Raw genomic sequence first — 55,620 nt, forward strand, 5'->3', positions numbered from 1 at the left:
CAGCCAGGATTATCGCGACGCCTGGTTCATCGGCTACACCGCCAACCTCGTCACCGGCGTCTGGCTCGGCAATGACGACAACTCGCCGACCAAGAAGGCGACCGGCGGCGGCCTGCCCGTCGAAGTCTGGTCGCGCTTCATGCGCACGGCGCACGAGGGCGTGCCGGTGGCCGCCTTGCCGAACTCGCAAGCGACCTGGGGCCTCTCGAACCTCGCGCAGGCGGCATCGCAGGTGTCGCCGCCGACGGCGGTGGCGCCTGGACCGGCACCGGCGAGCAGTGGCGGCTATCGCCCGCCTCCGACGCGCGCCAATGTGCGGCCGGAAGCCGCAGCAGGCCTCGACGGCTGGCTGATGGACCGGCTGTTCGGCGGAAATCGGTAGCTTCGAGCTGAGGTCCCCAGGGCCTCAAGACAAAAAACGCGAAAACAACCCCATGCACAGTAGCCGGTGACTTCAGGCGCGCCGCGCGGTGGATTGTAGGAAACGTTTGATCCGGCGGGACAAATCGAGCGTGCCGCGCAATCGTCGCGAAGTATGGCGGGGATCGCGCAAAGCGCGCTGACGTCGCCCCACTCTCAACTGTCATTCCCCGCCACCGGGTCTCGCCTTCGGCTAGCCCAATGACGGGCTCCAGCGGGGAATCCAGTATTCCGAGACGTCGAGATTCAAAACAGCTGCCGCGGCGTACTGGATGCGGCCAGCAGCGTTTTGCTCCGGCTGACATCGCGCCACGGCTTCGGCAAGTCCTGCCCAACAAGTCCTGCCCAACAAGTCCTGCCCAAGACGGCAAGATTTACCGATGCCGAAATATCCCTGAACGCCAAAACACCAGTCTCTTCAAGGCTCCGACATCGGCCCAGGAATTGCTCTCTTAGGTTGAGTTCCGAAGACTCGGGTTTAGTGGGAAGGAGCGTTCCATGATTACAGGTCTATCCAGCGCGGCGTTGCCCCATCTGCGTCCTGCATCAACGTCCGGTTCCAATGTGACAACGACATCAGATCTCCAGCCGGAGGCGTCGACTGCAACTGACGCTGCGACCAGCAGCCCCGGAATCAGCGTGTCGCAACTCAAGCCGCTGCAAGGCGCCAAGCCGATCTCGGTGGCTGATAACCCGGTCCTGCGCGACCTGATGGCAACGAATTGGCTGATGACCCACGGCGCGAACGCGACTCAACCGGCCGCCTCGGACGATGCACCTGAGAACACCTATGCCCAGGTGAAGGTTGACGGCAAGGTGGTGGCCACTCTGTACAATGGCGGGTCCTCGACGATGACCAACGCGGCGGCCGCAAAGATCGGCAAGCTCGAGGATCCTCCCGGCCTGAGTGGACCTGATCTGGCGCAATGGCGAGCCGACAATTACGCCAAGCTGCTTGGCGGCACCGTCGAAAAAGCGTCCACCGCGATCACGCAATCGCAATGGACACCGCGTCAAAGCAATTCTGCCACCTATAGTCGCGATCAGCTCGACGCGGCCTTCCAGGCGATGCTGGCCGAGGGCCCGAAGGCCGCCGTGCAACTGCAATCGTCCTATCTCGCCTCGCGCGCGCAGCCGGGGACAAGCGCAGATATCAGCGCCTGACCTGAGAGATGGTCTGAGGACGCCCGGCATCCGGGCGACGAGTCAAAGCACATCAAGCAAGATCATCCCGGCTGACGCCGAACAACGAGCAGCTATCGCCGGCGTTCAGCGTCCGCGATGTCGCGCGACGAGAGCTGCTCGCCTTAGATAGTCCGATGGGTCGGTCGTTCGGGGAAATCGGAAAGCGTGGCACGAGACGCACTGATGTCGCCCCGTCCTCCGCTGTCATTCCCCGCGAAAGCGGGGAATCCAGTACGCTGCGGCTTCTCGGCTTAACAATAACCGCCTCTGGAATACTGGGTCGCCCGGTCAAGCCGGGCGACGACAGTGAGTGTTGGGCTAGCAGCGAGGCCTAGTCTGCGACGAGGATCAATCCTCGACCCCATAGCGGTGCAGGTCGTTGCCGTGCGTATCGAGCCACTTCTTGGCGCGCTCCATCGACGGGCAGGCCTTTCCGCAGACGCGCCAGAACCGCGCCGAGTGGTTCATCTCGACGAGATGGGCGACCTCGTGCGCGGCGAGGTAGTCGAGCACGTAGGGCGGCGCGAGGATCAGGCGCCAGGAGAACGACAGCGAGCCGGCCGAGGTGCAGGAGCCCCAACGGCTGGACTGATCGCGGATCGAGAGGCGCTTGACCCTGACGCCGAGCTCGACGGCATAGGCCTCCGCCGAGCGCTGGAGATCGTGGCGCGCCTCGCGCTTGAGGAAGTCGCTGACGCGGCGGTCGACATGCTCGACCCCGCCGGCGACGCAGAGAATGCGTTCACCGCTGTCGCGCACTTCCGTCCATACCGTGCCGCGCGTGCCGGCACGATGAACGATACGATGGGCCGTGCCGCGTAGCGGTATCACTGTGCCGGGTTGGAACGGCGCAGCCTTCGGCAAACGGCCGAGACGTGCAGCGATCCACGCGCCGTGACGTTGTGCGAAGTCCTTGGCTTCGGCCAGCGTGCCGCGCGGCGGGATGGTGAGGATGGCTTCGCGATCGCTCGGATGGATTCTGAGCGTGTAGCGGCGCGCGCGGCGGTGCCGACGCAATCGAATCGCAAAAAACTGCGATCCATGGGTGATGACCAGGGTCTTCGGCTCGTGGGGCCGTCGATAGAGGAGTGCGCGAGTGGCCATGTCTGTCAGTCCGGGGGGCAGGAGGGCGCCCGGATTCTGCCATAACCGCCGCCAGGGAAAGCGCTCGGCGCAAAAACAAATCATTTGCCCAATATACAGCGGTCTAGCGTCCGGGAGACCCTACAGACTGGGGTTGGAACCCGGTTTTTTCGCCCCCGCTGGACGCATGCGGCACCCCCAAGGGCTGAGGTGGGAATCACTCCTATAAAGCTACCTAAATACCGCGAATCTGGAGGGAACCAACCCCTGCCGGAACCCCCGGCAGGGCGTCGATTTTCAGCGGGAAAGCCGAAAAACGCGCTTATTCGGCCGCGAGGGCCTGCAACGAGCTCGGATTCGCAGCCGAGACCATGAAGTCATGGATGCGCGGCACGATTTCCGACTTGAAGCGCGAGCCGTTGAACACGCCGTAATGCCCGACGCCCTTCTGAACGTAATGAACGCGGCGGTGATCGGGGATCGAGCTGCACAATGTGTGTGTTGCTTCGGTCTGACCGAGCCCGGAGATGTCGTCGTTCTCGCCTTCGACCGTCATCAGCGCCACGCGCGTGACCTTCGAGGGGTCGACGCGTGTTCCGCGATGGGTCATCTCGCCCTTCGGCAGCGAGTGCTTCACGAACACGGTGTCGACCGTCTGCAGATAATACTCGGCGGAGAGATCCATCACCGCGAGATATTCGTCGTAGAAGTCGCGATGCTTGTCGACGAGGTCGCCGTCGCCCTTCACCAGATTGGCGAACAGGCGCTTGTGGGCGTCCATGTGCCGGTCGAGGTTCATGCTGATGAACCCGTTGAGCTGCAGGAAGCCCGGATAGACGTCGCGCATCATGCCCGGATGCGGGAACGGCACCTTGGTGATGACGGTGTTGCGGAACCAGTCGATGCCGCGCTCCTGGGCGAGCTTGTTCACCCCGGTCGGATTGCGGCGGGTGTCGATCGGGCCGCCCATCAGCGTCATCGACGTCGGCACGAAGGGGTCGCGCCGCGCTTCCATGATCGAGACGGCGGCAACGACGGGAACGGAGGGCTGGCACACCGCCATGACATGGGTGTTGCCGCCAAGGACGTGCAGCATCTCGATGACGTAGTCGATGTAGTCGTCGAGATCGAAGCGGCCATCGCTCAGGGGCACCATGCGGGCGTCGGCCCAATCGGTGATGTAGACCTCATGCGCCGGCAGGAACGCCTCGACCGTGCCGCGCAGCAGCGTCGCGTAGTGGCCGGACATCGGCGCCACGATCAGCACGCGCGGCTGCGGGCTGCGCAAGGGACGGGCGAACTTGCGATCGAAGTAGAGCAGCTTGCAGAACGGCTTTTCCCAGACCGAGCGGACCTCGACGGGAACGCGGATGCCGTTGACCTCGGTGTCGTTGAGGCCCCATTCCGGCTTGCCGTAACGGCGCGTGGTGCGTTCGAACAATTCACAGGCCGCGGCGACGGACTTGCCGACCTCGGTGCGCGCCCACGGATTGAGGGGATTCTGAAACAGGAGCTTGGTCGCATCGGTGACCGCACGCGCCGGATTGAGAGAGGCCTGCCCCATCTCGTACATCCAGTACATCGGCGTCGTCAGGACCGGACTGCCTTCGGCCGCCAGGGGCGGCGCGCCGCCGAACTCACCAATAGGCATCGTTAAAATCCTCTTCGCATCGCAACATACTGCCGAATGCGTAATATTGCGTCAATGCATGGTTCCGTACATCTACGGAGCCGGAACGGCTAAATCAGCCTGAATCCACGGGAAAGTGAGATTATTCACCGCTCGAGAGCAGCGAGCCGTGCTTCTTGGCGCTCCGCAAAAGGGCAAGGAATGCCCCAAAAGATGCAACCAGCAGCACCGCGTTGATGGCCAACGCACGCAACATCAGATCGATCCGGAGGGTCTGTTCGATCAGGAGCGCCCGCATTCCCTCGAACACATAGGTCGGCGGCAGCGACCAGGCGACGTACTGCAGCCATGCCGGCAGCACGCTGACGGGATAGTAGACGCAGGCGAGCGGCATGATCGCGAACATCAGGGTCCAGACGATGCTCTCGGCGCCAAGGCCGTTTCGTAAGACCAGCCCCGAGACGAAGATGCCGACCGCCCAGCTGGTGAAGATCAGATTGCAGAAGAACGCGATCAGCGGCAGACCGAGGGCATAGACGTTGAAGTGAAACAGGAACAGCGCGAGCAGCGTCATCGGGATGACGCCGATCGCGAGCCGGATCATGCTCATGATCATCAGCGACAGCAGAAACTCGATCGGCTTCAAGGGGCTCATCATGAGGTTGCCGATGTTGCGCGCCCACATCTCCTCCAGGAACGAGATCGAGAAGCCGAGCTGGCCGCGGAACAGGATGTCCCAGAGGATGACGGCGCCGATCAGCGTGCCGCCGGCGCGCGCGAAGAAATTGGCGTTCTCGGCGATGTAGAGCTGGAGAAAGCCCCAGGTGATGACCTGGAGCGCGGGCCAATAAAGCAGCTCGAGCAGCCGCGGCCAGGACGACATCAACAGATACCAGTAGCGCAGGATCATCGCGCCGATGCGATGGATGGAAATGCCGCGGTGGAGGGAGAGCTCGGTCATCGCGCCGCCTCCTTCGCACCGTTCGCCCGCCCGCGCGCGACGTCCAGGAACACCTCCTCCAGCGTGGTGCGGTTGTAGCGCGCCATGATGGCCTCCGGCGTGTCGTCGTCCTCGATGCGGCCGCGCTTCATGATGATGACGCGGTCGCACAGACGCTCGACCTCGAGCATGTTGTGCGAAGCCAGAAGGATGGTGGCGTTGTTCTCCTTGCGATAGCGCTCCATATGCGCCCGCACCCAGTCGGCCGTATCCGGGTCGAGCGAGGCGGTGGGCTCGTCCAGCAACAAAAGCGCGGGCTGGTTGATCAGCGCCTTCGCCAGCGCGACGCGGGTCTTCTGCCCGGCGGAGAGCTTGCCGTTGGCGCGGTCGATGAATTCGGTGAGATCAAGCTCGTCGGCCAGCCTGGCGATGCGATCGGAGACGTTCTTCACCGCATAGAGCTTGCCGAACACGGTGAGGTTCTGCCGCACCGTGAGGCGCATCGGCATGTCGACATAGGGGCTCTCGAAATTCATCCGCCCCAGCACCGCCGCGCTCTGCTCCGGCATCCGATGCCCGAGCACCTGCACGCGGCCGGAGGTCGGCAGCACCAGGCCCATGATCATCGCGATGGTCGTGGTCTTGCCGGCGCCGTTGCCGCCCAGGAGCCCGGTGATGCTGCCACGCGGCAGCGAAAAGGAGATATCGTCGACGGCGCGGGTCTGCTTGTAGACCTTGACGAGGTGATCGACCGCAATGGCCGCAGAGGAGCCGCGCTCCGCGACAGTCGGCGGACTTGAAGCTTTGTCGTTCCCGGTCATGCTAGCCGTTCTTCTGCTATTGCAGCGGATAGCGCAAGGCTTGTAATCCGGGTGGTTCCGCGAGCCCCGCGTTTGTGACCGAGAAGGCACCGCCACATTGGCCGAGATGACTGAGACTGCCGATACCGATTTCCGCCACGCACAGCGGCATATCCGCCTGGACACGATCCTGCGGCTGCGCTGGCTCGCGGTGCTCGGCCAGCTCGCGGCGATCTTCATCGTGGCGCAGGGGCTGGAGTTCAACGTCGAGATCGTCCCCTGCGTCAGCATCATCGCGCTGTCGGCGGCGCTCAACCTGGCGCTCCAGACCGTGTCCAATCCGCTGCAACGGCTGGAGCCGATGCAGGCGGCCGGACTGCTCGCGCTGAACATCGTGGAGCTGGCGGGGCTGCTGTTCTTCACCGGCGGGCTGCAGAACCCGTTCTCGTTCCTGTTCCTCGCGCCCGTTCTGATCTCGGCCACGGCGCTGCCGGCCCGCCTCACCTTCGGCCTCGGCCTGCTCGCGGTGGCCTGTGCTTCGGTCCTGTTCTTCTTCCATCTGCCGCTGCCCTGGGATTCCGACGATCCCCTGGTGCTGCCGCCGATTTATCTCATCGGCATCTGGCTCTCGATCGTGCTCGCGATCGGCGTCACCAGTCTCTACTCGTTCCAGGTGACGGAGGAGGCGCGCAAGCTCGCCGACGCGCTGGCTGCGACCGAGCTGGTGCTGACACGCGAGCAGCATCTGACCCAGCTCGACGGCCTGGCCGCCGCAGCCGCGCACGAGCTCGGCACGCCGCTCGCGACCATCTTCCTGATCTCGCGCGAGCTGGAAAAGACGGTGAAGGACCCAAGTTTCGCCGCCGACCTGAAAACCCTGCGCGAGCAGACCCAGCGCTGCCGCGACATCTTGAGCAAGATCACCCAGCTTTCCTCCGAAGGCGCGCCGTTCGACCGCATGAAAATGTCTGAGCTGATCGAGGAGGTGGTGGCCCCGCACCGCGATTTCGGCGTCGACATCAAGGTGCGGATCGCGGTGGCGGCCTTCGCCGAGCCGATCGGCTCGCGCAACCCGGCGATCCTCTACGGCGTCGGCAACATCGTCGAGAACGCAGTCGATTTCGCCCGCACCACCGTCGAGGTGAATGCATGGTGGAACAAGGACACGATCGAGCTCGTGATCTCCGACGACGGCCCGGGCATTCCGCCCGATATCCTTAACCGGATCGGCGAGCCCTATTTGTCGCGGCGGCGCAATCTGGATGACGGCGGCGGCGAGCGGCGCGGGCTCGGGCTTGGCGTGTTCATCGCGCGCACCTTGCTGGAACGCACCGGGGCCAAGGTCTCGTTTACCAACCGGACCTTTCCGGAACACGGTGCTGTGGTTCACATCAATTGGCCGAGAGAGCGTTTTGAGACTATCGAGACGCTCGAAGAAACAATAGGATAGGCCGCGACCTTGCGTCGCACAGCAGGGCCGATCGACTATTTGCGGCCTTGGCACCGCCTGATTGCGACGCCATATGTAGATGTGCAGAGAGAGGACAACACCTTGAACGCCATCGCCGAACTGAACGAACAGACCGACCGCTCGCTTCTCATCGTGGAGGACGACAAGCCGTTCCTGGAGCGGTTGTCGCGCGCGATGGAGACCCGTGGCTTTGCGGTGACGTCGTGTGACACCGTCTCGGATGGCCTCGCGCAGATCGGCAAGGCCGCGCCCGCATTCGCCGTCGTGGATCTGCGGCTCGGCGACGGCAATGGTCTCGACGTCGTCTCCGCGCTGAAGAAGAAGCGCCCCGAAGCCCGCGCGATCGTGCTGACCGGCTATGGCAACATCGCCACCGCCGTGACCGCCGTGAAGATGGGTGCGATCGATTATCTGTCGAAGCCCGCGGATGCCGACGACGTCGTCGCCGCCCTGCTCTCGACCAGCTCGGAGAAATCCGAGTTGCCGACCAACCCGATGTCCGCCGACCGCGTCCGCTGGGAGCACATCCAGCGCATCTACGAGATGTGCAACCGCAACGTCTCGGAGACGGCGCGCCGGCTGAATATGCACCGTCGTACGTTGCAGCGGATTCTGGCGAAGCGCGCGCCGCGGTAACGGTCTCGTAGGGTGGGCAAAGGCGCGTAGCGCCGTGCCCACCAACTCTGCTTCAATTTTGATCGGCTTGGATGGTGGGCACGCTACGCTTTGCCCACCCTACGGCGTCTACGCTAATCCACCCTACGACTTCATTCCCAAAAATCCGCGTGGCCCTGCGGGTCGACCAGACGGTTGATCCGGAGCGCTGCCGCCATCGCGAAACGCACCGTCATCTGCTTGCGCGTGGCGGCCTGAAGCTTGTGCTCGGGCGCCTCGCACTGCATGTGCGCGCCATAGGCGTCCGCAATGATCAGGCCGGTGTCTTGCGGGAAGATCTCGCACGGCAGATCCTGCGTGAAGGCGAAGAACAGCCGGTCGCAATGGGCGCGGTATTCGTGCCATTTCTGGTCGGCACGCAAATCCTCGACCGACGATTTGATCTCGACGATCCAGATCTCGCCGCGCTCGTTGAGCGCCACCAGATCGGCGCGCCGGCCCGACGGCAGCGGTAATTCGCTGATGCAGGTAAAGCCGAGCGAGCGCAGCAACCGCGCCGTGCCGCGCGCGATCGCAAGCGCCGTCTCGGACTGGCGGCGATCGGGCGGCGGAACGAGAGCGATGTTGCGGGCGGGGCTGTCCATGGGGGGAGCTTAGCCGATTCCGGTTGGTGCGGACACTGTCCGATGAACCGCGGCCACACGCTCATCTGTCGTCCCCGCGAACGGCTAGATATATGGCGGCATCACCACCACGCCCTCGTTCCCGCGCAGATCCAGCACGCCTTCCAGCCTCTCGCCCTCGCGATCCAGAAACGTCGACAGCAAGATCTCGCTGTTGAAACGGATCGCGCTGGTGGTCACGGCGATCGGGTCGGGCCCGAGATTGAGCACGACGATGATCGCGGTGCCCTCGGCCTCGCGGCGATAGACCAGCAGATCGCCTTGCGCGGCGATCGGATGGTAGTCGCCCTCGACCAGCGCCGGAGATGCCTTCCGCAAGGCAATCAGCCGCTTGTACAGACTGAGGATCGAACGCGAATCGGCTTCGAGATCGGCGACGTTCTCGCGGATATGGTCCTCCGGCAGCGGCAGCCAGGGCCTTACGCCGGAGAAGCCGCTGGCCGGCGACGCATCCCACTGCATCGGCGTACGGCAGCCGTCGCGCCCCACTCCGATGCCGGGCACATTCTTCTCGAAGGGATCGCGCACGTCCTCGGGGGAGATCGCCAGCTGATGCATGCCGATCTCGTCGCCGTAATAGAGCGTCGGCGTACCGCGCAGCGTCAGCAGCAACATGGCGGCGACGCGGGCCTGCTCCGGCCCGACACGACTCGCGACGCGCGGACGATCGTGATTGCCGAGCACCCAGTTCGGCCAGGCGCCCTTCGGCAGCGCCTTCTCGTAATCCTCGACGATTGTCTCGATCGAGCGCGCGCTCCAGAACGTCGAGAGCAGCGCGAAGTTGAACGGCATCTGCGCGCCGGTGAGATCGTTGCCGTAATAGGCCATCAGACGGTGCAGCGGCAGATAGATTTCGCCGATCAGCACGCGGTCGCGATACGCATCCGTGACGCGCCGCATCTCGGCGATGACGTCATGCACCTCCGGCTGGTCGGTGGAGTATTGCGTCAGGATCCTCTCGTTCGGCGGCCGGCCCTCGACGTAATGCGGGTTCGGCGGGTTGTCGCGGAATTCGGCATCCTTGATCAGGTGCCAGATCACATCGACGCGGAAGCCGTCGACGCCTTTCTCCAGCCAGAACCGCATCGCGTCGTAGATCGCCGCGCGGACATCCGGATTGCGCCAGTTGAGGTCCGGCTGCTCGGCAAGGAAGGCGTGGTAGTAATATTGACCTGTCGTCTCGTCGAATTGCCAGGCGCTGCCGCCAAATTCGGACAGCCAGTTGTTCGGGACACCGCCATCGGCGGCCGGATCGCGCCAGACGTACCAGTCGCGTTTGGGATTGTCGCGCGAGGACCGGCTCTCGACGAACCAGGGATGCTGGCTTGATGTGTGGTTCGGCACGAGGTCGAGGATCAGTTTCAGCCCGGTTTCATGCGCAGCCGCGAGCAGCGCATCGAAATCCGCCATCGTGCCGAACAGCGGATCGATGCCGGTATAGTCGGAGATGTCGTAGCCGAAATCGGCCATCGGCGAGGGAAAGATCGGCGACAGCCAGATCGCGTCGACGCCGAGCGATTTCACGTAAGGCAGCCGGCGCAGGATGCCGGCGAGATCGCCGACGCCGTCACCGTCTGAGTCCTGAAAGGAGCGCGGGTAGATCTGATAGAAGATGCCGTCGCGCCACCAATTGTCGCCGCCCTGAGCCATGGCCGGAATACCACTCACTAATCTACCCTGCGCGAGAAAACGCGAAAGGAACGCCCCGGTTCAAACCAGCAGGCCAATTGGGACGGCCGTGTGACGACCGGCTGTTCCCGGGGCTACGACACAAATCTTTTGCTTGGCGGCATGGCAAAAATCGGCATTGTGAGGCCATGACCGAGCAAAACAATACCCAAGAATCACAGCAAGCCAAGGCTGGCGCGATCATCGTCCCCGTGACGCTGTTCGAGCAGAACTGCACCATCATCTGGGACGAGCCCGGCAAGAAGGCCGTGGTGATCGACCCCGGCGGGGACGTGCCGAAGATTCTGGACGCGATCAAGCAGACCGGCGTCACCGTAGAGAAGATCTGGCTGACCCACGGCCATATCGACCATGTCGGCGGCGCGGCCGAATTGCGCGATGCGCTGAAGGTGCCGATCGAGGGGCCGCATGTCGCGGATAAATTCCTGCTCGACAACGTGGTCGAGAGCGGCGCGCGCTTCGGCATGACCGGCGGCCGCAATTTCGAGCCGGACCGCTGGCTCGACGAGGGCGACAGCGTGTCGATCGGCGGCCTGCAGTTCGATATTTTGCACTGCCCGGGCCACTCGCCCGGCAGCGTGGTGTTCTTCAACAAGGACTTGCGCTTTGCCCATGTCGGCGACGTGCTGTTTGCGGGCTCGGTCGGGCGCACCGACCTGCCCGGCGGCAGTCACGCCACGCTGATCAACTCGATCAAGACCAAGCTCTTGCCGCTCGGCGACGACGTCGGCTTCATCTGCGGCCACGGCGCCGGCTCGAGCATCGGCCAGGAACGGATGACCAATCCGTTCATCACCGGCGAGATGTAGCCTTTTACTTGAGCATGATCTTTTCGGAAAACCGCTTCACACTTTTCCGGATCATGCTCTACTCGGCGGCCTCCGCCAACGCCGCGGTGTCACTGAGGTTGCGTTCGCCCCAGTCGCGGATCGCGGCGACGACCGGCACGAAGCTCTTGCCTTTGCGCGTCAGGCGATACTCGACCTTCGGCGGCACCTCGCCAAAATCCTTGCGGTCGATCAGGCCGCTTTGGGTCAGCGCCTTCAATTCGCGGCTGAGCACGCGCGGGGTGATCTCGGCGCTGCCGGCCATGCCGCGCAACAGGCCGCTCCTGATCTCGCCATAGCGGCGCGGACCGTCCTTGAGGTCCCAGACGATGCGGAGCTTGTACTTGCCGCTGATCATCTTCTGAAAGGCCGTAACCGGACAGGTGCGCGCCGGGTTTGCCCTTGCCATGTCGCCTCCTCCATACGCAGCCAGCTTGCGGGAGGATAGGAGCGACGTCGAAAAAGTCCATACTATCAATTTTGTCCATACTTGCAGGATCGCCCGCAAGGCGCAGATGATGGCGCACATGACGAACAGGGAGCGTCACATGAAGCATTTCATGATCAGGTACGAATTCAAAAACGGCACGACGGAAGCCTGGCACCAGGAGATCGGCCGCTTCATCAAGGCGATCGAGGGCGATCCGGAGTTGAAGGGGCGGATCGGCTATCGGGTCCTGAAGAACCGCGACGACGCCAGCTACTTCCACCTCGCCAGCGTCACCGACGAGGCTGCGCAAAAAGCGCTGCAATCGCGCGACTTCTTCAAGGCCTATCAGGAGATGACGCGGAAGGTCGCCGGCGGCGAGGTGACGGTGGCGCCGATCGAATGGATCGATCAGACGGCGTAGCCGTCGCTTATCGAGCGACGAACTACTTCATCAATCCCGCGGCGGTCAGTGCGCGCGTGATGATCTGGCCGAGATCGAAGCCGCGCGCCGCCGCGCGCTTCGGCTCGGCCGGCTCTTCGGCAACGGCGACTGCAGCACGGATCGAGCGGGCGAGATGCGGCGCGGGTGAAAGCGCCGGCTTCGACGTCCCGGGCCCGGCCTTCTTCCCGGCCGCGTCCGGAATCCAGCCGGTGAGGCCGAAGAATTTTGCGATGTTGTACGACGAGGAAATACCGGCCTCGATCAGGAATGCGCCTTCGATGCCGTAGCGCTGATCATTGTCGGCGAGGCCGAGCGGCGTGCCGTGGGCCATATCGGTGATGGCGTAGGACTCGACCAGGGTTTCGCCGTCCTTGTTCCACCAGGCCTGGCGCGGATAGCCGTCGACAATGGTCTCCGCCATCGGCACGGCCGGCAGATCGTGCAAATCGAGCCACTGCTTGACGATCTCGCTGGCGTTGCCGGGATTGACGGTGCGGTCGGCGCTGCCGTGCCACACCGACATCTTCGGCCACGGCCCGCGATGGTTCGAGGCACGCCGCACGAAGTCGCCGAGTTCGCGCTCCGGCCGCTGCGGCGAATGAAACATGCCGTCCAGCGCCTCGCGCAGATTCGAGGCGATGCCATAGGGCAACCCGGCGATCACCGCACCGGCCGCAAAAACTTCCGGATAGGTCGCGAGCATCACCGACGTCATGCCGCCGCCGGCGGAGAGACCGGTGATGAAGACGCGCTTGGGATCGATGCGGTGCGCTTCGGCCATATGCGCGATCATCTCGCGGATCGACCGCGCCTCGCCGCCGTCCCGCGCAGTGTCTTCCGGATTGAACCAGTTGAAGCAGGTGTTGCCATTGTTGACGCGTTGCTGCTCGGGCATCACCAGCGCGAAGCCGTAATGCTTCGCGAGCGTCGACCATCCCGCGCCGAGATCGTAAGCAGCGGCGGTCTGGCCGCAGCCATGCAGCACGACAACGAGCGCGCGCGGCTTCTGGAGTTGCGCCGGCACGAACGCGAACATGCGCAGGTTTCCGGGATTGTCGCCGAAGCCCGTGACTTCTTCCAACGGGCTGGATACGTCCGCGCTCCGGCCGAATTCGGCAAGGCGCAGACCATCCACCTTTGGCAGATGTCTCAAGAGAGCGAGATTTTTGGCAAGCGACACGGCAACTCCTGGCAGGCGACGTTCAACGTTCACCCAAACCAAATAGTTGCTGCGGTGCAAAATAAAAAGCCCGTGTGCTGTCTATCACCCGAAATCACGCAAAAATCCGCAGGAATACGCATGAATTAACCGCAATGCCTCAACTTCGTGCAGAGACGCGGCGCATCCACGCCAGAAATGCGGCGCAGATCGTGATTAACGCCGCGCCGATTGCGGCCACTCCGGCCGCATTTCCGATCTGCGCCGTCGTGCCGTACATGCCGGACGCCGAGCCTGCCGCGACAGGCTTCACCGTCGAGAGCACCGCACCGGATAGCGGCGCCATCACCAGCCCCTGGCCGCAGCCGAAGATGATCATGACGAGCGCGAGCAGGATCGGCGCGGGCGCATCGATATACCCCGTGACCAGCGCGAGTGCGGCGAGGCCCGCGATCTGCAGCATGCAGCCTTCGATCAACACCTTGGTCCCGCGATGGCGCGCCCGCGCGCCGCTGTGGCGCGACGCGACCACGAAAGCCAGCGCGAGCGGAATGAAGGCCATGCCGGCTGCGAGCGGCGGGATCTTCAGGCCGCGCTGCATGAACAGCGTCATGACCAGATAGAACGAGAGGTTGGCGACGAAGAAAAAGAACGCCGCGCCGAGCCCGCGCAGGAAGGCTGCATCGGACAGCAGCGTCAGATCGATCAGCGGCATGCCGCCGGCGCGCGCCACCGCATGCTCGAGCTTCAGGAACGCGACAAGGATCGCGCCGCCGACCGCCATCACGGCCCATAGCCACGGCGCCCAGCCGACATCGTGACCGAACAGCAGCGGTCCGATCAGGCACAACAGCCCCGCGAACAGCACCACGCTCCCTTTGATATCGAGCCGCGTGCCGGCCCGGCGCGGCACCGACGGCATGATGCACCAGGCGGCGGCCGCAATGACGAGGCCGCAGGGCACGTTGACGAAGAACACCGAGCGCCAGCCGGTACCGGCGAGGTCGATCGTGACCAGGAGACCACCGAGCAGGAAGCCCGCGGCGCCCGCAAGCCCGAGCACGATGCCGTAGATGGCGAAAGCGCGGCTGCGCTGTTCGTCGGTGAAGAGCAGATGCAGCGTCGCCAGCACCTGCGGCACCATCAGCGCTGCAGTCGCGCCCTGCGCCAGCCGTGCGATGATCAGCTCCGCGCCCGATTGCGCCAACCCGCACCACAGCGAGGTCACCGTGAAACCGAGCACGCCGGCCAGGAAGACATTCTTCGTGCCGTGGATGTCGCCGAGGCGGCCGCCGGTGACGACCAGCGTGGCGTAGGCGATCAGATATATCGCGATGACGGATTCGATCTGCGCCGGCGTCGCATGCAGGTCCACTGCGATAGTGGGAATGGCGACGTTCACGATGAACGCGTCGACGCCGAACATGAATTGAGCAGCGACGACGATCGCCAGCACGCCCCAGCGGCGCGACGAATCGACTTGTTTTGTGACGGTTTGATGCATTTTCGCGCGAGCCTTCGGCGATTTATTTGCGCGCAAAACTCGCAGATCGGCGTCATTGGCGCGATTACCTCCGAGGTAGGACTTGCCGCTTTGGCCCGATTGCTGCATGGCAATTCCCGCTGGTTTCGCGGGCTCGGAAGTTTTCCGGATGTACGACTACGACATGGTGGTGATCGGCTCGGGCCCGTCGGGGCGCCGGGCCGCGGTGCAATGTGCCAAGCTCGGCAAGGCCGTGCTGGTGGTGGAGAAGGGCCGACGGGTCGGCGGCGTCTCGGTCCATACCGGGACGATTCCTTCAAAGACCCTGCGCGAGACCGTGCTCAATCTCTCCGGCTGGCGCGAGCGTGGCTTTTACGGCCGCTCCTACAAGGTGAAGCAGGACATCGCGGCGAGCGACCTGATGATCCGTCTTCAGAAGACGCTCGACCATGAGGTCGAGGTACTCGAGCATCAGTTCAGCCGCAACCTGGTGCGCACCGCCAATGGCGAGGCGCGGCTGGTCTCACCGCACGAGGTCGAGATCACGAGCTCAATTGGCGAGGTAAAGGTGGTGTCGGCCGCCTTCATCCTGATCGCCTGCGGCACGCGCCCGTTCCGCCCCGACTACGTGCCGTTCGACGGCACCACCGTGCTCGACAGCGACGAGATCATCGAGCTGGCAAAGCTGCCGCGCAGCCTGGCTGTGATCGGCGCCGGCGTGATCGGCGTCGAATACGCCACCATCTTCAGCGCGCTCGACGTGCCAGTGACCCTGATCGAGCCGCGGCCGACCTTCCTCGATTTCATCGACAAGGAATTGATCGACGAATTCGTGCACGAGCTGCGCGACCGCAACGTCGCGCTGCGGCTCGGCGCCAAGGTCAATTCGATCGAGAAGACTGCGCAGGGTGGCATCGTCACGCATTTGTCGGACGGGCGGCACGTCACCACGGAAATGCTGCTGTTCGCGGCGGGGCGCGTCGGCGCGACCGACCGGCTAAACTTAGAGGCGGCCGGCATCGTCGTCGACCATCGCGGCCGCATCTCGGTCGATCCCGTGACCTTGCAGACCAGCGTGCCGCACATCTACGCCGCCGGTGACGTGATCGGCTTTCCGAGCCTTGCTTCCACCTCGATGGAGCAGGGACGCGTCGCCGCCTGCCACGCGCTCGGCATGGAGCCGCTCGCGCCGCCGGAGTTCTTCCCCTACGGCATCTATTCGGTGCCGGAAATATCGACGACGGGACTCACCGAAGAAGAGGTGCGCACGCGCGGCATTCCCTACGAGGTCGGCATCGCACGCTTCCGCGAGACCTCGCGCGGCCACATCATGGGGCTGAACAGCGGCATGATGAAGATGATCTTCTCGACCAAGACGCGCCGGTTGCTCGGCGTGCACATCCTCGGCGAAGGCGCCACCGAGCTGATCCATATCGGCCAGGCCGTGCTGAACCTCAAAGGCACCATCGACTATTTCATCCAGAACACGTTCAACTATCCGACGCTGGCGGAGGCGTACAAGATCGCCGGGCTGGATGCGTGGAACAGGATGACGCGGTAGCGGCGTTCTTCGCGGCAAATTTGGTGAACAGTCCCTTTGCGGCCATCCTTCGAGACGACCGCTGCGCGGTCTCCTCAGGATGAGGTCTCGCTTCGCGGCGAGGTGTTAGACCCTCACGGTGAGGAGCCCGCGAAGCGGGCGTCTCGAACCATGCAGGCCAGGCAGGTCGTTGCAGCGTCTCAACGCATGCCTGCATTCCGCCGCGCGGGACACCGCGCGATTGCCTTCGCTATCGCCAGCACGTAGCCTCATCGCCTCAACAAACAGAAAATTCAGCCGGAGAGAACGCCATGGCGCGCCTGAAGTTCGGAGCCTTCCTTGCCCCGCATCACCCGATCGGGGAGCATCCGATGCTCCAGTTCCGGCGCGATCTCGACCTGGTCGAGCAGCTCGACGCGCTCGGCTATGACGAGTTCTGGTGCGGCGAGCATCATTCCTCCGGCTGGGAGATGATCGCCTCGCCCGAGATGTTTCTGGCCGCGGCCGGCGAGCGCACCAAGCGGATCAAGCTCGGCACCGGCGTGGTGTCGCTGCCCTATCATCATCCCTTCAACGTCGCCCAGCGCATGGTGCAGCTCGACCACATGACCGGCGGCCGCGCCATCTTCGGCTCCGGCCCCGGCGCGCTGGCGTCGGACGCGCACACGCTCGGCATCGACCCGATGACGCAGCGCGACCGCCAGGACGAGGCCATCGGCGTGATCCGCCGCCTGTTCAACGGCGAACGCGTCACCGCGAAGAGCGACTGGTTCACCATGAACGACGCCGCACTCCAGATCCTGCCCTTGCAGGAGGAGATGCCGTTCGTGGTGGCCTCGCAGATCTCGCCGTCGGGCATGACGCTCGCCGGCAAATACGGCATCGGCATCATCTCGCTGGGCTCGATGACGACGCAAGGGTTGATGTCCCTGCAACAGCAATGGCAGTTCGCCGAGGACGCCGCCAAGAAGCACGGCACCAAGGTGGATCGGGCGAACTGGCGCGTGCTGCTGACCTGGCACCTCGCCGAGACCCGCGAGCAGGCCCGCCGCGAAGCCGGCGCCGGCCTGATGCGCTGGCACAACGAATATAATGTCGGCACGCTGCAGCGGCCGGGCCTGACCGCGTTCGCCTCGCCCGACGAGGCCGTGGACAAGACCGCTTTCGTCGACGGTGCGGCCTCCGTGATCGGCACGCCCGACGACCTCGTCAAGATGATCAAGAACGTGATGCAGGTGTCGGGCGGCGTCGGCGCCGTGATCGGCTTCGTGCACGATTGGGCCAATCCCGAAAATACCCGCCGAAGCTGGGACCTGGTGGCGCGCTACGTCGTGCCGGAGATCAACGGCTATATCGACGGATTGCGGAAGTCGCAAAAGTTCGTGATTGAGAACCGCGCGATCTTCGAACGCGCCGGGCAGGCCGTGATGGCGAAGATCATGGAGAACGAAAAGGCTGCAGAGGCCTTGAAGGTGACCGGCGCCGGCCGCGTCGCCATTCCCGCCGTCAACGCCCCGGATTTGCAGAAGGAAGCGGCGAAGCGGTAGGCCCGTCGGAACTACGCTTGTAACGACGTTCACAAGAAAGACATACCGGCCTGTGCTATGCTGACCCCGGTCAGCTGGCGCGGGTCGTAGTCATCTGTGTTCGCGCGCCTGTTCGGTCGGTCAACCGGAGCAATCGTCATGTCGATGCAGAATGTCGCCCCTGCGCTTCCGTTCACCGCACCCAGGCGCAACGAGCTGACGCACATCCCTGGCGACGAGGGCTGGCCGATCATCGGCAAGACCTTTCAGGTGCTCGCCGACCCCAAGGGACATATCGAGGCGAACGGCGCCAAATACGGCCCGGTCTACCGCACCCATATTTTCGGCGAGACCAATGTCGTGCTGCTCGGGCCCGAGGCCAACGAGCTCGTGCTGTTCGACCAGCAAAAGCTGTTCTCGTCGACACATGGCTGGAACAAGGTGCTGGGCCTGTTGTTTCCGCGCGGCCTGATGCTGCTCGATTTCGACGAGCACCGTCTGCATCGCAAGGCGCTGTCGGTCGCGTTCAAGTCGGGGCCGATGAAGTCGTATCTGAGCGATCTCGACTACGGCATCGCCGCGCGCGTCGCGCAGTGGAAGGCGAAGCCCGGCGAGATGAAGCTCTATCCGGCGATGAAGCAGCTCACGCTCGACCTCGCGGCGGCGTCGTTCCTCGGCGCGGATATCGGGCCGGAGGTCGACGAGATCAACCGCGCGTTCGTCGACATGGTCGCGGCCGCGGTCGCCCCGATCCGCCGGCCGCTGCCGGGCACGCAGATGGCGGCTGGCGTGAAGGGACGCAAACGCATCGTCGCCTATTTCCGCGAGCAGATCCCGCTGCGACGCGGCAATCACGGCGGCGACGATCTGTTCTCGCAGCTCTGCCGCGCCACCCACGAGGATGGCGCCCTGCTCTCCGAGCAGGACATCATCGACCATATGAGCTTCCTGATGATGGCGGCGCACGACACGCTGACCTCGTCGCTGACCTCCTTCATCGGCGAGCTCGCCGCCAATCCGGACTGGCAGGATAGATTGCGCGCGGAGGTTCTTGCGCTGGGGCTCGCACCGGGTTCGCCGAGCAGCTTCGACGACCTCGAAAAAATGCCGCTGTCGGAGATGGCGTTCAAGGAGGCCCTGCGGATCAAGCCGCCGGTGCCGTCGATGCCGCGCCGTGCGATGCGCGATTTCACCTTCAAGGGTTTTACGATTCCGGCCGGTACCGCCGTCGGCGTCAATCCGCTCTACACCCACCACATGAAGGACATCTGGCCGGAGCCGGATCGCTTCGATCCCTTGCGCTTCACCGAGGAAGCCCAGCGCAACCGGCATCGCTTCGCCTGGGTGCCGTTCGGCGGCGGCGCGCATATGTGCCTCGGCCTGCACTTCGCCTACATGCAGGCGAAGTGTTTTGCCCGGCACTTTTTGCAGAACCTCGAAGTGTCGCTGGAGCCGGGCTACAAGCCGGACTGGCAGATGTGGCCGATCCCGAAGCCGCGGGATGGCTTGCGGGTGCGGGTGAAGACGGTTTAGGCACCGTTTTCGTAGGGTGGGCAAAGGCGCGTAGCGCCGTGCCCACCATTCCTCGCGAAGAAAGAATTGGTGGGCGCGCTTCGCTTTGCCCACCCTACGGCACCGTCACCTGCCGCTACTACGCCTCCTGATCGAACGCCTTGCGCATGGCGACGTAACCCTGCTGCTGCTGGCTCCAGTTGCGGCCGCCGGTGACGGCGCCGTCGACGACGAGATCGTGTCCGTTGACGAAGCTGGATTCGTCGCTCGCCAGAAACACCGCGGCCTGCGCGATGTCATCGGGGAGGCCCGCGCGCGGGATCGGCTGTGCGGTCTTGAAGACTTCGCGCATCACGGCAGGCGTCGCCTCCGCCGCATCGGTCGCGAGCCCCAGCGCCTTGCCGAAAATGCCGGTCGCGATCGCACCGGGCGAGATCGAGTTGACGCGCACGTTGGACTCGCCGAGCTCCATCGCCACGCATTTGGTGAGATGGATCACCGCCGCCTTGGCCGCGCCATAGACGACCGACGAGGAAAAGCCGGCAAGACGGCCTGCGATGCTGCCATTGTTGATGATGCTGCCAGAACCCTGCTTCTTCATGACGGGCGCGGCATGCTTCATGCCGAGCATGACGCTGCGCACCAGGGTCGCCATCGCCGCGTCGAACCGCTCGACATCGAGGCCTTCGATGCCCCCGGTCTGCGCCGGGCCGCCGGCATTGTTGAACAGGCAGTCGATCCGGCCGAACTTCTCGACCGCGAGCGCGATCAGCGCCTGCATCCGCGCTTCGACCGTCACGTCGGTCTGGCGAAAGATGCAATTGACCCCGAGCTGCTTCGCCAGCGCCTCGCCTTCCGGTATGCGCCGCCCCGCGATCACAATTTTGGCACCTTCGGCAACGAAGACTTCCGCGGTACGCAGGCCGATCCCGCTCGTCGCGCCCGTAATCACCGCAACCTTGCCATCCAACCTACCCATGGAATGTTCCTGTTTTCGAATGATTTGATGTCAAATGGCGGACGCCGATCGATCTCGGCGCCGCGACAGTCACTATTCCTGCCGGTCTGCGACAAGGCAAGCTTTGCTTGTGCATGCGACATGCGTAACATTCCCGCTCCTTTCTCGATTTACGCGCGCATAGCGCAACCGGGCCGGGCATGGAGAAGCTGATCGACGAATTCCGCAAGGGCTGGCAGGGCGTGGCAGCGCCATCCCTCGCTCTGAGCCTCGGCTTCGCGGTCGCCTGCCTGCTGGTTGCGACGGTGGCGCGCTGGGGTCTCGCGCATGTGCGGCCCGACGTCTACTTCACCCCGTACTTTCCGGCCGTGTTCTTTGCCGCCGCGTTCGGCGGCTTGCGGATCGGCATCATCACCGCGCTGATCGGCGGCGTGCTCGGCGTCGTCGTCAATTTCAGCGACGCTCTTGCCGATCGCTCCAGGTTCACCTTGCTGACCCTTTATTGGGGCGTCTCCGCACTCACGATCTGGGGCGTCGAGCACTATCGCGGGATGCTGGCGGAACAGCGCCGGATTTCCAAACGGCTGATCGAGGAAGAAGAATACCGCAAGCTGCTGGTCGACGAGCTGCAGCATCGGCTGAAGAACAAGCTGTCGACCGCGCACGCCGTGCTGCACCAGGTGCTGCACGACCAGCCGCAGGTCTGGGCCCGGATCGATCCGCGGCTACGGTCGCTGGCTGCAACCGACGATCTGATCTCGCGGATCGACAAGGGCGGCTGCGATATCCGCGATCTCCTGATCGCAGAGCTCGGACCTTACGGCCATGTCCGCTTCACGCTCAACGGCGACCGGCTGTTCCTGCCGCCGAAGCTCGCGGTCACGCTGTCGCTGATGTTTCACGAGCTCGCCACCAACGCGGGCAAATATGGTGCGTTCTCCGCGCCGCGCGGATTATTGCAGGTGTCGTGGACCGTCAGCGGCGACCGTCTGACCGTCACCTGGGACGAAACCGAGGGCCCGAGCATCGACAAGGTCTCCGAGCCCGGCTTCGGCACCAAGCTGCTGAAGTCAGCGCTGTCGGCTTTCGACGGCAAGTCCGAGGTCTCGTATCTCAAGACCGGCCTGCATTGCATCATGCAATGCCGCATCCCGCAGAACGGTTAGACGCGGCACGAGCGCAAGAGACGCGCGCCCCGCTCGCAGTTTCGTTGCGCGCGTTGACGCTCCGTTAATGACGATGGGTCGGGCGCGTCGCATCGCCGCAAAACACCCCCGTATTTCTCCGTACCCCTTAACCAAACCTAAGAGGGAACTGCGCAAGATCGCGTCCATTGCAAAGGCGCGTTGAAACAACAAGATTCATGACTTCTATGAACGACAACAGATATTCCGGCGCGAGTGAAGCCGAACTCGGATTTCTCAAGGAAATCGTTAGAATGCTGCCTGCCGGTCTGACCGTGCAGGACGCGCAGGGCGAGCTTCTCCTGGTTAACGATGTCGCGGCCGCTCAGCTCGGCATGGACGGCAGCCGTCCGTCGCCCGATCTGACGCCGCGCCGGGAAGCCTGCCAGCGGGCACTGAGGTCCGGCGAGGCAGTCATCTCCGAGGAAGCGCTCCAGGATGGAGCTGCACGCCAGGTGCTGCTGACCACCCATCGCCCCGTCCGCGTTGCCGGACGCGAGCTGCTGATCTCGGCCTCCTCCGACATCACCGAACAGAAGAATTTCGAGGACCAGCTGTTCCGCTCGGCCTATTTCGACGAGCTGACCGGCCTGCCCTCGCGGCGCGTGATCGAGCATCGCGCCGCCAGCCTGCTCGCGCGCGACGGCAAAGGCGAGCGTTTCGCGCTCGCCTTTCTCGACGTCGACAATTTCAAGCACATCAACGACTATTACGGCCACGCCGTCGGCGATGCGCTGCTGGTCGAGCTGTCGAAGCGGCTCGGGCGCGACCTGCGCGATTCCGACATGCTGTCGCGCATCTCCGGCGACGAATTCCTGCTGCTGCTCTCCCCGATCCAGAGCCAGGAGGAAGTCGCCGAATTCATGCAAGCGACGCTGGAGCGGCTGACCGCACCGTTCTTCATCGACAATTCGGAGGTCTTCGCCTCCACCTCCGTCGGCGTCAGCCTCTATCCCGACCACGGCCGCAGCTTCGAGACGCTGCGCCAGAACGCCGACATCGCGATGTACCGCATCAAGAACAGCGGCAAGGGCTCGGCGGCCTTCTTCGACGCCAGCATGGAGCGCGAGGCGCTGGCGCGGATGAAGATCGAGCAGTCGCTGCGGCTCGCCATCCTCGAAAAGCGCTTCTGCTGCGCGTTCCAGTCCAAGGTCGACATCCGCACCCAGGCCGTGACCGGCATCGAGGCATTGGTGCGCCTTCGCGACGACGAGGGCGTGATCCAGGCGCCGGGCTCGTTCATCAACCTTGCCGGCGAATTGGGACTCATCGACGAGCTCACCCATCTCGTGCTCGCCGAGATCGTCAAGTCGATCGACCTGATCAACGACAGCTTCGGCGCGGAAGCGACCATCAGCATCAACGTCGCCGCCAAGCAGGCCGGCAATCCCGAATTCATGCGCAGTTTCGCGCGGGCGCTGGACGAGACCGGCTTTCCGCAGCGCTTCATGATCGAGGTGACGGAAGACGCCTTCGTCGCCAAGAATCATTTCCAGACCGAGATCCTGCCGATGTTCCGCAAGCTCGGCGTCGGCATCTCCATCGACGATTTCGGCACCGGCTATTCCTCGCTCTCGGCGCTCGCCGACATCACCGCCGACGAGATCAAGATCGACCGCTCGTTCATCACCGACATCCATAAGCGTCCGCGCAGCCAGGGCATCTTGCGCGCGATCGAATCCCTGAGCGAAGCGCTCGGGATGACCGTGATCGCCGAAGGCCTCGAATCCTACGAGGAGCTGGCCTATCTCCAGGCCGCGACCAAGATCCGCTACGCGCAAGGCTATTATTTCGCCCGGCCGATCTTCCTGGAGGAGCTCAAGCTCGCCACCCCCACCTCCAGCGAATCCCGTCCCGGCGTGTCCAACCGCCCGACGCAGCAGAACCGGCAGGGCTATTCTCGGGCGAGCGGGTATCGGCGGTAAGAGCCCAAGCGCCGCTCCAATCTCGATGTCGTCGCCCGGCTTGACCGGGCGACCCAGTACGCCGAGACGGTTGTGGTTGAACCGATAGGCCGCGGCGTACTGGATGCCCCGGTCAAGCCGGGGCATGACAGCGGTGGGGGCGGCTCGCATCCGCAACACCCATTTCCCCCTTTGAAATTACTGCCCTTTTGCTAATACACGGGCGGACTTCCCTGAGGTACGCCATGCCCTCCTCCCCCGACGTCAGCGATCCCGCCTATGTCCGCGCGCGGGCGATGGTGACGCTGTTCGAGCGGCTGGAGCATCTGTGCGAGGGCGCGATCGCGATCGATCGCGGCGGGCGGGTGATCTACGTCAACGAGAAATATCTGGCGTCGCTGGGCCTCAAGCAGACCACCGAAGCGATCGGCCGGCCGATCGAGGAGATCATCCCGAACAGCCTGATGCGGAACGTCGCCGAGAGCGGCGAGCCGATCCTGCTCGACATCATGGAGCTCGGCGGCGAACAGCTCGTGGTGACGCGCATGCCGATCGAGGACGAGGACCGCAACGTCATCGGCGCGATCGGGTTCGTGCTCTACGACCACCTCGAGAGTCTCAAGCCGCTGCTTGCCCGCGTCACCCAGCTCGAGAGCGATCTGCGGCTGGCGCGGCGGCAATTGTCCAACGCCCGCGCGGCGCGCTTCACCCTTGCCGATTTCGTCGGCACGACAGCGGCGATCGCGCAGGCCAAGGAGTTCGCCAAACGCGCGGCGCGGCAGAGCGTGACCGTGCTGCTCACCGGCGAGACCGGCACCGGCAAGGAGCTGCTGGCGCAGGCGATCCACAATGCGTCCTCGCGCGCGGAAAAACCGTTCGTCAGCGTCAATGTCGCGGCGATCCCGGAAACGCTGATCGAGTCCGAATTCTTCGGCACTGCTCCGGGCGCCTATACCGGCGCCGACCGCAGGGGGCGCGAGGGCAAGTTCCGGATCGCCGATGGCGGCACGCTGTTCCTCGACGAGATCGGCGAGATGCCGCTGCAATTGCAGGCCAAGCTGTTGCGCGTGCTGCAGGAGCGCGAGATCGAGCCGCTCGGCTCGGACAAGATCAGCAAGGTCGACGTGCGCGTCATTGCCGCGACCAATGTGGATTTGCGCAAGCGCGTCAGCGACGGCGCCTTCCGCGCCGATCTCTACTACCGCCTCAACGTGCTCTCGATCGACCTGCCCCCTCTGAGAAAATGCCTCGACGATCTGCCCGACATCTGTGCGCGGCTGATCGAGGACATCAGCGCCTCCGGCGATTTCCTCAATGCCAGGATCACGCCGAGCGGATTGTCGGCGCTCGCGCGCTACGACTGGCCCGGCAACGTCCGCGAGCTCCGCAACATTCTGGAACGCGCACTGATCCTGAGCGATTCCGGGCGCCTGACCGGCGATGATTTCGTTCACATCCTGCCGGTCAGCGCGGAGGCCGGCCCTGGACCGGCGCCGCAGATGACCGGCTCGGTCGTCCCCTATGCCGAAGCCGAGGCGGAGTTCGAGAAGCAGACGCTCGAACATGCGCTCGCCGCCAGCAACGGCCAGATCTCGGAAGCCGCGCGGATGCTGCGCATCTCGCGCGCGACGTTCTACAAGAAGCTCGCCAAGTTCGGACTGGCGTCGGGATCGCCGCCTGTCTGACTTTCGAGACGGCACGTGTCCGGAGTCTCGGACTCCTGACACCGCCATATCGGCACTCGCCTGTGGCATTCGCGCGCGATCCGCCGCAATTTCAGGCATTCCCGCGCAAAACTCCGGATCTGGCGCAGGGCTTGCTCTGAGGCGGCCTGAGGAAACGCATGGGCTGATGTGAAGCCAGGGGATCGTTAACGCGAACTCATCGCGGCCTGCGACGATCCGGCACGCGCACGTCAAGAGACTGTCACATGAGCCTCGTGCAAGCTCCGCCGGAAGGTGGAATTGCAATGTATGCACACTTGTGCAAATCGCTGTGATCAAGGCAGTTCATTCAAGGAGGAAATCATCGTGCGTCGATCGCTCATTCTCACGGCAGCCATCCTCGGCCTGGCCGCGAACACCTCCGCGCAGGCCGACGACCTCAAGGTCGCGCTGATCTACGGCAAGACCGGCCCGCTCGAAGCCTATGCCAAGCAGACCGAAACCGGCCTGCAGATGGGTTTTGAATACGCCACCAAGGGCACCATGATGCTCGACGGCCGCAAGATCGTCGTCATCACCAAGGACGACCAGGGCAAGCCCGACCTGTCGAAAGCCGCGCTCGCGGAAGCCTATCAGGACGACAAGGCCGACATCGCGATCGGCACGACCTCGTCGGCCGCGGCGCTCGCCATCCTCCCCGTCGCCGAGGAGAACAAGAAGATCCTGATCGTCGAGCCCGCCGTCGCGGATCAGATTACCGGCGAGAAGTGGAATCGCTACATCTTCCGCACCGCGCGCAACTCGTCGCAGGACGCAATCTCGAACGCGGTCGCGATCGGCAAGCAGGGCGTCACCGTGGCCACGCTGGCGCAGGACTATGCCTTCGGCCGCGACGGCGTCGCCGCCTTCAAGGAGGCGCTCGCCAAGACCGGCGCGACGCTCGCCGCGGAAGAATACGCCCCGACCAACACCACCGACTTCACCGCGGTCGGCCAGCGCCTGTTCGACGCTCTCAAGGACAAGCCCGGCCGCAAGGTGATCTGGGTGATCTGGGCCGGCGCCGGCAATCCGCTGGCCAAGCTGCAGGACATGGACCCGAAGCGCTACGGCATCGAGCTCTCGACCGGCGGCAACATCCTGCCGGCGCTCGCGGCGTATAAGGGCCTGCCCGGCATGGAAGGCGCGACCTATTACTACTACGACATCCCGAAGAACCCGGTGAACGACTGGCTGGTCGCCGAGCACCAGAAGCGCTTCAACGCGCCGCCGGACTTCTTCACCGCGGGCGGTTTCGCCGCCGCGATGTCCGTCGTCGCCGCCGTCACCAAGGCGAAGTCGACCGACACCGAGAAGCTGATCACGGCGATGGAAGGCCTGGAGTTCGACACGCCGAAGGGCAAGATGGTGTTCCGCAAGGAGGACCATCAGGCGCTGCAGAGCATGTATCACTTCAAGGTCAAGGTCGATCCGAACGTCGCCTGGGCCGTGCTCGAGCCGGTACGCGAGCTGAAGATCGAGGACATGGACGTTCCGGTCCGCAACAAGCGCTGATATCGAATCCCCTCTCCCCGCCCGTGCGGGGAGAGGATCCTTCCCTATTCCAGAGTTATCCTCATGGCCCTGACGCTAGAGACGCGCGACCTCACCATCCGCTTCGGCGGCCATGTCGCGGTCAACAACGTCACCTGCACGTTCCGCCCCGGCGAGCTCACCGCCATCGTCGGGCCGAACGGCGCCGGCAAGACCACCTATTTCAACCTGATCTCGGGCCAGCTGCGCGCTTCACACGGCAGCATCCTATTCGACGGCACCGACATCACCCAACATTCCGCGCCGCTGCGCACCCGCGCGGGCCTTGGCCGCGCCTTCCAGCTCACCAACCTGTTTCCGAATCTCACCGTGGAAGAGAACGTCCGCCTCGCGGTGCAGGCGGCCAGCGGCACCCATTACGACATGCTGCGGCCCTGGATGGTCCGCCGCGACCTGATCGCCCGCGCCGATGCCATCCTCGACCAGGTCGCACTCGGCAATCGCCGCGGCGTCGCCGCCACTGCGCTGTCGCATGGCGACCAGCGCAAGCTCGAGGTCGCGCTGATGATCGCGCTCGAACCCAAAGTGTTCATGTTCGACGAGCCGACCGCGGGCATGAGCATCGACGAGGTGCCGGTCGTGCTGAACCTGATCGCCCAGCTCAAGCAGGACAAGAGCAAGATCATCCTCCTCGTCGAGCACAAGATGGACGTGGTGCGCTCGCTCGCCGACCGCATCATCGTGCTGCACAACGGACAACTTGTCGCCGACGGTCCGCCGGCCGAGGTGATCGCCTCACCGATCGTGCAGGAAGCCTATCTCGGCGTTGCTCCAAAGAGTGCCGCATGACAGATCTGCTCAAACTCTCCGGCGTGCACACGCATATCGGCCGCTACCACATCCTCCAGGGCATCGACCTCGCGGTACCGCAGGGCCAGACCACCATGCTGCTCGGCCGCAACGGCGCCGGCAAGACCACGACGCTGCGCACCGTGATGGGCCTGTGGCAGGCCTCCAGCGGCGAAATCACGCTCGCAGGCGAGCGCATCGAGAGCCGCGCCACGCCCGACATCGCGCGGCTCGGCGTCGGCTACGTGCCGGAGAGCATGGCGGTGTTTTCCGACCTCACGGTGAAGGAAAACCTGGTGCTGGCGGCGCGCGACGGGCCGCTCGACGATACCCAGCTCGACTGGATCTTCGGCTTCTTCCCCGCGCTGCGCCGGTTCTGGCTGTCGCGCGCGGGAAGCCTCTCGGGCGGACAGAAGCAGATGTTGTCGATCGCGCGCGCCATCGTCGAGCCGCGCAAGCTGCTGCTGATCGACGAGCCGACCAAGGGGCTGGCGCCCGCGATCGTCATGGCACTGATCGAGTGCCTGAAGGAGATCGAGCGCAAGGGCGCGACGATCCTGATGGTCGAACAGAATTTCTTTGCCGCCCGCGAGCTCGGCGACAACGTGCTGGTCATGGACAACGGCACCATCGTCCATCGCGGCGAGATGGCGGCGCTCGCCGCCGACGTGCCGCTGCAGGAGCGGCTGCTCGGCCTGAGCCTGGAGGCGCATCAGTGACTGAACTCGCCGCAAATGATCCACTGCCGAAGCCGAAGCGCGATCTCGCGCCGATCCTGCTGCCGGTCGCACTGGCGCTTGCGATGATTCCCCTGGTGGGGTCACCCAGCACCTGGCTGACGCTGACCGCCGCGAGTCTCGCCATGGGCATGATGATCTTCATCATGGCTTCGGGGCTGACGCTGGTGTTCGGCCTGATGGACGTGCTCAATTTCGGCCACGGCGCCTTCATCGCCGTCGGCGCCTATGTGGCAACCCTCGTGCTGGCGCCGTTCGCGGCCTCGATGCAGGCGGATTCGCTGTGGACGAACCTCGCGGTGCTGGCGCCGGCAGCGCTGCTGTCGATGGCGGTGTCCGGCGCGCTCGGCCTGGTCGTCGAGCGCGTGCTGATCCTGCCCGTCTACGGCCAGCACCTGAAGCAGATCCTGATGACGACGGGCGGCCTGATCGTCGCCGAGCAGACGCTCTATGCGCTGTGGGGACCGCAGATCATCCCGACACCCTTGCCGACCTCGCTGCGAGGCTCCTTCATCCTCGGCGACGTCGCGATCGCCAAATACCGTGTGCTGGCGATGCTCGTCGGCCTCGCGGTCTTCATCGCGATCCAGCTCGTGCTCAACCGCACCAAGCTCGGCCTGCTGATCCGCGCCGGCGTCGAGAACCGCGAGATGGTCGAGGCGCTCGGCTATCGCATCCGCCGCCTGTTCCTCGGCGTGTTCATGACGGGATCGGCGCTCGCCGGCCTCGGCGGCGTGATGTGGGCGCTGTATCGCGAGCAGGTCCACGCCTCCATGAGCGACGACCTCACCGTCTTGATTTTCATCGTCGTCATCATCGGCGGCCTCGGCTCGATCGGCGGCTGCTTCATCGGCGCCATCCTGGTCGCGATGGTGGCCAATTACGGCGGCTTCCTGGTGCCGAAACTCGCCCTCGTCTCCAACATCCTGCTGATGGTCGCCATTCTGATGTGGCGGCCGCGCGGCCTCTATGCGGTGACCAGCCGATGATGCTCCTGTCAGGCGATCCGCCGAAGAGCCGCGTGCTCACGCTCCTCCTCATCGTCATCATCCTGGCGCTGGCGGCGACGCCGTTCCTGTTCCCGGGTGCCAAGGCGCTGAACGTCGCGGCCAAGATCTGCGTCTTCGCCGCGCTGGTCGCCTCCTACGACCTCCTGCTCGGCTATACCGGCTCGGTGTCGTTCGCCCACACCATGTTCTACGGCATCGGCAGCTACGCCATCGCGATCGCGCTGTACGGGATGGGCCCGAACTGGGCCGCGGTCGCGACCGGCATCGTCGTCGGCCTGCCGCTCGCGGCGCTGCTCGCGCTCGCGATCGGCCTGTTCTCGCTGCGGGTGGCCGCGATCTTCTTTGCCATGATCACGCTCGCGGTCGCCTCCGCCTTCCAGGTGCTGGCTTCGCAGCTCTCCTGGCTGACGGGCGGCGAGGACGGGCGCAGCTTCCAGCTGCCGGAATTGCTGCGGCCCGGCACGGTGCTGATCTCCAAGAACCTGTTCGGATTCGAGATCAACGGCCGCATCCTCACCTTCTACCTGGTGTTCGCCGTCTCAGCCCTGATGATCCTCGCTCTGTTGCGTGTCGTGAACTCGCCGTTCGGACGCGTGCTCCAGGCGATCCGCGAGAACCGCTTTCGCGCCGAGGCGCTCGGCTTTCGCACCGTCTTCCACCTGACCTACGCCAACTGCCTCGCCGCGCTGGTCGCCGCCAGCGCCGGCATTTTGAACGCGCTGTGGCTGCGCTATGCCGGTCCCGACACCTCGCTCAGCTTCTCGATCATGCTGGACATTCTGTTGATGGTGGTGATCGGCGGCATGGGCACGATCTACGGCGCGATCATCGGCGCCACCATCTTCATCCTCGCCCAGAACTATCTGCAATCGCTGATGGGCGTCGCCTCCAAGGCGGCGAGCGAAGCCGGCCTGCCGTTGCTGCCGGGGCTGCTGCATCCCGATCGCTGGCTGCTGTGGCTCGGGCTGCTGTTCATCGCCAGCGTCTACTTCTTCCCGACCGGCGTCGTCGGACGTCTGCGCAACGCCGGCCGCGACAAGAGCGCGGGCGCTTCGCATTAAGCTGCGGTTAATGATGCAGCGCAGCGGTTGTGATGGGCACGGCACAACCGCGACGTGATTCCCGCCCCACTGCATACGGGCGCGGCTGCACAACCGGATTAATGCTTAGGTAACTGGCTTTCCTAAGGTTTGCGCCATTTGTGCGGTGTATTCCTGTCCTTCCAGGGAGGGGGAATGCGCCAGGTCTTTTCCACGGTGACAGCCGGAATGTCATCAGCCGCGACCAACGGCTGGGCGGCCTTGGCGCGGCGTGGTCCTGTCCTCTGGCTGACCCTGTGCGGCGTGTTGCTGGTCGCCGGGATCTTCGCCGTGACCGCCATGGCCGTCGGCGAATTCCGCGAGCGCACCCTGGCCAACCGCGAGCGCGAGCTGGAAAACACGGTGCAGCTGATCGCACGGCACTTCGATCAGCAATTCCAGGATTCCGACGTCGTCGCCGCCGACCTGATCGGGCAGATGAACCTGCCGGAGATCACCTCGCCGGCGATGTTCCGCGAGCGCATGTCCGGGCTCGCGACGAATCAGATGCTGCGGAGCAAGATCAGCTCCGTCTCCTATCTCGGCGACATCGCGATCTACGATGCCGACGGCGAGCTGATCAACTGGTCGCGGGCCGAGCCGCTGCCCAAGATCAACGTCTCCTCGCGCGCCTATTTCCAGACGTTCAAATCCGATCCGATGGCCGAATCGGTCATCCTGGAATCCGTCCGCAGCTTCATCATCGGCAAATGGACCACGATCGTCGCGCGGCGGCTGAGCGGCGCGGACGGCAGCACCTTCCTCGGCGCCATGGTCCGGCGGATCGATCCGGACAGCTACCGGCAGTATTTCGCTTCTGTCGCGCTTGCCGAGGGTACGGCGATCTCGCTGTTCGATCGCGAAGGCAAGATGCTGGCGCGCTATCCACATGTCGAAGAGCTGATCGGCAGGAATTTCAAGGACGCGCCGCTGATGCGCAAGATGCTGGCCGAGGGCGGCCGGCACACGCTGCGCGTCAAGGGTCCGATCGACGGCGAGGACCGCCTCGGCTCGGGGGCCTCGCTGTCGCATTTCCCGCTGGTCATCGTCGCGACCAACACCACGAGCGCCGCGCTGGCCGACTGGCGTCAGCAGACCGGCTTCATGGTCACCACGGCAACGCTTTCGGCGATCGTGATCGCATTGATCCTCTTCCTGATCATCCGCCAGATCAGCCGGCAGAACCGGGAAGCCCAGGAGCGGATCGAAGCGGAACGGCTCCGGCTCGACACCGCCCTGAACAACATGTCGCAAGGGCTGATCCTGTACGACGCCGCCGGATTTATCGTCACCTGCAACCGCCGCTACTCCGAGATGTTCGGCCTGTCCGACGACATCATCAAGCCCGGCTGTCACATCCGCGAGGCGATGCAGCATCGCAAGGAGCGTGGCACGTTCGGCGGCGACGTCGAGACGTTTTGCACCGATGTGATGCGGGTCGTCGCCGAGGGCAAGGTCTCCAGCAGGATCCACGAACTGCCCAACGGCCGCGCCTTCCAGGTCATCAACACCCCGCTGGCGCAGGGCGGATGGGTCGCCACGATCGAGGAAATCACCGAGCGGCGCAATCTGGAGCAGGAGCGCGACCGCAACTACATGTTCCTGCGCGAGATCATCGATCACATCCCCTCGCAGATCACGGTGAAGGATGCCCTGACGCGGCAATATCTGCTGGTCAACCGGACCGCCGAGGAGCAGTTCGGCCAGTCGGGTGACGTCATCGTCGGCAAGACTCCTTTCGACATGTATCCGGAGGCCGCCGCCAGGATCGTCAACGACGACGACAGCAAGGCGCTGCAGGCGCCCGGGGGATTGTTCAAGGACGAGCACACCTGGCAGAGCCAGACCAAGGGACCGCGCTACATCACCTCGACCCGGATCGGCATTCGCGACAAGTCCGGCGAGCCGCGCTACCTCATCAGCGTCGTCGAGGATGTCACCGAGCGGCGGCGCGCCCACGAGAAGATCGCGCATATGGCGCATTACGATGCGCTGACCGACCTGCCGAACCGCACGCTGTTCCGCGAACAGATCGAGCGCGAGCTGGCGAAGGTCGCCGGCGGCGAACAGTTCGCGCTGCTCTATATCGACGTCGACGAATTCAAGGGCATCAACGATTCGCTCGGCCATCACGTCGGCGACGAGCTGCTGAAGGCGATCGCGACCCGGCTGCGCGGCTGCCTCAAGAAGAGCGACCTGATCGCGCGGCTCGGCGGCGACGAATTCGCCGTGATCCAGACCGGAATCCAGTCCTCTGCGGACGTGCTATCGTTCGTGACGCGGATCTACGAGGCGATCCGCCAGCCCTATCACTGCCTCGGCCATCAGCTCTCCACCGACGCCAGCATCGGCATCGCGCTGGCGCCGCAGGACGGGACCGATCTCGACCAGCTCATCAAGCACGCCGATCTTGCGATGTACGGCGCCAAGGCCGAAGGACGCCGCACCCATCGCTTCTTCGAGCCGGAGATGGATGCGAGCGCCAAGGCGCGCCTGACCATGGAGCAGGATCTGCGCCAGGCGCTGGTGAATGGCGGCTTCGAGATCCACTACCAGCCGCTGGTCGACCTGAGCACCAACGACGTGTCGGGCTGCGAGGCGCTGCTGCGCTGGCGGCATCCCGAACGCGGCTGGGTGTCGCCGGCGGAGTTCATTCCGATTGCCGAGGATACCGGCCTGATCAACGAGCTCGGCGACTGGGTGCTGCGCATGGCCTGCAACGAGGCCGCGACCTGGCCGGCGCATGTGCGGATTGCGGTCAACGTCTCGCCGGTGCAGCTCAAATGCGACACGCTGGCGCTGCGGATTGCCGGCGCACTCGCCGCCTCCGGGCTCTCTCCCTCCCGGCTCGAGCTCGAAATCACCGAGGCCGTGCTGATCCGCGACGACGAGGCCGCGCTCTCGATCCTGCACCAGCTCCGGTCCATCGGCGTGCGCATCGCGCTCGACGATTTCGGCACCGGCTATTCCTCGCTGAGCTATCTGAAGCGCTTCCCGTTCGACAAGATCAAGATCGACCGCTGCTTCGTCGCCGACATCGCGGAGACCAGCGGCGCGCCAGTGATCGTGCAGGCGGTGGTGAACATCGCCGCGGCGAGCCACATGACCACCGTCGCCGAGGGCGTCGAGACCGAGGCGCAGCGCGAGATGCTGCGCGCGCTCGGCTGCACGGAGATGCAGGGTTATCTGTTCAGCAAACCGAAGCCGGCCGCCGAGGTGCGAAAGCTGTTCGGTCCGAACGATGCCGCGCCGGTGGCGGCGGTGGCCTGAGATGGCGAAGCCGAGGAAAACGTCAGCGAAAGGCGTCGACGTCGCGGATTCCTATGCCGTGCGGCTGATGCAGCATCTGGTGGTGCCGACCTTCGTGATCGACCCCAAGCGCCGCGTCGTGATCTGGAACAGAGCCTGCGAGCGGCTGACCGGCGTCCCCGCCGCGGAGGTGATCGGCACGACGAAACACTGGCAGGCCTTCTACGAGACCCGGCGCCCCTGCCTCGCCGACCTGGTCGCGCTCGACCGTCCCGAGCAGCTGCCGGAGTTTTATTCGGAATATGCCGCACGCGGCCACAACGGGCTCGGCTTTTCCGCGGAGAACTGGTGCGTGATGCCCAAGCTCGGCAGCCAGCTCTATCTCGCGATCGACGCTGGCCCGATCCACGACGAGGCCGGCCAGCTGATCGCCGTGGTGGAGACGCTGCGCGACCTCACCGATCAGAAGCGCGCCGAGATGGCGCTTAAGGAGCTCGCCACCAAGGACGGGCTGACCGGCCTGTCGAACCGGCGCGCCTTCGACCAGATGCTGATGAGCGAATGGGCCCGCGCCCAGCGGACGCAGAAGCCGATGGCGCTGCTGTTCGTCGACGTCGATCATTTCAAGCTGTTCAACGACCGGCACGGCCACCAGAGCGGCGACGAATGCCTGCGCGCGGTCGCTGATGTCGTCAGCCGCCATGCCGTGCGCCCGCTCGACCTCGCCAGCCGCTATGGCGGAGAAGAGTTCGCGCTGATCCTGCCCGACGTGGATTGCGATGCCGCCTGCGCCATCGCCGAGGAGATCCGCCGTGCCGTCATGGCCTTGCGGATCGCTCATGGAGCTGTTGACGCCGGCGACCACGTCACCCTCAGCGTCGGCGTCGCAAGCCATATTCCCACTGAGGCCGACGGCAGCCCCGACCGGCTGCTGGGTGCGGCCGACGAGGCGCTCTATGCGGCAAAACGGCTCGGCCGCAACCGCGTCATCTGCTCCGAACGCCTGCTTGCCGAATTCGCGCACGCCGATCGCGGCTCGCCCGGGATTCAAGTCGCCGCCAATCGCCGGTCCAGCCGGGGCTGACGTTCATCCCACCGAAGGTTCTATTGCGTTCGGCCTCACCAGCAGGTGATGTTGCGCCGGAACAACACGGACATTTTCTTCTCGAAAAGCCGCAATTTCTCGGGCGCTCGTTTGAATATAGATATGTCGTTGCCTGGAGCCGTATTCGCTTTGAAATTTCCCCGCCCATCTCGCAGTGCCCTCCCCTCCGCCAAAAACGCCATCGCCTGGTCGCGAGTCACGGCCGAACCCGGCTCGGCCGCCAAGACCAACCGCTGATGACCGAAGCAGCCGGTTCGTTTCGCGGACGTGTCCACCGCGGAACGCAGCAAATTGGTGGCACCTGCATCGAGCTCGAGGCCGCGGGCGAGCGAATCCTGCTCGACCTTGGCCTTCCGCTGGATGCCGACGGCGCGTCCGACGATCTTCTCCCGCCTGTGGCCGGGCTTCGCGTCGAAGATCCAACCCTGCGTGCGGTTGTCCTGTCGCACGGACACGGCGATCATTGGGGTTTGCTCCCCCTGTGCAGACCCAATGTCCCCCTCGCCATGGGCGCTGCGACCGCGCGCATCATGTGTGCGGCAGCTCCTTTCGTGCCCAACGCCTTCGTGCCCAATGTTTCATTCGAGCTGAACGATCGCAGAACCTTCCAGATCGGCCCGTTCAGCATCACGCCCTATCTTGTCGATCACTCGGCCTATGATGCCTATGCGCTGCTGATCCAGGCTGCCGGCCGGCGTCTGTTCTACAGCGGCGACATCCGTGCGCACGGTCGCAAGGGCGGTCTGTTCGAGCGATTGGTGAGCCATCCGCCCCGCGGTATCGACACGATGCTGATGGAGGGGTCGAGCCTCGGCCGTCTCGACGAGCACACGCAATTCCCGACGGAGGACGACATCGAGGCGAGGCTGACCGAGAGTTTTGAGCAGCCAGGCTTCGTCATCCTCTCGGCGTCCGCGCAGAACATCGATCGCATCGTCAGTATCTATCGCGCCTGCAAGCGCAGCGGCCGGACGCTGCTGCTGGACCTCTATGCGATGGAGATATTGCGGGCCACTGGCAACGAGCGCTTGCCGAACGCCGGCTGGCCCAATTTGTCGGTCTATGTGCCGGAATATCAACGGCGGCAGATCGCAAGGAAAAAGCGCTTCGACCTGCTGGATCCCTACAAATCCGCACGGATCTACCGCGAGCGCATCACCGAGATCGCCGATCGCACCGTGATGCTGTTTCGCCCGGCGATGGCCGACGACGTGGAGACCGCAAATCTCTGGCCCGGCACCAGAGCGATCTGGTCGCAATGGGACGGATATCTGAAGGACGGTCCTGGCGCCAGACTGAAGGCGGATCTCGCGACACGCGGCGTTCCCATCGAGATCATCCACACCTCGGGCCACGCCAGCATCCTGGATCTCAAGCGGCTCGCGAACGCAATACAGCCGGACAGGCTCGTGCCCGTTCACACATTCGAAGGCGACAGTTTCTCCAGATATTTTGACAACGTCACGCGACGCAGCGATGGCGAATGGTGGGAGGTATGAGATGAGCTTCAGACGCGGAATCCGGGGCGACGACTTTCGCAAGGCACTCGAGACACTCGCCCAGCAGGATGGCTGGTGGAAAGACGTTCTCGCCGATCCCACACTCATCATCGGCATTCGGGACGAGTACCTGAACGTCTACTGGCAGGGGCAATCCATCTTCAAAGTGTCATTCAAGGGCGGGAAGGTGACCGCCTCGACGCACGAGAAATATCTGCTGAATCCGGACTTGAAGGATCAGGTCTCGCTGGTCGAGGGGAAGTTCGCCTTCGGCAACGCCGAGCCAAGAATGCTGACGCGCGACTACGAAGGCGCAGAGACGCTGGCGAAGCTCAAAAGGGCCGCATCGCCCTATTCCGGACAGGAGAAGGAAGGCGTCCACGAGATCGCGACGTCCAATCTCTCCGTCGTCGACGTCGAGATTGCGATCAACGCATCCGGCGTCCCCGGCATCAAGCGGAACCTCCCCCGCATGGACCTGGCGAACTTCGAAACGACGGCGACCAGCGTGGATCTAGTGTTCTGGGAGGCCAAGACGTTCAGCAACCCCGAGCTGGAGAACGGCGATATTGTCGGTCAGATCGCGGACTATCAGAAGGTGATCGACCTTCACAAGACGGAGATCGAAGACAGCTATCGATGCGTTGCGAATAATCTGGCCGGCATGGCGAAATGGAGCAACGGACATCGCAATGTGGCTGCGGCGATCCGCGCTGTTGCGGACGGGGCCAAGCTCAACGTGAGCAGCGCCAATGTCGGGCTGCTCGTGTATGATTTCACCGCGGTTCAACGCGATCGCAAGGACAAGGACGGCAAGGCGCTGAGCGACAGAGTGATTGAATCGCTCGCGAAGGTGGGCGTGGGTCCGGAGCGGATCAGGCTCAAAGGCACGACAAAGGGTCTCACCATCTAAGTTGGCACGCGGGAGAAACCTGGCTTTGCATCTTCCCGAGCACGAAGAACTCACCTTCGCGATCGGCGACATCCACGGCTGCTTTGACAAGCTGACGTCGCTGCTCGCCGCGTGCGAGGAGCTTCGCGGCGAGCGGAGCGCGCAGTTTGTGCTTGTCGGAGACTATATCGACCGGGGACCCCAAAGCCGCGAGGTGATGGATTTTCTCGTCGGCAGCGAAGGGAAGCAGGACCGCCCCTTCGTCTGTCTGCGGGGCAACCATGAGGAGATGCTGCTTCGCGCGGCCGACATGGAGCGCACCGACCGCGACCTCATGAATTGGTGGGGCAACGGCGGCGAGCAGACGCTCGACAGCTACGGGATCGACGATCCCGCCGATCTGCCGAGCGAGCATCTCGACTGGATACGCGCGCTTCGGCTGACGAAAATCGAGCATGGGCGGCTGTTCGTCCATGCTGGACTACGGCCGGACGTGCCGCTGGCGTCACAATCCGAGCGAGACTTGCTGTGGATCCGGGAACCCTTCCTGTCGTCGGATCACGACCACGGGCTTTTCGTTGTCCATGGTCATACGCCGGTCCGGTCCGGGACACCTGATCTGCGAGCCAACCGGTTGAATCTGGATACCGGCGCCTGCTTTGGCGGCCCGCTCACCGCGGCCGTGTTCGCCACCTCGGAGACGGGCCCGTTGATGTTCGTGACCGATTCCGGCGAGATCTCGGGACCGGCCGCCCTCCGGGATTGAAGAGCGAAGCATAAGACCAGGAATTGGGCGATGCCGGGCGTCCGGGCACGGGCAAAGCGGAGGTTGCCCACCCCCCGCCAATCGGCTAAATGAACCTCGACTAGCACCCGTAGCTCAGCTGGATAGAGCGTTGCCCTCCGAAGGCAAAGGTCACACGTTCGAATCGTGTCGGGTGCGCCAGTCTCCCTACTCTTTACCGAGACTGTGTGCCGGACCGAGACTGTGTGCCGGCTTTTGACGCTGTGACGGCACCATCCATCAAATGTTGCGGCTCGCAATCTGGCCTTCGCAACGTCGCGCGCGCGTCCGGCTAAGCACGTCGAATGGAAAAGCGGTCACAAATCTCTGACCAACGGCGCAATTGATTGCACCCTTAAATTGTACTATTGTTCATGGGTTGCGGAAAATGAGCCCGATCGCGGCACGTTTCTGGTCGCGATCATCGGGGCAGGTCCGATTGTAGGCGTGATGTCGCAGACCGATATCCGGTTATTGTCGGACTGAATCACCCCAGGAGCGCTCGTCCCGCAAGCAATGAGCCAACACGGAACCTGCTTGACGACGTCGATCCAGTGGCGGCGCCAGGAACAGGGCTTCGCAATCAACCGAGTCGGGAGGGGTGCTTCAGATGAAAACCATCGCCCAGTTCGTCGAGGATCGCATTACGACGCTTTCCGACCTGAAAGACGCACTCCAGACCGCGATGCAATTGGAGTTCTCCACCATCCCGCCTTATCTTTGCGCGCAATGGTCGATCAACAGCGACCCGGGCGGTGTCGGCGGTATGATTCAGGACATTGTGGTGCAAGAGATGTATCACTTTGCCCTGGCAGGCAACATGCTGACCGCGATCGGCGGCGTGCCATCCATTGCCAATGCGACCTTCATTCCGAGCTACCCGACCAATGTCCTGCCCGGAGAAATTCTGCAAAAATTGCCCGTTGATCTGAAGCCGCTTACGCCAGATCAAGTTCAGGTCTTCATGCAGATCGAGTATCCGGAATTTCCACCGGTTGCGCTCGCCGCAAGAACGGGACCTGCGACGATTGGTGATTTCTACGATGCGATCGCCGAGGGTTTCACCACAGTCAATCCCGCGATCAATGCCAGCGCTTTCGCGGTCAATTCGGGGGAAGCAACGCCGATCAAGAGCATCGCCGATGCGCAGGCGGCGATCCTGCTGATCAAGGCCGAAGGTGAAGGTACGGAAGGCTCTCCTAACCAACCCCCAACCGGCAATGCAACATTCGCCCACTATTATGTCTTCAAGGAAATCTACACCGAGAAAACGCTGGTGCAGGATGCGGCTGGCCATTGGAGCTTTACGGGAACACCAATCCCGTTTCCGACCTGGTTCGATTTTCAGCAATCGACCGTCACACCGAGTCCGTCGCTTGCGTTCAATCAGGCCCTGTCGCAGCTCTTGATCGGCCTTCAAACGTGCTGGACAAGCGGTACAAGACCCAGCATCGGCGCCATGTTCACACTTCAGTCGCTTGGCACGGACCTCATCCAGCAGGGCATTCGTCCTGAGTTCCTATGGGCGCCTCCGTCGGCATGAACTCCGGATCTGCCGCCTGCCTCCCTCACGTCAGCATCGAGATGATCGACTGGATCTGATCGGAGGCGGACGTCACCAGGGCGTCATACGACGTATGACCGTGCGCGGCAGCCTTCAAAATGCATTCGGCGACAGCGGCTTTCAGACCGAACACCGACTGATCGGCCGGTACGCTCGCCATCACGGTCTCGAGGGCCTGGCGCATGGTCTGAATGAGCTCGGAGCTGTATTGCATTGGCTGTCCTCCGCGCTCCTATATAGGAACGCGTGCCTAGGCTCGCCACTCACGAGCCTGAGATTGCTCTTTGATGAACCTTGGACAAATCGCCTCAATTCAAGCGCCAGATGGCCGCATTGAGCAGGCCGGCAAAGGCGACCCAGGCTGCATAAGGTATGAACAACGCGGCGGCCAGCCTGTCCCGTGACGTCTCGAGACTGATGTAGGTCACGATCGCGACGAACAGGCAAATGAGTATGACGAGCGCGGCTCCGATCTGGTGCATCGTGAACATCACCGGAGACCAGACGAAATTGAGGGCCAGTTGCGCGGCCCAGACCTGCATCGCTCGACCCGGCGGCTCACGGCGAAAAGTCCGCCAGCCCGCAACCGCGATCATGATGTAAAGGATAGTCCACGCCACCGGGAACGCCCAGTTCGGCGGCACGAAACCCGGCTTGGCAAGGGCCGCATACCACTCTCCCGGAAGATTGGTCGCGCCGATCAGCCAGCCGATGCCGACCACACCGACGACGAAGACCAACAACTGAAGCATCCATCACCTCGCGCTTCTCTTCGGGCAATTGTATCATCGTTCCATGAGCGAATCCGGCACGGTGACTGGCGAGGCCACGCCCGTCCGCAAGATCATCCATATCGACATGGATGCCTTCTATGCGTCCGTGGAGCAGCGCGACAATCCGGAGCTGCGCGGCAAGCCGGTCGCCGTCGGCGGCTCCGCGGAACGCGGCGTCGTCGCGGCCGCGAGCTACGAGGCCCGCAAGTTCGGTGTTCGCTCCGCGATGCCGTCGGTGACCGCGAAGCGGCAATGTCCCGACCTGATCTTCGTCAGGCCGCGCTTCGAGGTCTACAAGGCGATCTCCAAGCAGATCCGCGACATCTTTGCCGAGCACACGCCAATCATCGAGCCATTGTCGCTCGACGAGGCCTATCTCGACGTGACGGAGAATTTGCAAGGCATCCCGCTGGCGCGGGACGTCGCCTTGCGGATCCGTGAGAAGATCAAGGCCGAGACCGGCCTCAACGCTTCGGCGGGCATCTCCTACAACAAATTTCTTGCAAAGCTCGCCTCCGATCATCGCAAGCCCAACGGTCAGTTCGTGATCTCGCCGGAGATGGGACCCGCCTTCGTCGAGACGCTGCCCGTCGGCAAGTTCCACGGGATAGGCCCGGCGACCAGCGCGAAGATGAACGCGCTCGGCCTGTTCACCGGCCTCGACATCCGCAACCAGACGCTGGAGTTCATGAATGCGAATTTCGGCAAGTCGGGCGCCTATTACTACTGGATCTCACGCGGCGTCGACGAGCGACCGGTCCGGGCCAACCGGATCCGCAAGTCGATCGGCGCGGAGACGACGTTCTCGACCGACCTCGACGAATACGGCGCGCTGGCCGCCGAGCTCAAGCCGCTTGTCGACAAGGTCTGGCGCCATTGCGAGACGACCGGCAACCGCGGCCGGACCGTCACCCTGAAGATCAAATTCGCCGACTTCGAGATCATCACGCGCAGCAGGTCCGTCACGGCGCCGGTTGCAGGCCGGGACGATCTGGGGCGGCTGGCCTGCGGCTTGCTCGAAGCCGAGATACCGCTACCCAAGCGCGTCAGGCTGCTGGGGGTGTCGCTGTCTGCCCTCCAGGACGGCGACGATGCGGAGCCGCAGCTGACTTTCGGTCTTTGAACCAGGCTGGAAAGGCCCTCCGCGAACGCGAGATCCTTGTCCGCGGCGCGGCTCCAAACCAGCCATGGAAGGTGGCGGGATTTTCAGACCCGCCACCGATGAAGGCCGATCCGCTCGGGCCAATCAATGCCTCACATGCTCGAACACGACGATCACACCCGTCGGCTCCGGCTCATGGGCCATCAGGCGCGTGAGGTCGGCATCGCTCCAGTTGGCGAGGCTGACGACTTCGCCGGTCTGGCGCTCAGCGCCGACCGACGGCGTCGGCTCGAGCACCTTCAGGCCCGTTTCGTCGACGAAGAAGGTGTGTTCGCCGAACATGCTGTTGAGCTGCGGCATGGCGGGATGTTCGTCGGGCAGCACCTGGGCGCCGAGTTGGTTGACGGTCTGCTTCACCTGTTCGGATGTGAGCTTCATGCGCTGCTCCGTTTCTGTCGTGCCGGGTTTCAGTGAGTTGAGCCAAAACGGGCGTTCCCTGCGCCTGTGTCGCCTGGCTCAAATTCCCGAACGGGTGTTGCGCACGAATGTTCCGGAAAAATGCATTTCGTGATCGCGAGTTTCATCTGCCGCGCTCACGGCACGGGACCGCCACACGAAGCACACGATCCGCCTGTCGATGCCGCTATTCGGCGGCTTCGACGATCCGGATGTCGCGGTCGGCGCCGTCTCCGAGCAGGTCGTGAGCGGCCTTGTAGGCGGGACTTTCATACGCCGCCCTGGCGCGCTCGACGCTATCGAACTCGATGAGAACGACGCGTTCCATCAGGCCGTGCTCGTAGGCCGCAACCGGCATCCCGCGCGCGAGCACGCGTCCACCGGCGGCCTCGATGGCCGGACGCGACAGCTTGGCGTAGGCCGCCATGGCGTCGGGGCTCTTGATCGCGCGGTAGGTGGCAACCCAATAGGCTTTTGCCATTTTTATTCTCCTGGTTTCTCGTGACTTAGTGCTCGCCTCGGTTCTCGCCAACCGAGAGCGCGCAGATGCGTGACAGATATGTGTATGGCAGACCGGTCTCCTCGGCCCAGGCGTTGAACTGTGCCTGCACTTTTGCGAGATCGCCCTTTGATTTGACCTCTTCGGCGATGTCGAGGCCGGCATCGCGCAGGCAGGCGACGACATCCCTGGAGGTGACAAAACCATCCCAGCCGACGAAGCGCAGCAGCATCTGCCCGGTGTTGCCGCCGAGCCGGCTGCCGCGCTTCGTCAGGAGATCGAGCAGGCCGACCTCGTTGGATGGCGGCCATTTCGCCAGAAACTTGCCGAAGCTGCCGTGCTCTTTTGCGATCTCCTGGACGAAGCTGGCGTTGTCGCGCACCGACATGATCTTGGCGCCGTTGCGCACGATGCGCGCGTCGCGCACGAGGCCCTCCCAATAGTCCTCCGGCTGGAAGGTGAGCTTGGCCGGCTGGAAATGCAAAAACGCCGCTTCAAAGCCGTCCCATTTCGAATCGATCACGCTCCAGGCAAAGCCCGCGCAAAACACCCGCCTGGTCATCTCGGCGAGGATGCGATCGTCGCCGAGCTTGGCGAGCCCCTTCAGGTCGGGCTTTTCGGGCATCAGCTTGTCCAGCGCCTTGGGGCCGCCCTTGCGTTTCTCGGCGCGGGCACGAATGGTCTTGAAGGAGGTCATGCGGATACGGGCGTTTGAGGATGCGCCACGACATCAGAATTCGATGACACGGTCCAGCCCTGCGGCGCCCGGTCACTTGCGCACGCCAATGCGCCGCAGCATGCTGCCGGCCATTGGCTTGACGAAGAGAGGCAGCCATTCTGGTCTGCTTCTTGCTTTGTAATTAACGTTTTGGAATTCCCAGACCTTTTCAAACCCGCCCACGGATTTTCAATGCGCTGCCTGGTCGTGGCCGATTTGCACTACTCGCTGCCGCAGCTCGACTGGCTGGTCAGCGCGGCACCGCAGTTCGACCTCGTGATCTTCGCCGGCGATGCGCTCGACATCGGCTCGGTGGTGGATTTTCGCGCGCAGATCGTGGTGGTGAAGAAATACCTCGCGTTGCTCGCGGCGCAGACCCGCGTGATCCTCTGCTCCGGCAATCACGACCTCGACGAGCGCAATGCGGAGGGCGAAAAGATCTCGCGCTGGATCTCCGAGGTGCGGGAGCTCGGGATCACTTGCGACGGCGGCAACCTCACCATCGGCGACACGCTGTTCACGGTGTGCCCGTGGTGGGACGGCCCGCTGGTCAAGCAGCGCATCGTCGAACAGCTGCGCGACGCCGCCGAAAGCCGCCCGCAGCACTGGATCTGGGCGCATCATGCGCCGCCGGCGAATTCACCGACCAGCTGGGGCGGCAAGCGTTTCTTCGGCGACGTCGATCTGGTGCAATGGATCATGCAGTATCAGCCGTCGATGGTGATCTCGGGCCATGTGCACCAGTCGCCCTTCGTCGCCGACGGCTCGTGGTTCGACCGGCTCGGCCAGACCTGGGTGTTCAACGCCGGCCTGCAACCGGGACGGCCGCCGACGCATATCGTGCTGGATCTCGCTGCGGACAAGGCGTTCTGGCTGGCAGCGGGCGAAGCGCAGTGGATCGACCTCGGCGCACCGCTGAAGCGGCCCGCAAACACCATCGAGGAGCCGCCGGACTGGCTCACATCCTTGGATCGGATTGCCGATCCGAGCCTGGCGACACCTCGAGCGGCGGCAGGTTGATCATGCTCTGGAGCACCTCGCCGACCATGGCGAGATGCGTGCCGTGGCCAGCATATTGCCGCTTGAGATCGGCGAGATAAGTGTTGGCGACGTTGAGCCGCTGCGCCAGCGTGCGCGCGAGCAGCAGCGCGACCTCGGGCCGCTGGATGAGGAATGACGCCGCGTCCTCGAACTCATAGATGACGGAATCCGAGCTGGCCCGCACCGTCGCGGTGTGCGGCAGCCCGAGCAGCACGGACATCTCGCCGAACACGGCGCCGGGCTCGGTGATGGTCGCGACCACCGTGTCGCTCTTGAGCACCTCGAGCCTGCCCTCGACGAGCACGTAAAGATGGCCGCTGCTGGTGCCGCCCTCGGTAACGACCGACGTGCCGGCCATGACCTGCCGCTCCGTTCCGCCGGTGCAATGATCCAGAACTGCGCGCATCGCCGAAGCTCCCATCGCTGGGGAAATCCAGGCGATACTAGAGCACGATCCGTGCCAGGCGGCAACGCGCGGACGGCTACCGCGACAGGCGCTTTGCGAGGTGAACCGACTGCCAGTCTCCGAGACCGGTATCCCGGAAGCCCGCCTTCTTCGCCAGACCACGCATCTCGGTATTTGTCCGCGCCGTCTCCGCGGCGATCATCTCGTGGCCAAGATCGGTCGCCCGCGTCTCCATCGCCGTCATCATCTGCAAGCCGAGGCCCAGGCGCTGGAACGCATCGGCGACCGAGATGGCAAACTCGCCATGCCGTGCAGCCGCATCATAGGCGTAGTTCGCTTCGCCGATGATGGCGTGCTGCCCGTCCTGCCTGACTTCGGCGAGCAGGGTGAAATGACCGGGACGGCCCGTCTTCGCCACGCATTCGGCAGCGACCAGGGCGAAGTCGGTACGCGCGCCCATGAAGCGCTTGTTGCGCGACGTCGTGGACAGGCCGGTGAAATAAACCGACAGGTTCTCGACATCGGATACGCTGGCGGTCCTGATGCAGACCATGCCCTTCGCTTCGGCCAGTTCGACCGGCTCGACGACGGCTCCCGGAAACAACAGTGACATGCGTGATGCTCTCGGCAGGTTGCGTGGCTCGCACACCTAACCGAGGCCGCGCTTCCGCGGCTTGGACACCACTGCCAATCATGCGGCTGAAAACGAACAGCTCGTTGTCCCGTGCCGTGCATCACACACGGGAGAGTGACGGCACCTCGTCGGGCATGATCGCCTGGAGGCCGCCGAAGCGGCGCTCGCGGCCGTGGAAGGACGCCAGAGCCGCGGAGAGATCGCCCGCGTCGAATTCGGGCCACATCCGCTCGGTGAAGTGCAGCTCGGCATAGGCGCCTTCCCAGAGCAGGAAGTCCGACAGCCGCTTCTCGCCGGAGGTGCGGATGATGAGATCGACGTCGCGAAGGCCGGCTTCGCCGGTAACGAGCTGCGAGAAGGCTTCGCGGGTGAGGCTCGTCAATGCCGCCGCCTTCGCTGCGGCGTTGAGGATCGCGTCGCGCGCGGAATAGTCGACCGCAATGCGCAAGTGAAGCGCGCTGCCGTGCGCGGTGGCGTCTTCCGCGCGCGCGATCGCATTGGCGATGCCGTCGGGCAGACGGTCGCGGCGGCCGATCACGGTGAGGCGCACGCCGTTCCTGGCGAGGCTCTGCACCTCGTTGGCGAGATAGAAGCGCAGCAGCGTCATCAGCGCGGCGACTTCGGTTTTCGGCCGTCGCCAATTGTCGGTGGAGAAGGCGTAAAGTGTCAGCGTCCCGATGCCCTGCTTGGGTGCGGCCTCGACGATGCGGCGGATCGCCTCCACGCCGGCCTCGTGGCCGCGCAGGCGCGACAGGCCGCGGCGCGTCGCCCACCGGCCGTTGCCGTCCATGATGATGCCGACGTGAAGCTTCTCGTTGCGAGAGGTCATGTCGCTTTGCATTGCAAAGTCTCCGGTCAAAAAGGGGGATCAGGTCGAGATGATACCGAGACGGCCGAGCGGCGGCGCGTCGCGGCCGGCGGCCTTGGCGGCGTCGCGCACCAGCCGCTCGAGCACGGCGAGATAGTCGAGGAAGCGGCGGCGGCCCGCCTTGGTCAGGCGGCAGGTCGTGTGCGGGCGGTTGCCCTCATAGCCTTTGGTCACCTCGACGAGGCCGGCCTCCTGGAGCACGGCGAGATGCCGGCTGAGATTGCCGTCGGTGAGGCCGCAGAGCTGCTTGAGGTCGGCGAACGCCAGACCCTTCGGATGCGCCATCAGCGAGGTCAGAAGCCCGAGCCTCGCCTTCTCATGGATGACGCGGTCGAGCCCTTCATAGGAGAAGGGTGCGCTGTCAGTCTTCGACATCATGGTCTCCGGACGCGAAATACAGAATGCCCGCCATCACCGACTGCCCGATCACGAAGGGCAGCCCCATGGTCCACGGCGATAGCGTGTGAGTCCGGCTCGCGAGCACCACGACCGCGAAGCCGGAAATAAAATACCAGGCGCCGGCGAGCGCGACGGTGCGCGGCAGCGAGCGGACGGAAGCGAAAATGCCGAGCGACACCAGAATCTGCCACAGGCCGGGCAACAGCCACAGCGTCTCGCTCGCGAACTTCCACATCACCACCGCGAGCAGCACGCCGGCGACGCCCGCGGGCAGGAACTGCTCGACCGCCTGATGGATCATGGCATCGGCCAGGCCGGAATGATGACGGCGCGAGCGTGCGCGCATCTCGATGCCGATCATCAGGACGGAGAGCACCGCGGCCATGAACCAGCCGAAGAAGAAGCCGACCGGCTCGCTGGTGGGATCGCCGAGCAGCCAGAATTGGAGGATTGCGGTGAGAAGCGCGACGGCGCCCGTCGCAGCGATCGTCGCCGGGCCGTAGCCGCGGAACGCCGTGCCCGCCGCAATCTGGTTGCGGATCGCCACGATGTCGGCCAGTGCCTTGTCGAGATCGCGCATTGGCAACGCCAAAACCCCGCTCCGCCCAATTAACCGGGACCGCCCGTCCCGTCACTTTGTATCGCAAAGTATATAGCACCGCAAAGTAAAGGCAAGCCCGGAAGTCGCAGCCGGATGGTTCGATCCGCACAAACAACTGTCGGTTGCGCCGCACGACCTCGGCCGGATAAGATGGCTTCAAAAGCATTCCGGGGGGAAGGAAGTATGTGGCTTAAGTCATTTGTCGTCGCGTCTCTGTTGCAGGCGAGCGTCGCCGGCATCGCGCATGCGAAAGGACCATTCGGCAGCGTCAATGTCGGCAACTGGATCGGCGGCGCCTTCAGCAATGACGAGACGGGCGCCTTCTCGCATTGCGCCGCGACGACGCCTTATGCGAACGGCGTCATCCTCGTCGTGAGCCAAAATGCCGCCGGCACATGGTCGCTCGCCTTTGCGAGTCCCAGCTACCGCTTCAACAAGGGCGAGAACGCCGCGATCGACGTGACCTTTGACGGGCAGGAGCAAGCCAGGCTGTTCGCCACGGCGTACCAGCCCAACATGCTCACGGCCATCATGCCGGTCAATGTTGTGCGTACGTTTCAGAAGGCGAGCCTGATGGTGGCGACGGCCGGCCGCGCCGTTCTGAATTTCGATCTGACCTCGACCGGGCCGGTGATCGCTGCATTGGCCAATTGCGTGACCAAGGTAAAAGCCGACGGGCTCGACAAGGCCGGCGACTTCACCAAGATCGCCGCCAAGCCGCAGCCTGCGCCGGACAAGCAGGCGCCGCCGGCCGGCGGCAAAGTTGCCAGAGCCAAGACCGGCACCGGCTTCGTGGTCAGCGCGAACGGCCACGTCGTCACCAACAACCATGTGATCGACGGCTGTGTCGGCGACATCAAGGGCAACCTCACCGGTGAGGCCGCGATGGTGCTGCGCGTCGTGTCGAGCGACGTCAACAACGATCTCGCTTTGTTGCAGGCGCCGTCGATGACGACATTCAAGGACTTTGCGCGGATCCGCGATCGCTCGATCCGCTCCGGCGATTCCGTCATCGTAATCGGCTTTCCCTTCCATGGCTTGCTCACGTCGGACTTCACCGTGACGACCGGTATCGCGAGCTCGCTCAGCGGCATGCGCAACGACACGCGTTTCCTGCAAATCAGCGCGCCGGTGCAGCCCGGCAATAGCGGCGGCCCGCTGTTCGACACCACCGGTCAGATCGTGGGCGTGGTCACCGCAAAGATCCCCGCACTGCGCATCGTCGCTGCGACCGGCAACATTCCGGAGAACATCAACTTCGCCATCAAGACCGGCATGCTGCGCGACTTCCTCGACAATTCCGTGGTGCCCTACCAGACCGCCGAACCGAAGGGCGAGCTCAAGACCACCGACATCGCCGGCAACGCGCGGCCGTACACGATGCTGATCTCGTGCAACGGCACGGAGCAGGCCGACGCGAAGCGGTAGACTGCGCTTCAGCCTCCGCTGTCATGCCCCGCGAAGGCGGGGCATCCAGTACGCCGCGGCTTCTAGATTCGACACGACCGTCTCGGAGTACTGGATCGCCCGGTCAAGCCGGGCGATGACACCGTTGGTGTGGGCACAGCGCACCCGCCCCCTCACCCGTGGCAGCACGCTCCCTTCGCCTGCGGCTCGTACTGGTCGCGCAGGCGGACCCAGTCCATCGGATAGGGCAGGCCGCCCTCGTGACGACCGAGCGGGGTGAGGTCGAGATACTGATAGGCCGCGTTCATCATGTCGAGACCGCGCGCGAAGCATGAATAGGTATGGAAGATCTCGCCGGCCTCGTTGCGGTAGAACACGCTGATACCGGGCAGCTCCGGACCGTAGAACGGCGTGGTGCCGAAATTATATTTGGGCACGCCCTTGTCGATCTGCTCGCGCGTGAACGAGACCTCGTAGTCGTAGTTGAAGTCGTTGCTTCCTGACGAGACCCAGTCGAAGGTCCAGCCCATCCGCTTCTTGAAGGCCTCTAGCTTGGCGCTAGGTGCCAGCGAGATCGCAACCGTGGAGGTGTCGCGCGCGGCGAGGTGCGGCACCATGCGATCGAGACCGTCGGCCCAGAACGAGCAGCTCTTGCATGCGGCCTCCCAGTCGGGTGCAAACATCACATGCTGCACCACGAGCTGCGGGCGCCCCCCGAAGAGATCGCCGAGCGTCACCTTGCCGTTCGGTCCGTCGAACACATAGTTCTTGTCGACCTTCACCCAGGGCAGCGCGCGGCGCTGCTCGGCGAGGCGCTCACGGGCCTGGCTGAGCTCCTTCTCATGTGCCAGGTGGGCCTTGCGGGCCGCGATCCATTGCTCGCGCGAGACGATCTGATGTTGCTGCACGGTATCCTCCATGGTGTCAGGCGACGAAGGCGTCGAGCTTGTCGAGGAACGAACTCCAGCCGCGCTGGTGATTGTCGCGTGCGGTTTCGTCGAAGAACTGGGCGTGATGGAAGATCATCAGCGTGCCGGCGCTATCGGGCTTCAGCGTGATCGTCACCAGCGATTCGCGCTCCGGCGTCGAATGCCAGGCCCAGGTGAACACCAGCCGCTCGTTCGGCACGACCTCGCGATAGATGCCGCCGGCCTCGAAATATTCGCCGTCGTCACCAGTGAAGCTGATGCGGTAACGGCCACCGGTACGGACATCGAGCTCGGCGTCCAGCGTCGCCGGCTTCATGTTCGGCGGCCCGAACCACTGGACTAGCTGCGCGGCTTGCGTCCAGGCGGCGTAGACTTTCTCCGGCCGTGCGCGGAGCCGGCGCGTGAGCGTGAGGCTTGGACGTTCGTTTGGACGCTCGCTTGGACGTTCGGCTGTGCGGGGATCGGCGTTGACGGCTGCGTTGGCCATGTCTTGTCCTCCACGAAGGTGGCGAGGCGGTCGAACTTCTCGGACCAGAACTGCGCGTAGCGATTGAGCCAGTTCATCGCCTGCTCCATCGGCTGCGCGGTGAGCCGGCAGGACACCGTGCGTCCGGTCTTCTCCCGCACGATCAGGCCCGCATCCGTGAGCACGTCGAGATGCTTCATGATCGCCGGCAGCGAGACCGGAAACGGCGCGGCCAGCTCGCTCACCGACAGGCCGTCCCGCTCGCCGAGCCGCGCGAGAAGGGCACGCCGCGTCGGATCGGACAGCGCCGCAAAGGTCCGGTCGAGCGTCTCGTCTATATACTTAACCATTTGGTTTAGTATAGACGTGAACGAGAAGGCGTCAAGCAGGAACCCGCGCGTCCGGATCTGCACGACTGCGTGATCAGGCAGTGCTCAGTGTGAGGCGCGACTAGTACGGACGAACGTACCGACCGCGTAGTGACGGCTGAAGCGGAGGCCGTACGGCCACCTGGGCAGGATTTTGCGCGCAATAGCCCTTGCGGCCCGACGCGCTCATCTGACACTGCTCGCGGGTCTGATAGGAGCAGTCGCCGGGATAGCCGTATTCCGAGTTCTGAATGCACCACGCGTAATCATAGTCCGCGCGCGCCGGGCTCCCGCCAGCGAGCCACACAAGGACTATGGTGCCCAGCACAAATTGCGCCTTGCCCATGACCGACCTCCCATGTTCGCCGCGCGACATCCGACCTCACAGAGTGAAAGGCTCGCGGAGCCGGTTTATTCCGGAGCGATCGCGCAAAATACGCGGCTGCGCAATGCGCGCGCGGCTAGTACGGTGCAACGGGCCGCGCGCGACGGTGCGGCCGAGGTTGCGGCTGCGGCGCCTGGCCATAGGCCACCATTGGATTGGGCCCGCAGTACAGCAAGCGGCCGGAGACGCTGGCCTGGCATTGCTCATAGGTGCTGTAGGCACATTCGCCGGGATAGTCATACTCGCCGCCCTGGGCGCACCAGGGGTAGTCGCGGGCCGCCGCGGGCGTGACGGTGACGAAGCCGGCAAAGACCGTCGCGCCCAGCGTCAGCAGCGCCAATTGCGTCTTGCGCATGATCCAGACTCCTCTCTTCACAGGGCGAGATACGCGCCATGTATCATCAGGTTTCGCCGCGCCGTTTTATTCCAGATCAACGGAACGAAGTACGCAAGAAAAAAGCCCTGCCAGGCGGCAGGGCTCCAATCTCAGGGATCACAAGATCGCTACTCGACCTTCAGGCCGGCGAACTCGACGACCTTCTTCCACTTCTCGGTCTCGGCCTTGATCTCCTCGCCGAACGCCTCCGGCGTCTGCACCCGCGGCTCGCCGCCGAGTTCGACCAGTCGCTTGGTCATGTCGGGCTCCTTCATGAGCGTATTGATCTCATTGTTGAGCTTGGCGATGATCTCCTTGGGTGTGTTCTTCGGCGCGCCCATGCCGAACAGCGCGCTGGCCTCGTAGTCCTTCACGGTCTCGGCGATAGCCTGTACGTCGGGCAGCTGCGGCGAGCGCTCCGTGGTGGTGACGCCGATCGCGCGAAGCGAGCCGGAGCGGATGTGCTGGATGATCGAGGGCATGTTGTCGAAGATCACCTGCACCTGGCCGCCGAGCATGTCGGTGATCGCCGGCGCCGCGCCGCGATAGGGCACGTGCTGCATCTTGCAGCCGGTCAGCGCCATGAACATCTCGCCGGACAGATGCACCGAGGTGCCGTTGCCGGACGAAGCCATGTTCACCTTGCCGGGATTGGCCTTCACATATTCGATGAACTCGGCGACGTTCTTGGCCGGAACGTCCTTGTTGACGGTCATCACGTTCGGCACCCGCTGGAACGAGGCCACCGGCGCGATGTCGCGCACGAAGTTGAATTTGAGGTTGGTGTAGAGCGAAGCGTTGATGAAGTTGGCCGGATTGACCAGTTGCAGCGTGTAGCCGTCGGGCTCGGCATTGACGACCGATTCGGTGCCGATATTGTTGCCGGCGCCGGGCTTGTTCTCGATCACGAATTGCTGGCCGAGCCGTTCCGACAGCCGCTGACCGATGAGCCGCGCCAGGATGTCGGTGGCTCCGCCCGGCGGATAGCCGACCACCCATTTCACGGGCCGGGCCGGATAGTCGGCGGCAAAGGCCTTCGACAGCGGGGTTGCTGCAAGCGGACTGGCGGCGAGCAGGCCCAGCGCGGTACGGCGAGTGATCATCTCAAGGATTCTCCCAACGTGTTGTTCTTGAAAGCCAGATGGCTTCAAAGTGGCGTCGACGCGGTTGTAACAAAGCTTGCTGCAGGCGGAAAGTGCGCCGGGCGCATCACGACGAAAGGATTAAGGCATGCCGGTCAAGGTCGAAGCCCTCGATCATCTCGTAATCAACGTCGCCGACGTGGCAGTGACCTCCGAGTGGTACCGCAAGATTCTCGGCATGGAAGTCAAGGTGTTCGACCCCGGTGGCGGCAAAGCGCCGCGGACTTCGTTGCAATTCGGTAACCAAAAGATCAACGTCCGGCCGCGCGATGCCGACAAGGTGGAGTGGTTCACCGCGGACCATCAGACCGCCGGCAGCGAGGATCTGTGCTTCCTCACGTCTGCATCGCCCGACGAAGTCGTGGCGCATTTGAAGGCACATGGCGTCGCGATCGAGGAAGGCCCGGTTCCCAAGCAGGGTGCCCGCGGCACGCTGCGCTCGGTCTATTGCAGGGATCCGGATGGCAGCCTGATTGAGATTTCGTCGTACGAGGACTAGCGCGCCAAGGCGTGGATGGCCGGGTCAAGCCCGGCCATGACGGAGGAGAGAGCGTGCGCGCACCACGGAGTACGCCGCGCCCATCTTTCGCGCCCCCCGATTTGCTCCCTGCGTCATCCAATGGCAGGAAGACGCAATAATCAAAAGGCAGCCGCCATCAAGATGCAGGCTGCACGGGAGGAGCCATGCCACCTCAATACACCGAATCCAGACTCGTAGGACCGTTCGACGGGCTCGACGTACCCTGGCTGCTGAAGATGCGCGCCGCGGTGCGCCGCGATCATGCGTTCCTGATCTGGGCGCCGTTCGACGCGCCGGCGCGGCGCTGGAGCTACGGCGAGTTTCACGAGCGCGTCGGCGCGCTCGCGGCGGGGCTGGTGAAGCGCGGCGTCAAGCCGGGCGAATATGTGCTCATTCATCTGGACAATTGCATCGAGGCGCTGCTGGCCTGGTTCGCCTGCGTCGAACTCGGCGCCATCGCGGTGACCACCAACACCCGCTCGGCTCCGGCGGAGATGGAATATTTCGCCGATCATTGCGGCGCGGTCGCTGCGATCACGCAGCCGGCCTATGCCGAGATCGTCGCGCAGAACTGCCGCAACATCCGCTGGCTGGCGGTGACCTCGCACGATGCGGGTGCGGCGCCCGCGCAAGCGGTCTCGCGCGGCGACAGTTTCGATTCACTGTTCGCCGACAGCGCCGACCGTCCCAGGCGCGCGACCGACCCGCTCGCGCCGTGCAGCGTGCAGTACACGTCGGGCACGACATCGCGCCCGAAGGCGGTGCTGTGGACCCACGCCAACGCGCTGTGGGGCGCCAAGATCAACGCCGCGCATGAGGACCTTCATGCGAACGACGTGCACCAGACCTATCTGCCGCTGTTCCACACCAATGCGCTGGCCTATTCGATGCTGGCAACGCTGTGGGTCGGCGCCACCTGCGTGATCCAGCCGCGCTTTTCCGCAAGCCGCTTCTGGGGCGTCGCGCGCGAGCATGGCTCGACCTGGACCTCGACGATTCCGTTCTGCATGAAGGCCCTGCTCGAGCAGGAGATCCCGAAAGACCACAAATTCCGCCTGTGGGGCACCGCCATCAACGAGCCGCCGGCGTTTGCTGCGTTTGGCGTCAAGATGATCGGCTGGTGGGGCATGACCGAGACCATCACCCACGGCATCGTCGGCGAGGTCGACCAGCCCAACATCCCGATGACGATCGGGCGCGCCGCGCCCGAATATCAGATCCGCATCACCGACGATGACGGACGGCCGACCGAGGTCGGCGACACCGGAAATCTCTCGATCAAGGGCATCGTCGGGCTGTCGCTGTTCGCCGAATATCTGCACAATGAAAAGGCGACGCGCGAAAGCTTCGACGAGCACGGCTTCTTCCTCACCGGCGACCGCGTCGAGCGGCTGGAGAACGGCTTCATCAGGTTCGGCGACCGCGCCAAGGACATGCTGAAGGTTGGCGGCGAGAACGTCGCGGCCTCCGAGATCGAGCAGGTGATCGCGGTGGTAGCAGGCGTGCGCGAAGCCGCGGTGGTGGCGAAGAAGCACCCGATGCTGGACGAGGTGCCTGTTGTCTTCATCATCCCGCACGGCGGCGTCGCGGGCGCGGCGCCCGATCTGCATGATCGCGTGATGGCGGCCTGCGGCGCGGGACTCGCGGATTTCAAGGTGCCGCGCGAGATCAGGCTCGTCGACGACATGCCGCGCTCGACGCTGGAGAAGGTGGCGAAGGCGGAGTTGCGGAAGATGGTGGGGTGAGTTTTGTAGGGTGGGTTAGCCGAAGGCGTAACCCACCTCTTTGGTATCCGCGGAGACAGAAGTGGTGGGTTACGCTGCGCTAACCCACCCTACGAGACCGGAATCAAAACGATCCCAGCGCCACCGGCCGGAACGCCTGCAGCAGTTGCTGATCCAGCTTGCCGCCCATGCCTTCCATCATCGTGAAGGCGCGCGAGTGGGTGAAGGGCATGCGGTAGGCGCGCTTCTCCACCAGCGCCGCGTAGATATCGACGATCGTCGTGACCCGCACGATGTCGCTGATCTGGTTCGACGACAGGCCGTTCGGATAGCCAGAGCCGTCGAGGAATTCGTGGTGATGCAGCACGACGTCGAGCATCTCCGGCGGGAAGCCGCCTTGCTCCGCGAGCGCGTCATAGCCGCGGCGCGGATGCTGGCGGACCTCGGCCATCTCCTCGTCGGTGAGCTTGCCCGGCTTGTCGAGCAGCACGGAGGGAACGAAGGCCTTGCCGACGTCGTGCAACAGCGCGGCGCGGGTCAGGCGACGCTGGTCGTCCTCGCGCATGCCGAGATGCTGCGCGAAGGCGACGGCGAAGCCGGTGACGAACAGGCAGTGGCGATAGCTGCCGACATGATGGCAGCCGACGGTGGTGAGCCATTCGCGCAGCGATGAATGCTTGATCGCCTTCAGGATCTTGCTCTCGGCGGCGATGACGTCGTCGAAGGTCAGGGGCACGCCGAGCGGCAGCTTCTCGAACATCTTCGCCAGCACCGCATGCGCCGCCTCGACGCCGCGGTTGAGCGTCTTGCCGCGATCGGTCGCGTCATAGGTGGCGGTGTCGGGGAACGCGGCGCGGATGCGCTGAAGAATTGCATCGGGCTGAAGCGGCCGCGAGATCGTGTCGGTGGCGCCCAGTGCCCAGGCCTGCATGGTGCCGTGATGCAGGGCATCGGCGAGCACGAACAGCCGCGGCATCGTGCGATAGGCATCGCCGCGCAGCTTGTTGCGCACCCGCTGCACGCTCTCGGGCGAGCGCAGATTGATGTCGACCACGAGACCGGACAGATCGCGCGACGGCTGCTCGGGAATGTCCTGCGTCGTCACCGTCGAAACGTCGCCCACGGCCTTCAGGATGCTGGCAAGCTCGGTGCTCTCGTCGCTCCGGTCGGAAGCGAGCAAGAGCCGGCGTTTTGCGGCGGATTTGGCTGGCGCGTTCATGGCTTCCCCAGAGCACGGGACTGGATTTGACGTCAGCCTAAGCCGGATCAGGTTCTCCGGCCCTTAAGAGGCGTGCTCAACGGAACCCTGCGGAATTGCGCGCAATTTTAGGGATTTTGGGTCCCGGCGCGGTTCCAGTCGAAA

General features: G+C 64.2%; 55 protein-coding genes, 1 tRNA gene and 1 pseudogene (1 of these 57 running past the window's edge). 29 read left to right on the forward strand and 28 right to left on the reverse strand.

What is annotated here, in order from left to right; genetic code table 11:
* Both AB7Z56_RS42125 and AB7Z56_RS42130 read left to right on the forward strand, forming a co-directional pair.
* A protein-coding gene (locus AB7Z56_RS42125) for a transglycosylase domain-containing protein (protein ID WP_063980049.1) crosses the window boundary here: on the forward strand, window positions 1-382 show its 3' portion. It extends 1,832 nt beyond the left edge of the window; 382 of the gene's 2,214 nt are visible here — the last part of the coding sequence; its start codon lies off the left edge, out of view; it ends in the stop codon at window positions 380-382.
* Between the two features lie 536 nt (window positions 383-918).
* The gene (locus tag AB7Z56_RS42130; protein WP_063980050.1) at window positions 919-1,584 is read left to right on the forward strand and encodes a hypothetical protein; all 666 of its coding nucleotides are present in this window, start codon (window positions 919-921) and stop codon (window positions 1,582-1,584) included.
* Between the two features lie 369 nt (window positions 1,585-1,953).
* On the opposite strand, the gene AB7Z56_RS42135 is transcribed toward AB7Z56_RS42130, so the two are convergent.
* From AB7Z56_RS42135 to AB7Z56_RS42150, 4 genes are all read right to left on the reverse strand, one after another.
* A complete protein-coding gene (locus AB7Z56_RS42135; RefSeq protein WP_063980051.1) occupies window positions 1,954-2,793 on the reverse strand; it encodes a M48 family metallopeptidase in 840 nt (279 codons plus the stop codon).
* Between the two features lie 217 nt (window positions 2,794-3,010).
* Window positions 3,011-4,339 carry a polyhydroxyalkanoate depolymerase gene (locus tag AB7Z56_RS42140; protein WP_063980052.1) on the reverse strand — a complete coding sequence of 443 codons (1,329 nt, stop codon included), beginning with the start codon at window positions 4,337-4,339 and terminating at the stop codon, window positions 3,011-3,013.
* Between the two features lie 121 nt (window positions 4,340-4,460).
* The gene (locus AB7Z56_RS42145) at window positions 4,461-5,279 is read right to left on the reverse strand and encodes an ABC transporter permease (RefSeq protein WP_063980053.1); all 819 of its coding nucleotides are present in this window, start codon (window positions 5,277-5,279) and stop codon (window positions 4,461-4,463) included.
* On the reverse strand, window positions 5,276-6,079 hold the full coding sequence (locus AB7Z56_RS42150) for an ABC transporter ATP-binding protein (protein ID WP_063980054.1): 804 nt from the start codon (window positions 6,077-6,079) through the stop codon (window positions 5,276-5,278). The genes AB7Z56_RS42145 and AB7Z56_RS42150 overlap by 4 nt, the downstream gene beginning before the upstream one ends.
* A gap of 106 nt (window positions 6,080-6,185) precedes the next feature.
* Between AB7Z56_RS42150 and AB7Z56_RS42155 the strand changes: the two genes are divergently transcribed.
* Both AB7Z56_RS42155 and AB7Z56_RS42160 read left to right on the forward strand, forming a co-directional pair.
* Complete coding sequence (locus AB7Z56_RS42155) at window positions 6,186-7,508, forward strand: ActS/PrrB/RegB family redox-sensitive histidine kinase (protein WP_028149359.1); 1,323 nt, start codon at window positions 6,186-6,188, stop codon at window positions 7,506-7,508.
* A gap of 102 nt (window positions 7,509-7,610) precedes the next feature.
* Entirely contained in the window at window positions 7,611-8,165 is a 555-nt protein-coding gene (locus tag AB7Z56_RS42160) for an ActR/PrrA/RegA family redox response regulator transcription factor (protein WP_014491094.1), read from the forward strand.
* A gap of 131 nt (window positions 8,166-8,296) precedes the next feature.
* Here AB7Z56_RS42160 and AB7Z56_RS42165 read toward each other — a convergent pair whose 3' ends face one another.
* Complete coding sequence (locus AB7Z56_RS42165) at window positions 8,297-8,788, reverse strand: MmcB family DNA repair protein (protein ID WP_063980055.1); 492 nt, start codon at window positions 8,786-8,788, stop codon at window positions 8,297-8,299.
* Between the two features lie 84 nt (window positions 8,789-8,872).
* Window positions 8,873-10,477: an alpha-amylase family glycosyl hydrolase gene (locus AB7Z56_RS42170; RefSeq protein ID WP_063980056.1), complete on the reverse strand. Its 1,605-nt coding sequence runs from the start codon at window positions 10,475-10,477 to the stop codon at window positions 8,873-8,875.
* A 167-nt stretch (window positions 10,478-10,644) separates the two neighbouring features.
* Here AB7Z56_RS42170 and AB7Z56_RS42175 point away from each other — a divergent pair, with 167 nt between their 5' ends.
* Window positions 10,645-11,325 carry an MBL fold metallo-hydrolase gene (locus AB7Z56_RS42175; protein ID WP_063980057.1) on the forward strand — a complete coding sequence of 227 codons (681 nt, stop codon included), beginning with the start codon at window positions 10,645-10,647 and terminating at the stop codon, window positions 11,323-11,325.
* Window positions 11,326-11,383: 58 nt separating this feature from the next.
* Here AB7Z56_RS42175 and AB7Z56_RS42180 read toward each other — a convergent pair whose 3' ends face one another.
* Window positions 11,384-11,752: a winged helix-turn-helix transcriptional regulator gene (locus AB7Z56_RS42180; protein WP_063980058.1), complete on the reverse strand. Its 369-nt coding sequence runs from the start codon at window positions 11,750-11,752 to the stop codon at window positions 11,384-11,386.
* A 139-nt stretch (window positions 11,753-11,891) separates the two neighbouring features.
* Here AB7Z56_RS42180 and AB7Z56_RS42185 point away from each other — a divergent pair, with 139 nt between their 5' ends.
* Window positions 11,892-12,194, forward strand: a complete 303-nt coding sequence (locus AB7Z56_RS42185; RefSeq protein WP_231143720.1) for a hypothetical protein — start codon at window positions 11,892-11,894, stop codon at window positions 12,192-12,194.
* Window positions 12,195-12,216: 22 nt separating this feature from the next.
* Here AB7Z56_RS42185 and AB7Z56_RS42190 read toward each other — a convergent pair whose 3' ends face one another.
* On the reverse strand, window positions 12,217-13,395 hold the full coding sequence (locus AB7Z56_RS42190) for an extracellular catalytic domain type 1 short-chain-length polyhydroxyalkanoate depolymerase (protein ID WP_063980060.1): 1,179 nt from the start codon (window positions 13,393-13,395) through the stop codon (window positions 12,217-12,219).
* Between the two features lie 139 nt (window positions 13,396-13,534).
* Window positions 13,535-14,878: an MFS transporter gene (locus AB7Z56_RS42195; protein ID WP_354097297.1), complete on the reverse strand. Its 1,344-nt coding sequence runs from the start codon at window positions 14,876-14,878 to the stop codon at window positions 13,535-13,537.
* Window positions 14,879-15,026: 148 nt separating this feature from the next.
* On the opposite strand from AB7Z56_RS42195, the gene sthA reads away from it, so the two are divergent.
* The 3 genes from sthA (at window position 15,027) to AB7Z56_RS42210 (ending at window position 19,456) form a co-directional block, all read left to right on the forward strand.
* A complete protein-coding gene (sthA, locus tag AB7Z56_RS42200) occupies window positions 15,027-16,418 on the forward strand; it encodes a Si-specific NAD(P)(+) transhydrogenase (RefSeq protein WP_063980061.1) in 1,392 nt (463 codons plus the stop codon).
* A gap of 290 nt (window positions 16,419-16,708) precedes the next feature.
* The gene (locus AB7Z56_RS42205; RefSeq protein WP_014491084.1) at window positions 16,709-17,944 is read left to right on the forward strand and encodes an LLM class flavin-dependent oxidoreductase; all 1,236 of its coding nucleotides are present in this window, start codon (window positions 16,709-16,711) and stop codon (window positions 17,942-17,944) included.
* A gap of 138 nt (window positions 17,945-18,082) precedes the next feature.
* Window positions 18,083-19,456 (forward strand): cytochrome P450, encoded by a 1,374-nt coding sequence (locus tag AB7Z56_RS42210; protein WP_063980062.1) that lies wholly within the window; start codon window positions 18,083-18,085, stop codon window positions 19,454-19,456.
* Between the two features lie 118 nt (window positions 19,457-19,574).
* Here AB7Z56_RS42210 and AB7Z56_RS42215 read toward each other — a convergent pair whose 3' ends face one another.
* A complete protein-coding gene (locus tag AB7Z56_RS42215) occupies window positions 19,575-20,414 on the reverse strand; it encodes an SDR family NAD(P)-dependent oxidoreductase (protein WP_063980063.1) in 840 nt (279 codons plus the stop codon).
* A gap of 179 nt (window positions 20,415-20,593) precedes the next feature.
* On the opposite strand from AB7Z56_RS42215, the gene AB7Z56_RS42220 reads away from it, so the two are divergent.
* The 10 genes from AB7Z56_RS42220 to AB7Z56_RS42265 all read left to right on the forward strand — a co-directional run bounded on the left by AB7Z56_RS42220 (window position 20,594) and on the right by AB7Z56_RS42265 (window position 34,683).
* Window positions 20,594-21,559 carry a sensor histidine kinase gene (locus tag AB7Z56_RS42220; protein ID WP_063980064.1) on the forward strand — a complete coding sequence of 322 codons (966 nt, stop codon included), beginning with the start codon at window positions 20,594-20,596 and terminating at the stop codon, window positions 21,557-21,559.
* Between the two features lie 206 nt (window positions 21,560-21,765).
* Complete coding sequence (locus AB7Z56_RS42225) at window positions 21,766-23,502, forward strand: putative bifunctional diguanylate cyclase/phosphodiesterase (protein WP_063980065.1); 1,737 nt, start codon at window positions 21,766-21,768, stop codon at window positions 23,500-23,502.
* A gap of 224 nt (window positions 23,503-23,726) precedes the next feature.
* A complete protein-coding gene (locus AB7Z56_RS42230; RefSeq protein ID WP_063980066.1) occupies window positions 23,727-25,166 on the forward strand; it encodes a sigma-54 interaction domain-containing protein in 1,440 nt (479 codons plus the stop codon).
* Window positions 25,167-25,511: 345 nt separating this feature from the next.
* Complete coding sequence (locus tag AB7Z56_RS42235) at window positions 25,512-26,696, forward strand: substrate-binding domain-containing protein (protein ID WP_063985950.1); 1,185 nt, start codon at window positions 25,512-25,514, stop codon at window positions 26,694-26,696.
* A gap of 63 nt (window positions 26,697-26,759) precedes the next feature.
* The gene (locus AB7Z56_RS42240) at window positions 26,760-27,524 is read left to right on the forward strand and encodes an ABC transporter ATP-binding protein (RefSeq protein ID WP_028155337.1); all 765 of its coding nucleotides are present in this window, start codon (window positions 26,760-26,762) and stop codon (window positions 27,522-27,524) included.
* The gene (locus AB7Z56_RS42245; RefSeq protein WP_063980067.1) at window positions 27,521-28,243 is read left to right on the forward strand and encodes an ABC transporter ATP-binding protein; all 723 of its coding nucleotides are present in this window, start codon (window positions 27,521-27,523) and stop codon (window positions 28,241-28,243) included. Before AB7Z56_RS42240 ends, AB7Z56_RS42245 begins: the two co-directional genes overlap by 4 nt.
* Window positions 28,240-29,250, forward strand: coding sequence for a branched-chain amino acid ABC transporter permease (locus AB7Z56_RS42250; RefSeq protein ID WP_063980068.1), 1,011 nt, complete (start codon window positions 28,240-28,242; stop codon window positions 29,248-29,250). The genes AB7Z56_RS42245 and AB7Z56_RS42250 overlap by 4 nt, the downstream gene beginning before the upstream one ends.
* Window positions 29,247-30,332, forward strand: coding sequence for a branched-chain amino acid ABC transporter permease (locus AB7Z56_RS42255; RefSeq protein WP_028149341.1), 1,086 nt, complete (start codon window positions 29,247-29,249; stop codon window positions 30,330-30,332). Before AB7Z56_RS42250 ends, AB7Z56_RS42255 begins: the two co-directional genes overlap by 4 nt.
* A gap of 174 nt (window positions 30,333-30,506) precedes the next feature.
* The gene (locus AB7Z56_RS42260; protein WP_063980069.1) at window positions 30,507-33,620 is read left to right on the forward strand and encodes a bifunctional diguanylate cyclase/phosphodiesterase; all 3,114 of its coding nucleotides are present in this window, start codon (window positions 30,507-30,509) and stop codon (window positions 33,618-33,620) included.
* A gap of 1 nt (window position 33,621) precedes the next feature.
* Window positions 33,622-34,683, forward strand: coding sequence for a sensor domain-containing diguanylate cyclase (locus AB7Z56_RS42265; protein WP_063980070.1), 1,062 nt, complete (start codon window positions 33,622-33,624; stop codon window positions 34,681-34,683).
* A 35-nt stretch (window positions 34,684-34,718) separates the two neighbouring features.
* Here the strand turns inward: AB7Z56_RS42265 and AB7Z56_RS42270 are convergent, their stop codons facing one another.
* Window positions 34,719-35,168, reverse strand: a complete 450-nt coding sequence (locus AB7Z56_RS42270; RefSeq protein WP_231145501.1) for a hypothetical protein — start codon at window positions 35,166-35,168, stop codon at window positions 34,719-34,721.
* Here AB7Z56_RS42270 and AB7Z56_RS42275 point away from each other — a divergent pair.
* The 5 genes from AB7Z56_RS42275 (at window position 35,061) to AB7Z56_RS42295 (ending at window position 39,422) form a co-directional block, all read left to right on the forward strand.
* Entirely contained in the window at window positions 35,061-36,203 is a 1,143-nt protein-coding gene (locus tag AB7Z56_RS42275) for an MBL fold metallo-hydrolase (protein WP_231145446.1), read from the forward strand. The genes AB7Z56_RS42270 and AB7Z56_RS42275 overlap by 108 nt on opposite strands.
* A gap of 1 nt (window position 36,204) precedes the next feature.
* Window positions 36,205-37,116: a hypothetical protein gene (locus AB7Z56_RS42280; protein WP_283017878.1), complete on the forward strand. Its 912-nt coding sequence runs from the start codon at window positions 36,205-36,207 to the stop codon at window positions 37,114-37,116.
* 25 nt (window positions 37,117-37,141) lie between these two features.
* Window positions 37,142-37,861, forward strand: coding sequence for a metallophosphoesterase family protein (locus AB7Z56_RS42285; RefSeq protein WP_441256819.1), 720 nt, complete (start codon window positions 37,142-37,144; stop codon window positions 37,859-37,861).
* 103 nt (window positions 37,862-37,964) lie between these two features.
* Window positions 37,965-38,041: transfer RNA gene (locus AB7Z56_RS42290), tRNA-Arg, on the forward strand.
* 448 nt (window positions 38,042-38,489) lie between these two features.
* On the forward strand, window positions 38,490-39,422 hold the full coding sequence (locus AB7Z56_RS42295; RefSeq protein WP_441256820.1) for a ferritin-like domain-containing protein: 933 nt from the start codon (window positions 38,490-38,492) through the stop codon (window positions 39,420-39,422).
* 25 nt (window positions 39,423-39,447) lie between these two features.
* On the opposite strand, the gene AB7Z56_RS42300 is transcribed toward AB7Z56_RS42295, so the two are convergent.
* On the reverse strand, window positions 39,448-39,657 hold the full coding sequence (locus AB7Z56_RS42300) for a hypothetical protein (RefSeq protein ID WP_014491045.1): 210 nt from the start codon (window positions 39,655-39,657) through the stop codon (window positions 39,448-39,450).
* Window positions 39,658-39,751: 94 nt separating this feature from the next.
* The gene (locus tag AB7Z56_RS42305) at window positions 39,752-40,195 is read right to left on the reverse strand and encodes a TspO/MBR family protein (RefSeq protein WP_084794905.1); all 444 of its coding nucleotides are present in this window, start codon (window positions 40,193-40,195) and stop codon (window positions 39,752-39,754) included.
* A gap of 43 nt (window positions 40,196-40,238) precedes the next feature.
* Here AB7Z56_RS42305 and dinB point away from each other — a divergent pair, with 43 nt between their 5' ends.
* Window positions 40,239-41,339, forward strand: a complete 1,101-nt coding sequence (gene dinB, locus AB7Z56_RS42310) for a DNA polymerase IV (RefSeq protein ID WP_063980076.1) — start codon at window positions 40,239-40,241, stop codon at window positions 41,337-41,339.
* A gap of 123 nt (window positions 41,340-41,462) precedes the next feature.
* Here the strand turns inward: dinB and AB7Z56_RS42315 are convergent, their stop codons facing one another.
* From AB7Z56_RS42315 to AB7Z56_RS42325, 3 genes are all read right to left on the reverse strand, one after another.
* Entirely contained in the window at window positions 41,463-41,756 is a 294-nt protein-coding gene (locus AB7Z56_RS42315) for a hypothetical protein (protein ID WP_063980077.1), read from the reverse strand.
* Between the two features lie 205 nt (window positions 41,757-41,961).
* Complete coding sequence (locus AB7Z56_RS42320; RefSeq protein WP_028151136.1) at window positions 41,962-42,255, reverse strand: DUF1330 domain-containing protein; 294 nt, start codon at window positions 42,253-42,255, stop codon at window positions 41,962-41,964.
* 25 nt (window positions 42,256-42,280) lie between these two features.
* A complete protein-coding gene (locus tag AB7Z56_RS42325; protein ID WP_063980078.1) occupies window positions 42,281-42,970 on the reverse strand; it encodes a DNA-3-methyladenine glycosylase I in 690 nt (229 codons plus the stop codon).
* A 213-nt stretch (window positions 42,971-43,183) separates the two neighbouring features.
* Here AB7Z56_RS42325 and AB7Z56_RS42330 point away from each other — a divergent pair, with 213 nt between their 5' ends.
* The gene (locus tag AB7Z56_RS42330) at window positions 43,184-44,011 is read left to right on the forward strand and encodes a metallophosphoesterase family protein (protein WP_063980079.1); all 828 of its coding nucleotides are present in this window, start codon (window positions 43,184-43,186) and stop codon (window positions 44,009-44,011) included.
* Here the strand turns inward: AB7Z56_RS42330 and AB7Z56_RS42335 are convergent.
* From AB7Z56_RS42335 to AB7Z56_RS42355, 5 genes are all read right to left on the reverse strand, one after another.
* Complete coding sequence (locus tag AB7Z56_RS42335) at window positions 43,950-44,438, reverse strand: Crp/Fnr family transcriptional regulator (protein ID WP_063980080.1); 489 nt, start codon at window positions 44,436-44,438, stop codon at window positions 43,950-43,952. The genes AB7Z56_RS42330 and AB7Z56_RS42335 overlap by 62 nt on opposite strands.
* Window positions 44,439-44,514: 76 nt before the next feature.
* Entirely contained in the window at window positions 44,515-45,051 is a 537-nt protein-coding gene (locus AB7Z56_RS42340; protein WP_063980081.1) for a GNAT family N-acetyltransferase, read from the reverse strand.
* 121 nt (window positions 45,052-45,172) lie between these two features.
* Window positions 45,173-45,913 (reverse strand): di-trans,poly-cis-decaprenylcistransferase, encoded by a 741-nt coding sequence (locus tag AB7Z56_RS42345; protein ID WP_063980082.1) that lies wholly within the window; start codon window positions 45,911-45,913, stop codon window positions 45,173-45,175.
* A gap of 27 nt (window positions 45,914-45,940) precedes the next feature.
* Window positions 45,941-46,315, reverse strand: a complete 375-nt coding sequence (locus AB7Z56_RS42350; protein WP_063985952.1) for a winged helix-turn-helix domain-containing protein — start codon at window positions 46,313-46,315, stop codon at window positions 45,941-45,943.
* Window positions 46,302-46,919, reverse strand: coding sequence for a hypothetical protein (locus AB7Z56_RS42355; protein ID WP_028155350.1), 618 nt, complete (start codon window positions 46,917-46,919; stop codon window positions 46,302-46,304). The genes AB7Z56_RS42350 and AB7Z56_RS42355 overlap by 14 nt, the downstream gene beginning before the upstream one ends.
* A gap of 204 nt (window positions 46,920-47,123) precedes the next feature.
* On the opposite strand from AB7Z56_RS42355, the gene AB7Z56_RS42360 reads away from it, so the two are divergent.
* On the forward strand, window positions 47,124-48,368 hold the full coding sequence (locus tag AB7Z56_RS42360; RefSeq protein ID WP_063980083.1) for a S1C family serine protease: 1,245 nt from the start codon (window positions 47,124-47,126) through the stop codon (window positions 48,366-48,368).
* 152 nt (window positions 48,369-48,520) lie between these two features.
* Here AB7Z56_RS42360 and AB7Z56_RS42365 read toward each other — a convergent pair whose 3' ends face one another.
* The 6 genes and pseudogenes from AB7Z56_RS42365 to AB7Z56_RS42390 form a co-directional block, all read right to left on the reverse strand.
* On the reverse strand, window positions 48,521-49,255 hold the full coding sequence (locus tag AB7Z56_RS42365) for a DUF899 domain-containing protein (protein ID WP_084795320.1): 735 nt from the start codon (window positions 49,253-49,255) through the stop codon (window positions 48,521-48,523).
* A 16-nt stretch (window positions 49,256-49,271) separates the two neighbouring features.
* Window positions 49,272-49,604 (reverse strand): annotated as a pseudogene (locus AB7Z56_RS42370) (SRPBCC family protein); the annotation flags it as partial.
* Between the two features lie 11 nt (window positions 49,605-49,615).
* The gene (locus AB7Z56_RS42375; RefSeq protein WP_441256821.1) at window positions 49,616-50,092 is read right to left on the reverse strand and encodes an ArsR/SmtB family transcription factor; all 477 of its coding nucleotides are present in this window, start codon (window positions 50,090-50,092) and stop codon (window positions 49,616-49,618) included.
* Between the two features lie 100 nt (window positions 50,093-50,192).
* Window positions 50,193-50,486: a DUF3551 domain-containing protein gene (locus AB7Z56_RS42380; protein WP_321576601.1), complete on the reverse strand. Its 294-nt coding sequence runs from the start codon at window positions 50,484-50,486 to the stop codon at window positions 50,193-50,195.
* 85 nt (window positions 50,487-50,571) lie between these two features.
* Complete coding sequence (locus AB7Z56_RS42385) at window positions 50,572-50,850, reverse strand: DUF3551 domain-containing protein (protein WP_063980088.1); 279 nt, start codon at window positions 50,848-50,850, stop codon at window positions 50,572-50,574.
* A 149-nt stretch (window positions 50,851-50,999) separates the two neighbouring features.
* Window positions 51,000-51,974: a Bug family tripartite tricarboxylate transporter substrate binding protein gene (locus tag AB7Z56_RS42390; protein WP_063980089.1), complete on the reverse strand. Its 975-nt coding sequence runs from the start codon at window positions 51,972-51,974 to the stop codon at window positions 51,000-51,002.
* Window positions 51,975-52,101: 127 nt separating this feature from the next.
* On the opposite strand from AB7Z56_RS42390, the gene AB7Z56_RS42395 reads away from it, so the two are divergent.
* On the forward strand, window positions 52,102-52,512 hold the full coding sequence (locus tag AB7Z56_RS42395) for a VOC family protein (RefSeq protein ID WP_063980090.1): 411 nt from the start codon (window positions 52,102-52,104) through the stop codon (window positions 52,510-52,512).
* Between the two features lie 185 nt (window positions 52,513-52,697).
* Window positions 52,698-54,278, forward strand: coding sequence for an AMP-binding protein (locus AB7Z56_RS42400; RefSeq protein ID WP_063980091.1), 1,581 nt, complete (start codon window positions 52,698-52,700; stop codon window positions 54,276-54,278).
* A gap of 103 nt (window positions 54,279-54,381) precedes the next feature.
* On the opposite strand, the gene AB7Z56_RS42405 is transcribed toward AB7Z56_RS42400, so the two are convergent.
* Window positions 54,382-55,476: an HD-GYP domain-containing protein gene (locus tag AB7Z56_RS42405; RefSeq protein ID WP_063980092.1), complete on the reverse strand. Its 1,095-nt coding sequence runs from the start codon at window positions 55,474-55,476 to the stop codon at window positions 54,382-54,384.
* Window positions 55,477-55,620: the final 144 nt, after the last annotated feature.

Source organism: Bradyrhizobium sp. 482_C4_N1_8, from assembly GCF_052075965.1.
GTDB classification, from domain to species: domain Bacteria; phylum Pseudomonadota; class Alphaproteobacteria; order Rhizobiales; family Xanthobacteraceae; genus Bradyrhizobium; species Bradyrhizobium barranii.

Bases quoted from the DNA above. Each gene is read 5' to 3' on its own strand.
- AB7Z56_RS42330 (WP_063980079.1), top strand. From the start codon at position 43,184: ATGCGCTGCCTGGTCGTGGCCGATTTGCACTACTCGCTGCCGCAGCTC.
- AB7Z56_RS42185 (WP_231143720.1), top strand. From the start codon at position 11,892: ATGAAGCATTTCATGATCAGGTACGAATTCAAAAACGGCACGACGGAA.
- AB7Z56_RS42270 (WP_231145501.1), bottom strand. From the start codon at position 35,168: ATGATCGCCGTGTCCGTGCGACAGGACAACCGCACGCAGGGTTGGATC.
- AB7Z56_RS42305 (WP_084794905.1), bottom strand. From the start codon at position 40,195: ATGCTTCAGTTGTTGGTCTTCGTCGTCGGTGTGGTCGGCATCGGCTGG.
- AB7Z56_RS42245 (WP_063980067.1), top strand. From the start codon at position 27,521: ATGACAGATCTGCTCAAACTCTCCGGCGTGCACACGCATATCGGCCGC.
- AB7Z56_RS42260 (WP_063980069.1), top strand. From the start codon at position 30,507: ATGCGCCAGGTCTTTTCCACGGTGACAGCCGGAATGTCATCAGCCGCG.
- AB7Z56_RS42340 (WP_063980081.1), bottom strand. From the start codon at position 45,051: ATGTCACTGTTGTTTCCGGGAGCCGTCGTCGAGCCGGTCGAACTGGCC.
- AB7Z56_RS42240 (WP_028155337.1), top strand. From the start codon at position 26,760: ATGGCCCTGACGCTAGAGACGCGCGACCTCACCATCCGCTTCGGCGGC.
- AB7Z56_RS42380 (WP_321576601.1), bottom strand. From the start codon at position 50,486: ATGTCGCGCGGCGAACATGGGAGGTCGGTCATGGGCAAGGCGCAATTT.
- AB7Z56_RS42400 (WP_063980091.1), top strand. From the start codon at position 52,698: ATGCCACCTCAATACACCGAATCCAGACTCGTAGGACCGTTCGACGGG.
- AB7Z56_RS42140 (WP_063980052.1), bottom strand. From the start codon at position 4,339: ATGCCTATTGGTGAGTTCGGCGGCGCGCCGCCCCTGGCGGCCGAAGGC.
- AB7Z56_RS42390 (WP_063980089.1), bottom strand. From the start codon at position 51,974: ATGATCACTCGCCGTACCGCGCTGGGCCTGCTCGCCGCCAGTCCGCTT.
- AB7Z56_RS42205 (WP_014491084.1), top strand. From the start codon at position 16,709: ATGGCGCGCCTGAAGTTCGGAGCCTTCCTTGCCCCGCATCACCCGATC.
- dinB (WP_063980076.1), top strand. From the start codon at position 40,239: ATGAGCGAATCCGGCACGGTGACTGGCGAGGCCACGCCCGTCCGCAAG.
- AB7Z56_RS42300 (WP_014491045.1), bottom strand. From the start codon at position 39,657: ATGCAATACAGCTCCGAGCTCATTCAGACCATGCGCCAGGCCCTCGAG.
- AB7Z56_RS42360 (WP_063980083.1), top strand. From the start codon at position 47,124: ATGTGGCTTAAGTCATTTGTCGTCGCGTCTCTGTTGCAGGCGAGCGTC.
- AB7Z56_RS42180 (WP_063980058.1), bottom strand. From the start codon at position 11,752: ATGGCAAGGGCAAACCCGGCGCGCACCTGTCCGGTTACGGCCTTTCAG.
- AB7Z56_RS42175 (WP_063980057.1), top strand. From the start codon at position 10,645: ATGACCGAGCAAAACAATACCCAAGAATCACAGCAAGCCAAGGCTGGC.
- AB7Z56_RS42150 (WP_063980054.1), bottom strand. From the start codon at position 6,079: ATGACCGGGAACGACAAAGCTTCAAGTCCGCCGACTGTCGCGGAGCGC.
- AB7Z56_RS42255 (WP_028149341.1), top strand. From the start codon at position 29,247: ATGATGCTCCTGTCAGGCGATCCGCCGAAGAGCCGCGTGCTCACGCTC.
- sthA (WP_063980061.1), top strand. From the start codon at position 15,027: ATGTACGACTACGACATGGTGGTGATCGGCTCGGGCCCGTCGGGGCGC.
- AB7Z56_RS42135 (WP_063980051.1), bottom strand. From the start codon at position 2,793: ATGATTTGTTTTTGCGCCGAGCGCTTTCCCTGGCGGCGGTTATGGCAG.
- AB7Z56_RS42325 (WP_063980078.1), bottom strand. From the start codon at position 42,970: ATGACCTCCTTCAAGACCATTCGTGCCCGCGCCGAGAAACGCAAGGGC.
- AB7Z56_RS42130 (WP_063980050.1), top strand. From the start codon at position 919: ATGATTACAGGTCTATCCAGCGCGGCGTTGCCCCATCTGCGTCCTGCA.
- AB7Z56_RS42320 (WP_028151136.1), bottom strand. From the start codon at position 42,255: ATGGCAAAAGCCTATTGGGTTGCCACCTACCGCGCGATCAAGAGCCCC.
- AB7Z56_RS42170 (WP_063980056.1), bottom strand. From the start codon at position 10,477: ATGGCTCAGGGCGGCGACAATTGGTGGCGCGACGGCATCTTCTATCAG.
- AB7Z56_RS42395 (WP_063980090.1), top strand. From the start codon at position 52,102: ATGCCGGTCAAGGTCGAAGCCCTCGATCATCTCGTAATCAACGTCGCC.
- AB7Z56_RS42315 (WP_063980077.1), bottom strand. From the start codon at position 41,756: ATGAAGCTCACATCCGAACAGGTGAAGCAGACCGTCAACCAACTCGGC.
- AB7Z56_RS42405 (WP_063980092.1), bottom strand. From the start codon at position 55,476: ATGAACGCGCCAGCCAAATCCGCCGCAAAACGCCGGCTCTTGCTCGCT.
- AB7Z56_RS42155 (WP_028149359.1), top strand. From the start codon at position 6,186: ATGACTGAGACTGCCGATACCGATTTCCGCCACGCACAGCGGCATATC.
- AB7Z56_RS42350 (WP_063985952.1), bottom strand. From the start codon at position 46,315: ATGTCGAAGACTGACAGCGCACCCTTCTCCTATGAAGGGCTCGACCGC.
- AB7Z56_RS42385 (WP_063980088.1), bottom strand. From the start codon at position 50,850: ATGCGCAAGACGCAATTGGCGCTGCTGACGCTGGGCGCGACGGTCTTT.
- AB7Z56_RS42375 (WP_441256821.1), bottom strand. From the start codon at position 50,092: ATGGTTAAGTATATAGACGAGACGCTCGACCGGACCTTTGCGGCGCTG.
- AB7Z56_RS42215 (WP_063980063.1), bottom strand. From the start codon at position 20,414: ATGGGTAGGTTGGATGGCAAGGTTGCGGTGATTACGGGCGCGACGAGC.
- AB7Z56_RS42295 (WP_441256820.1), top strand. From the start codon at position 38,490: ATGAAAACCATCGCCCAGTTCGTCGAGGATCGCATTACGACGCTTTCC.
- AB7Z56_RS42195 (WP_354097297.1), bottom strand. From the start codon at position 14,878: ATGCATCAAACCGTCACAAAACAAGTCGATTCGTCGCGCCGCTGGGGC.
- AB7Z56_RS42335 (WP_063980080.1), bottom strand. From the start codon at position 44,438: ATGCGCGCAGTTCTGGATCATTGCACCGGCGGAACGGAGCGGCAGGTC.
- AB7Z56_RS42225 (WP_063980065.1), top strand. From the start codon at position 21,766: ATGAACGACAACAGATATTCCGGCGCGAGTGAAGCCGAACTCGGATTT.
- AB7Z56_RS42265 (WP_063980070.1), top strand. From the start codon at position 33,622: ATGGCGAAGCCGAGGAAAACGTCAGCGAAAGGCGTCGACGTCGCGGAT.
- AB7Z56_RS42165 (WP_063980055.1), bottom strand. From the start codon at position 8,788: ATGGACAGCCCCGCCCGCAACATCGCTCTCGTTCCGCCGCCCGATCGC.
- AB7Z56_RS42230 (WP_063980066.1), top strand. From the start codon at position 23,727: ATGCCCTCCTCCCCCGACGTCAGCGATCCCGCCTATGTCCGCGCGCGG.
- AB7Z56_RS42355 (WP_028155350.1), bottom strand. From the start codon at position 46,919: ATGCGCGATCTCGACAAGGCACTGGCCGACATCGTGGCGATCCGCAAC.
- AB7Z56_RS42210 (WP_063980062.1), top strand. From the start codon at position 18,083: ATGTCGATGCAGAATGTCGCCCCTGCGCTTCCGTTCACCGCACCCAGG.
- AB7Z56_RS42145 (WP_063980053.1), bottom strand. From the start codon at position 5,279: ATGACCGAGCTCTCCCTCCACCGCGGCATTTCCATCCATCGCATCGGC.
- AB7Z56_RS42280 (WP_283017878.1), top strand. From the start codon at position 36,205: ATGAGCTTCAGACGCGGAATCCGGGGCGACGACTTTCGCAAGGCACTC.
- AB7Z56_RS42220 (WP_063980064.1), top strand. From the start codon at position 20,594: ATGGAGAAGCTGATCGACGAATTCCGCAAGGGCTGGCAGGGCGTGGCA.
- AB7Z56_RS42345 (WP_063980082.1), bottom strand. From the start codon at position 45,913: ATGCAAAGCGACATGACCTCTCGCAACGAGAAGCTTCACGTCGGCATC.